We start from the raw sequence: 56,618 nt of genomic DNA on the forward strand, positions 1-56,618 counted from the left end.
TGCGTGCCTTGCCCTTCCACCGCTTCACCACGACGCCAGCCACGTTTCTAGCAGTGTGCAGCCCTCGGTGCCCACGCTGGCGAGAGCAGGTCCACAGCGTCACCGGTCCGGCTTTCGTCGCCCTACAGGTCCTCATGTCTGCTTCTCAGTCTGCTGATTAGCGTCACGGCGAACACGGTCGCCGTCAGTCGTGATCGCGTAGTAGTACGAGCCACGCACACCCGGCGACCGAACAGTTTTCTCCACCAGTCCTTTTCGAGCCAACGCGGCAAGGATGCTGCTGTGCCCACTGCCGTCCCGTCCGCCGAGTTCCATCGGCGTGCGCGGCTTGCCATCGAGCTGGTTGAGCACGTCGAGTTGAAGAGCCGTGAGCTTCATCGCTGATCACCCGCAGACTGTGCTCGGGCTTCGCAGGACCGGTGGATGCCGTTGGGAACAGCATCGAAGATCGGCGTCGGCGGACACACCTCGTGATCCGCCTCCCACGAACAGAGCACCACCCCACAAACCCGGCACACGCCATACGGTGCAAAGACAGCAGCTCGCGGCCCTTCTCCCGGCGACCAACGCATGGCATCGGGCGTCGGCGCTTCATCGATCGCTGCCAACGTGGCAGCAGGGCTCGTTGCAGGCATCACTTCTCACCCTCAATCTGCTGATTGGCGGCACGAATGACCTCACCTCGCGTGGTGACTGGCACCATCCCTTGCGCGCACTCATCAACCGCTCGGTTCCGCTCTAGGAATGCCTCGGCATCGCGCTGGTCGGCGAAGATCACGGCTTCCTGACCCTGGCCAACATCGACCACCAAGACGATCCGGCTCATTCGGAATCACCGCCCCTATGCTGCTGAGTGCGTGCCGCCTGACCGGCGGCGATCCGGCGTTGCTTGGTCAGGTGCTCGCGCAGTCCTCGGACCTTGGCGAAGTTGCGCCCGCACTTGCAGTCGGTTGTGTCCCCGTAGCCATGCTCCTGGGTGCTCTCCCAATCGCTCATTGCGCGTCGCCCCCAGTCTGCTGATTGACAGTGTCGTACCGCGACCCGTGTTGTCCTGGTTCGTTACTGCCCGTACATACAAACTCGTGATCCGTGCCGTGCGGGCAGCGCTTGTTGCCGCACTCGTCACAGACGACCATCCACCACACCTCAATGTCGGCGCGGACAAGGCAGGCAAGGCATGGGCATGCCGTGGGTGCCGGACTGTTCGGGAACTGGCGGTGTTGCGCCTCACTCACTGCGACCGCTCCTTAAAGCGTTGTGCTGCGGATGTTCCGATGTCCATGACTTTACGTGCATATGGGGGTCAGTGGAACCACGGTTTCCTCGGCGCAGCAGCAGCAGCGCATCGTCGTAGCAGGAGGCAAACAGCATCAAGACACTTGGCAGCGGTCCGAGTGAGAGGCATACCACCGGTAGCCCGTGAGCGTGTGGGGGATAGGCCAAAGTGGCGCTGGTGCTTCGCTAGTGAGGCGGGTCAGTCACGCGGTTCTCAGTTAGCCAAGCGCGGAGGTCGGCGACGTCGTACCGGACGAGATTACCGAGTTTGATCCACGCTGGGCCACCTCCACGAGTTCGCCATGCCCGCAGCGCGGCCGGAGTCACCGTCAACCACTCGGCGGCCTGTTCAGTGGTGAGGAGAGCCGGGGTGGTCACCGGGCTATGCGACATCGGCCTTGGCCCGGTCAAGTCTGATGACCTGCGCCCAGAACGCGCGTCGGAGAGTGTCGGTCATGTCGCCGATGTCGACGGAGTGCTCGGTAGCGAAATCGCGAACGTCGGGCCAGATGGGGCGAGGGAGGTCCCATTGTCTACGTCGGGGACAGTTTGCATGGTGCGTCATCAACTGGATGCGTTGACTGTCAGTGGCATCACGCCACCAGCGGCGGGCGTACTCGTCTCCGATGGCGCTGACAAGATCGTGCCGAGCTGGACGCTCGGGCAACGTGATTCGGGTACTTCGGTCTCGGAGGCGGCCAAGTCCCTCGTGGGTGGTCTTTGCCGGTGGCGTATGGCGCGAGGGTGGTGCTGGCACCGGCGCGCGATCACGGTGTGGGTTGGGAGCGATGGCCGTGGGTGCTTCGGCCAGCCGGATCGCTTCCCGGATTGCGGTGACGAGTCCTTCGTCGGCGCCCGTTCCTGCCGCGATGTCTGGGTCGGAGAGTGCGGTTTGTTGGATGCACGCGACGATGAATGGGACAGGGGCGCCCCGGTGGGAGGAGCCATCCGCGTGAGCATCCTGTTGGCGCTGCGGTGTTGGCCTTATCGCGGGTGGGGGTGCGGTGCTCTCTGGCGGGGGGACTGTGGGTTGTCCGGCTGCGCACCGCCAGACGTTTGGGCGTACTTTCACGGCGGTTCCTTCATGGACTAGCACGTCGAGTGCCGAACGAACGCCCGACCTTGTGGCGGGGTCGCCGATCGCGATCATCAGCTCATCGACGGTGAAGTGCTCGGATGGTGCACGGCGCAAGGCGGTGTGCACCCGAGACACCTGTGTTGAGGTCATATGAGTCCTCCGTAAAACGGGTCCTTGGTTTCATTGGGGTATGGCGCGAGTGACAGCCCGGTGTCTGTCCAGAACTTGTCCATGGCGGCGTTGTCTTGCGCGGTGGCCGTGATCTGCTCGACGGCGTCACCGAGACGTGGCAGGCCCTGCGAGACCCACCGGCCGTACGCGGACAGTGCTTGCAGCGATGGCCAATAGCCCAAGGTGGTGACATACAGAGCCCCGTCGGGGTGAGCCTGAATGGCTTCCCATTGTTCGCTTGTCCCATGGTCGGGTAGTGCTGGCTGTGGGCTGTCAGGGGTGACGTGGAATCGCTCAATGGTGCGTTGCATGAGGGAAGCAGTTTGCTCGGCGTCGTCTGAAATCAGCCACGACCTGCTATCACGCATCGCAGCTCGCCAGCTGCCGCGCTCCTTCTGACACTCCTGCAACTGAGGAACCGGGGGAGTCCGGCTGCCAGAGAGCCAATCCGCCCCCCACGACCGGTCGCCTTGTCGAAGATACTTCGGGGCGGTCATTCCGGCCAGCAAGGCGGTGACGGCAGGGATTAACTCGCGGTCAGTTCCGCATATGGATTGGGCACCGGCGAAGAAGAACTCGTGTGGTTTCTCATCGAGGACCGCGTCGAGGTTATCCAGGACAGCCCCATAGGTCTCGGTGAAGGACGTGTCGATGGTCGGATGAGTGAGCGTGATTGTGAGCGATCCACCCAATGCCTCGACCGACTCGATCAGTGTCGAAAGGCGCAGGTTGGCACCGTTTTCAAGGCGTGTCTGTGTCGATGAGGTGATGCCACGACGTTCGGCGAGCCCGCGCATGGATATTCCCAGGCTCTCGCGAAGGCCACGCAGCAGTGCGCCTGCGGTCCTGGGGGTGCGGTGATCCGACATGGCAACACGTTAATCAGACGGAGCAGAACAATGCAATGGTATGTATTTAGATGCAGCACCCGTTCTGGGAGTGCTGTATTTAGAGGCAACCTCAGACGTCGCTGGATCGGGTCAGGAGGTAGTCCTGGTGCGCCTCATGGGTGCGTCGGTTCCAGGTGGCCAGGTCGGCGTCGGAGGGCATCCCGGGAGAGGGCCCGGGGGCGTTGAAATAGATTGTGTTGAAGCCGGTGATGACCTGGTCCTGGACGGTAGCGGTGCCCTCGATGCGCAACTCAGCGGCGTTGTCGATGTCGGGGCTGGCCGACAGACACAGGAGCGTGTCGTAGATGCCGTCAGGGACCCACCGCGGTGTCGGGGTGATGCTCGCCACGGGGACTCCGGTGATGTCCGGGGTTCGCCCGGTCGAAGCATCGAATGTGATGAGAATTGTGGTGAGCCCGCGTTCGCCGTCGATGAGGGCGATGGGTTCGGTGCCGTCGACTGGGCTGAGTTCGGCGTAGAGGTAGACCTTGGTGTAGTCCGGCATGGCGTGAGGTCCTTCGACGTGATGGTTGTGGTGACTGATTCACCGTCTCAGGTGCGGACCCTGTTGGTAACCGGGGTTTTTCACGTCCCAAAGACAGCACCAGTGGGGCGGGCAGTTTGCCTGGCTGATGTCAGGGAGTGCGGGTGACTTCTACGCGGATCGTGCCGTCGCTAGCTCGGACCGTGCGGGCGTCGACCGGGCCGACGAGTGCGGCGACGGTCTTGATCTTGCCGGTGCGTAGGTCGCTGGCGGCGACGCGGGCGGTGTCTAGGTGAGTGCTGGGGTAGGTCTTCCAGTGAAACCACTGTCCCGGTCCGGCAGAAGCGATCGCGTAAGCGCGCTCACGTAGGACGGATCGCGAGTCTGGGGAACCGTCTTCGGCGCTTGTCGGTTGCAACGGAGCGCCACACGCCGTGCATGTTGCCGGGCCGTCGTATGACACGACCTGGCCGCTGTCGGACAAGCTGGCAGCCGTGACGGTGAAGAGTGCGCTTCCACACTTTGGGCACTGCAACACGGAGGTCACGCAGACCGGCGACGAGCGGTCTCGATCAGGGTGCTGAGCCTGTCGGCGAGGTTGGGCCATCCGACCGCGGCACGGGTCTGTTGAGACATGCCGAGGGTGTCCCACAGTGCCCAACGAGCTTCGTCCCACTCGGGGCCGTCGACCAGACTCTCGCTGTGTAGCCCCTGCACGGTCTCGAACAGGTCGACGGCCATAGCCCCAGCTGGGGACGCGAGGGTGGGTGGCGTGTCTGGTTTGAGCCAGTGCCGCTTGCCGGGAGTGACAGCGAAGTGTGCGGATCGGGTTGTTTTCAGTGCAGCCAGTGATTTTCGGCGGAGCACTTCGCCGATGACGGTGTCGATGACGAGGACGTTGACGACCGCGATGATGAGCAGCACTGGGCTGGCAATGAATCGGGAGTACCCGAACGCGACGGCGATGACGAGCACGAGGTCCACTGTGGGGCGAACGAATCCGTGGCGCCAGGACAGGTAGCGGTTGGCTGCTGCGACGTCGGGGGTGGTGTTGTCAGGCCGGTGCACGTAGATGGTGATGCCGGGCGAGCCGAGAGGTATGCCGCTGATGGCTTTCGGGGTGGCGATTCCTCCCCATTCACGTTTGGCGTACTGCCAGAGTGGGGTGTCTGCGGTCTGTGGTGCCATGAGGACTCCTGGTAGGTGAGCGTCCCCAACATCTTATGTTGGCTTATGGGTCACGTCCGGTTCGTCACCTAAGTCCGGAGATTGCCAGGCACTCACGTACTTTGAAAGCACCGAACATCAACGGGATTGGGGAATCACGTGGACACACAACAGGCGCCATTGCAAGGTGCCGGGTCATGGGGGACATGGCAACTTGCCGCCGAGGAGGGGCAGCCCAGGGGCTTGCCGGTGGTGGCTTACCTGCACGGGCTGGACGATCACAATCCGGCATACCGCGGCGAAGAAGCGACGCTGTTGCGCAACGGATACGTGTGGGCAACCGTGTGGTCCGAGGTCACAGGCGACGATCCCGACCACGCACATGTGCGGGTCGCCACCGTCGCGCACTGGCTCGCGCCAGCGGAAGCGGCGGTGCTGCTGAACGGAGTTGGCGCTGACCTGCGATCGCTGCCCGCTGGTCCCGCTCGGAAATCGTTGGGGGCGCTGGTCCCGGAATAGCCCCGGGTAGCTGCCTTGGGGTAGGAAACGGGGGTTACGGCCGCGCGTGTCGCCGTGTTGACTCATACATGTCGGAACATCCCGAGACATGTGGAGGTAACACTCATGACGATCAATACGAACAACCTCGCGGTCATCGACAGCGACACGTTCATCAGCGTCCCGAACCCAGATGACCCGTTCGGTATGCCCGCGTGGGAAGGCGCTGCGCGCGACGCGCACCAGGGGCAGACCCCTGGGGTGTATGCCGTAGTCGACGCGGACGGCGAGGACTACGAGCTGGTGGTGGAGCGCGACGACAGCAGCTACCTGCGAGCCTGCACAGACTGACCCCGAGCGGTTCAGAGGCCGGGACCCTGTCCCCTCTAGCAACGGTGTGAGCGCGGGGCATCACCCCGTGTGAGAATCCCGAGACCTGCGCGCAGGGCATCCAGTAGCGTTCGCTGACGGGTCTGTGACCCCACGTTCTACGGGAGGCAATGATGGCGAAAGACGAACTCCGCCCAGACATCGCGGCGGCGGTCGGTCGGATGGCAAACAAGCTCGGCGCGAACCGAGAACTGCGGAAGCTAGCCGGTCATTTGTGGGAGGGCGAGAAGGTCTCAATGCTGGTGTCCGGCACGTACGGGCGCGGCACCGGGCTTCTCGTTCTGACCGACCGACGGCTGCTGTTCACCTATGAGGGGTGGACCAACGCGACGACCGAGGACTTCGCGTTCGACAACATCACCTCCGTCCAATGGAGTAGCGGGATGATGCTTGGGACAGTGACAATTTTCGCGGCCGGGGTGAAGGCTGAGATTAAGAACGTCGACAAGGGCAACGGCAAGCAGTTCGTGGATCAGGTCCGCAGTTTCCTAGCGACGTCGAAGCCCGCGCAACAGGCCGCGACCGCGCCTCCCACGCCTGCGGCGGGCAGCGACCCGATGGAACAGCTGCGGCAGCTCGGACAGCTCAAAGATGCTGGGGTGCTGACCGACGAAGAGTTCCAAACGAAGAAGGCAGAAATTCTCGCCCGGCTCTGAACAGCATCGCTCCAAAATGGGGTGGATACCGACCGGACCGGTCGGCATCCACCCCATTTCTCACGCTAGGTGCGGTTGGCGTTAGCGCAGTCCCTCCATGCCGGTTTCGTAGCGGATGATGAGCTGCCCTTCTTGGTTGACGCCGATCACGGTGAACTCAGCGTCATACGGGAGGCCGACGCCGATCCCTTTCGCGTGCAGCACGTCGTACTCGTCGTAGTCGCACCTGATTCGGCCGCGCGCGTCTAGAAGTTCCTCGTGGTTGACGGTCGTGACAACGCACAGGGCGCCTTCGTCGGCTGCGGATGGAGTCAGCATCGGGAGGTCTGGGTCGATGGGGCCTCGCGCGCTGTGCTGCGCGATCTTGGTGACTGTGTGGACGGCGGGGTGGGCTTCGATCGCCCGCCAGTCGATTTCATGCGGCGCGGCTTCTCCATCGTGCTCGACACGGAGTGTGATGAAGCTGGTCTCAGGCATCAGCGCTGGCCTCCGGCGCGAACGTTGCGGCGGTGTATGGCGACGCCCGGAACCATTCAGATGCGGGGCCTGTGACCTTGACCCACACTCCCCGCGGGTGCCCGGGGACGTCAACAGCGTCGTGTCGGTGTCCTTGAATCGTGACATGGCCGTTCGTGCCATGAGGTGTGCCGTGAGCGTAGGCCGGGTTGGGGTGCAGTTCGAGCGACATGACTGGTCTCCTTCTGTTGTGCGGGTGTTCCGACGGGGCGACATTAACCGCCATGGGTGACACGCGTGAGGCCCGTCACCAGCCAGGGAAACGGAACTGGTGACGGGCCCTACTCAGGGCAGCCAGGGGTGTGTCAGGCAGCCCTCACCCGGTTACGGCGCCGGGAGATTGCGTCGTCCAACAGCGCTTCCAGTTGCTCGGTCGTTCGGCGCTGGTGGAGTGCACGGAGATGGAACGTTGTGGCCCAGGACCCCGGGAATGCAGGCCCGTGCAGATCGGGGTCGACAGTGCGTGCGACGTCAGGGTCGAGGGCTGCACGGTCATTGCAGTGCCGACAGTCCCACATGTCGGGGACCCCGGCTGTGCTGGTGGCGACCGTGGCGGCGAACGTGACTGTGGTCTGGTGCCCGTTCGGACAGTGGTAGATGTAATCCTCGCGGTCGACGAACTCGATGGGACGGGTGTCGTCTCTGACCGGTGACCCCGGCCGGGCCACACCTGGGCGGTAACCGTGAACGATATCTCTCTCAACGACCATTGCAGTGACTCCTCGTTGCGTTGATGCGTGCTGTTCCGATGCAGATCACACTAAGCGCTTTGTTGGGCCACGCCCGACGGGCGATCCCCGCTGTCTCCGGTGGTCTCGCGGACATTCACTACAAGGCGCAGCGCGGAGCGCTGCTGCGTCTGTTGGTGATCGGCGTTCGCGTGACGATGGTGGAGGTGGTCGAGACCAGCTTGGATCGCCTCATCGAGCCTGTCGGCGTAGCCGGTCGGCGGCGGCACCTGCCGGTGGGTATGGCGGGTGCACGACCACATGAGGGCTGGTGTCCCGTCCGGGCGAGTAGCTGCGATGATCCGGATGGGCGCGACTGGGCGAGTTCGCCGCCCTATGGGATGAACGAGCACAGCAGTTACCTCCCGGCTTTCGTGTCATCGGCGACGGGATCAGCACCTGGGCAGTGCGGCGGCGGCTTCGTCGTCGTCGCGGTGGCACCTGATTCCCAGACGACAGGCACTTCGATGGCTTCAAACCCGACCGGGTTCCCGGCCTGGTCCCACACGGCTGCCTCGCCGTCGATGCAGCGGTGCAACCCGGCCACGAGGTCGGGCGTCGGATGGAACCTCCCGTCTTGGTAAGTGGCGCAGAAGGCACGAACCTGACTCCACGGGACGTACGCCGCATACGCCTCGTCAGGTATCTCTGGGTACCACTCGGTGCGGAACCACAGACCCTGCGGGTCTCGGACGTGCCAAGCGTCAGCTCCGGGGTACATGGCGGACGTGCCCTCAGTATCGGCTCGTCTCACTCGTTCCGCAGGGAAGGTGTTCCGGTCCCCGTAGGAGACGATGGTGTCGGTGACTGTCGAGAACTCCACGTAGAAGTCATCATCAATGACCGGCTTGATGATGTAGCCCGGCATCGGATCATCACTCTCCGGGCTCGTCGTGCAGTGCATAGTGTGGCTTTGCCGTGCGAGACGGCCCACCAGTGATGCGCTGTACGACTGCCACGGTGTAGCGGCACGTGTGGCGGGCTCCGTGGAGGCGGCAGTACCGCGGCGCGGTGTCGACACGGTTCGGGGTCATGACGTGGTCCCGATGCAGTCGGTGCACGTGGGCACGGCGGTCGTCTCAGTGAATCCGGCGTCCTTGGGGTCGAGGCCGCACCTGGTGCGGATCACCACGTTGTTGCCTTCGATGAGGACGCGGGGGAGATGTAGGGCGCGTCTACGGCCGATTCGCAGAACTGCGCAGGGCGCAGGCTCGGTACTGGTTCCGTTGGTGGCATTACGCATTGGGCGTCTCCTGAGGCCAGGGCTCACGCCAGTCTGCGGGATCATGGCCCTTGCCGGGCAGACCCCATCGGCGAGCCAGTTGTGTTCCGGTTTGCTTGAAAAAGAAGGGAATTGATCCGTCCGCGCACTGGTCGCGCAGAGCCTGCGCCCAAGCCGGGTCCATCAACCGTGCGCCAGGGCCCGACTCGCCCCCGACAATCACCCAGTCGAGGAGGGGCCAGGTGTCTTCCCGTGGATCGCCGCCGTAGAACGTGCCGAACGAGGTGAGATCGACCGGTCCCAGCAGCGGCTCGCACGACAGAAACCGCAAGGACGCGTTCGCGGTCAGTAGCTCGGGGATGCGTTCGTCAGCGTGTTGCTGATCTTCGACGGATACGCCCAACCAGACGTTAGGCAGCGGCCAGTTGAAGCGCACCCCTGCGCGAATTGTGTCGCGTCGGTCGGGTTCGAACCGGGCGGCTGCCCGGGTGGCTACGTCGTTGCGGAAGGTGTCCGAGTTGAGCAGTGACCGCATCCGCTTCGGTCGCTTCGTCAACACCTGGAAGGTGTGAGTGTCCTTGTCGGACAGTAGGTTTGTGGCCATTACCGCGAAGACATCGGCGAGGAAACTAGTCGTAGCCCTGGGGTGAAACAAGTCGCTCATGGAATCTACGAACACTCTCCGCGCGCGGGCCCAGTGCAGCGGCTGATCGAGCCGGTGTTCGTGCATGGCGAACCCAAACCCTGGCCCGGACGTTTCTGGTCGCCCGTCCGTCTGATACTCGGGCACGCCCATCGCCTTCAAACGTCTGGCCATCGAGAGTGCGTAGCACCCGTCACACCCTGGACTGGTCCTGTCGCATCCGGTCGTGGGGTTCCATGTTGCATCCGTCCACTCAATCCCACTGGAATCAGCCATGATTCGGCCTCTCATGGGAGCGGGGATGCCATGTGACGGCGTGCAATAGCGCCAGCGCGACTGCCTCGGCAGCCTTGTCGGCTGCACGACGCGCCCGAGTGGGTGCTTGCTGTGGTGGTGCAGTGGGTAAGGACCGCCCGAGCACGGACTGGGCGTTGACGGCGATCATGATGCGGCCGTAGCGAGGCCAGGAACCCATTGGCTGACACCGTGTTTGGAGACCCACTTGCCGTCACGCATTGCGTTCGGTGATGACGCACAGTGAGGGCAGATGTGGCCGGTTCCGTGGTACTCGCTGCACAGGGTGCAGTTGCTGTGCCACTGCTCATTGATCCGATCGGCAGGGTCTTGCCCGGGGCCGCGTCGCCCCGGCAGAAGACGGACCGCGTCACCGCCGAAACGGTCTGCGACAGCGTCGAGCACTTCGGCTTCGATCTGGCAGTTCTCCAAGAACTGTTCGTAGAGCACACGGAACTCTTCGGGATGATGCTTCGCCAACGCCTGAGTGGCGCGGTTGCGGGCCCTGGTCCGCAACAGCCGGGCACTGGTCTGCTTCTTGGGACGAGAGTTGGTGCACTTCTTGCACCACCCGGACCGGCCCTTGTAGAAGGCAGTCCGAAGCGGCTTCGTCTCGCCGCATTTCGGGCACTGCTTCACGGGCTCCTGAGTCGCCATGGCCGCGGCCCCCTTCATGTAGTGGGATGTTCCGACACATCCAATACTAAGTCCTGGATAGGGAGCAGTGGAAGGCCCGATTTGGCGCGCGGGCTTGTTGTGTTGACATCGCTCTCGTAGCGCGCTGGCCGCGCGGTGTCCCAGGGGTGGTCGGTGCTCGATGGCAGACTGGGCGAAGCATCAAGAGGGCTGGTGCGACCGGCATATGGGAAAGGTGTGACAGCGTGCTGCTGCGGATCATTGCGACCACCGTGCTGTGGTGGTTCGGTCGCACTGTGCTGGCCGATCACGGCCACAACAGCGTTGTCGTGCAGTGGTTGATCGCATTGGCAGTGGTCGTGGCAGCCGAGGCTGTGTGGCGTCTGTTGCTGGCCCGGGCAGGGCGTCCCCGAGTGCGGCGCCGCACTGGTTCGCCGCGTTCCCAAGAGGACATGGTTCCCGGCATACCGACACACCCTGATCACGAGGCCGATCCGATCGCGCACACCACGCCCACGCCGACCCCGGCCCGGGCCCCTCGTGCCGGAATCCGCGTCGGCCCTAACAAGCATCGGTGGGAGTAAACCCGTATGACTACGAGCGATCAGCACCTCACCACCAGGCAAGCCGCTGCCGTTCCAACACAGGTCGTAACCGAGGTCGCCAGGCTCGACCAGCTCGCAACGCAATTCGAAGCAAACGAGCTGTCGGAGCGCACCAAGCAGCTCTACGAGCGGGACTGGAACCACTTCGCCGCGTTCTGCGAACGGCACAACCTCACGCCGATCCCCGCCAGTGTGGACACGGTCCGCTGGTACATCGCCGACCTCAGTCGGACCAAGAGTGACAGTGGCGCGTGGACGTACAAGGCATCAACCATGGTCCGGCGACTGGCTGCGATCGCCTGGGTCCACAAGACGGCCGGTCAACCCAACCCGACCAGGGACTCACGGGTTCGTAGCGAGCTGAAAGGTATTCGCCGGGACCGGCAGTCCCCGACCAGGCGAATGCGGCCCTTGCTGACCGACGACATTCGAACAGTCTTGGACAGGATGACCTTCCACACCTGGCCGGACGGGGTGAAGGCACTCCGGGACGCGCTGGTGATCGTGGCCGAGTTCGCGTCCGGGCGCCGCAGCGACGAGATAGCGGCGCTGCGGATTGAGGACCTGCGACGGCACCCGAAGGACGGGCTGCACTTGCGGATCAGGAAGTCCAAGACCGACCAGACCGGCGAAGGGCAAACAGCAGTGGTCCCGTTCGGGGAGCACCCCGTCATGTGCGGACCGTGCCTGCGGCTGCGATGGCTTCGGCTGCTCGCCGCTGATGGAGACCGCCCCACGATGATGAGGCTGATCCTTGACGCTGGCCCCGCCGATCAGTGGGACCACGTGTGCACCGAGCCCGACCCGGACCTGACTGGGTGGGATAGCAACATCCTGCTGCCCGTGCTACGCCGATGGGGCGTCATCAAGAAGGCGCCGATGAGCACGGACGCCATCTACGACCTTGTGGTCGAACGGGCCGCAGCCGCCGGGTACCACGGCGGTTACGGGTCGCACTCGCTGCGTGCCGGGCATGTCACTACCGCGCGCCGTGCGGGTGCGTCAGCGCGGTCCATTTGCAACCAGACAGGGCACTCGTCGGAGCGGACCATGCTCGTCTACGACCGTGAATACGCGCCCGGGGTCGACAATTCCGCCAACCAGCTCGGACTATGACCCGGCAGTGCGCGGTCAGGTCAGTGGTTGTCGCGCCAGCGGGCGACTCGGGCCTGTAGCCCGTTGGTGCTGATCCCACCAGACGGCCGGGCATTGGCGGAGATGGGCCATCTTGCCCACCGCCGGGTGGCGGCCGACAGCTCGGGCCAGGAGACCCCACGGTCACGGTGACTGCTCAGCAGGTTGGTGAACCGGGCACTGGCCCGCGCGTCGTCAGGGTTGGAGCTGCGCAGTCCTCGGGTGCGCTGTACCTGGGGCGCGAGGTCACGCAGCTCGCGCGCTTGATCGGTGGTGAGGTGGGTATGAAGGAGCGGCCCTCGCGGGAACCGTGGCGAGGAGGCAGGTTCGGTGCCGTATTTGGTTGCGATCGTGTGGAGCCGCCGTGTGGAGACACCGCATATCGCAGCCATATGGTCGGCAGTCCACCCGGCCGCACGGGCTGCAAGCAGCAGGTTCGCGACACGAGTCGCCTTCGCCTGGTGCGTGGCGGACAGAGGGCTGGCAGCGTATGCCTCACGGTATGCCGCATATGCCTTCTTCACGCTGTCAGAGACGTGCTTGGGCAGTTCAGCCTCAGAGGGGGTCACCTACGAAATCCTGTCCGTACATGGCGACAACTGGACGAGTCCTGGCGCGCCTGGTTTGTTCCGATGCAACAGCACAGTAGATGAAGAGCCGGGCCACCCACTGGGGTCCCGGCTGTGGACTCGCCCGCCGCCATACTGGACCAAGAACGAGACGCCGATTCGAGAGATGCCGGGAGGTGGAATCAGGTGGATGGGTCGATGTCGTCCCCTCGCGAGAGTGACTGGCGCCTGTTTGCTGACTGGTGCGCGGCAACAGGCCACGTCCCGGCACACCTCACCTGGGATGACGCCGCCCGGTTCCTACACGACTGCCCGACATCCTCCCGGAACACCCGCCGCCGAGCCCGCGCCGTCATCACAATCTGCGCCGCCGCCGGGAACCCACTCGACGCGCCGGAATACACCACCTCGCCCCCTTCCCGGGCAGCTACCCGGGAAGGGGAGGGGTGGCTGGACCTGGACGCTGCGCTGGACCGTGTCTCCGTGTGGACGTGGCCGCGAGGGGTGACTGGACGCCGCGACAGCGCGCTAATGGTGGCGATCGCAGTCGCTGGGCTGACCCGAAAGCGGCTGACCTACCTCACATCCGATCAGATTCACTGGGAAGACGCCGGTGTTGCGCTGCTCGACGGCCAACGGATCACCGAAACGGATAACCCGGAGAGTTGCCCCACGTGCAGGCTGTGGAGGTGGGCTGAAACAGCCACCGCCGAGAACGAGAGGGGCAGGTCGGCAGCGATCCGCACGGTGACGGTCGCCGCGGCGACTCGGGACGGGCATGTCTGTCACACCAGTCCACCCTTTGGGGACTTCCCGGTGTTCTGCCCCAGCATTGACCGACATGGCTGGTTCGGTCCGACGCTGACCGCACGGTCTATGACCCGGATCATGGCAGCCCGGTTCGACCCAACCAGTGCTCTCTTGACTGCTGCTGACCAGCCCGTCGAAGCATCAGCACCTGCCCGTGAGCCTGGCACACCGCCCACCAGCCTCGAAGGGATGACGAAGCAGTGGGACGACGTGGACAGCAAGATCGACGCACTCCTCGCGGCTTCGATCGACCTCGCCGGAGGCGAAGGATTCAAGGCTGAGGGCAAGGGGTACTTGCGGGGACGTCGGAACAGCTGAGGGCGCACCTGCCGGTGACCCCCTTCTCGTGCAATTCTTGTGCCCTCACACCCAACACGATTGAGGGGGAATCAGCGTGGGCCTGTTCGGTGGCACCGTTCAGAGCACTGTCGGCGCAAACAAGTCCGGTGCTGGCGACAAGCAACGGTTCGGGCCTGACGCGAAGTGGTTCTTCCCGCTCATCGCATTCCTCCTGTTCTGGGTGGCCCCCCTGGCGGTCGTGGTCTACCTGCTATTTGTCGCCGCGTCGCAACTACGGAAAGTGCGGGCGTCCCGACTCGCGCTGATCGCGATGGGCAGCACCCTGGCGGCGGCCGTGATCGGCCTGGTCGTCGGCGGCGCAGGGCAACCTCTGCGCTGGCAGACCGAAGGTCTCATGTCGCTCTACCAAATGCACGGACTGCTTGACAAGGTGTTCACTCTGGTCCGGTGGGTCGCGTTTGACGTCGACACCCCCACTACCCAGAACCTGTCCATCCCTGCTGCGCTGCTACGAACAGTGCCGTTGTCTGTTCCTGCCGGGATGTGGCTGGGCGTCGCCTACTCCGCATGGATGCAGTTCCGTCGCAGCGCGCTCAACGACCTGGAAGGCGAGGAGTACCACGTAACTCGCCCCGAGGGGGTGCTGGACCGTCGCCGCGAGAAGGCATCAGTCGCCGCGATCCGGACGGGTCACGCCATTGACTTCAAACGGGGATTCATCGCGGTAGGCGTCGGCGAGTACGGCAAGCTAGTCAGCGTCGACATCAAGACTTTCCTGCGGCCGACGGTCGTGTTCGGAGGCCCCCGGCAGGGCAAGACCGTGTGGACCATGTCGGTCGTCACCCAGATGATTGCGCTCGGTAGTGGAGCGCTGATCATCGACTTCAAAGGCGACGGCGAGCTGCCCGCCCATTACGCCTGTGTCGCCGCCGCCCAGGGCCGCCGGTTCAAGCACTTCTCATTGCGAGACAAGAACAACCGGGCATACGTGCGACCTGCGGCGTCAGCTCCGAACCAGTCTGCGTTCTACGACCCGACTCGTAAGGGCAACGCAACGTCCAAAGCCGACATGCTGGTCAATTCCGTGCCCCGCGAGGGCGACGCGATGGCGTACTTCCGTGCCCAGTACGAGTTCGTGCAGACGGTGTTCTCGGTCGCTCAGATCACGGGCTACGGCCAGGACCGTGGGCTCGGCGGATTCCAGACGCTGCTGGAACTCCTCGACCTGGACAAGCTGCAAAAGGTCGCCCAGGACCGACACCCAGGCACGGGCCGATCCGCACTGGCCGACTACCCGGACTTGCAGCACCGGGTCGACAAGTACGTCGAAAACTTGCGGAAGGACGAGATTCAGCGAGGCGCAATCAACGACGCTGCCCGGCTGCTGGGCACCTACATGAACGGCCCCGCTGCTGGTGAGCATCTGCGCCCCGCACCGGAGGGGTTGAAGGACCTCAACATCGACCTGGTGGACGCGGTTCTCAACAACGAAATTGTGGTCTTTTCGCTGTCCGTACAGGACTATGGCGACCTGTCCCGCATGATCGGCACCCTGGTGATCCTCGACATGCAGAACGCCATCGCTGAGCTACGCGCCCAACTGTCGGAACACCGGCAACGCACAGGGAAGAAGGACGCAGCACCCCCATGGGAGTCGTTCTACGTCCAGATTGAGGAGTTCGGGTCGGCAGGGTCCGAAGCCGTGCTCGGCCTGCTCAACAAGGCAGGCGACGTTGACGTCCGCCCGATCCTGTCGTCCCAGTCATGGCACGACATCGTCGCCGTCACTGGCACTGATTCCTTCGCTCGCCGTGTATTGGACCAAGCAGGCAACGTCGTCGCGTTCTCCATCAACGATGAGCAGTCTGCGGAAGCCCTCTCGGGACTCACTGAGATGGTCACCAAGAAGTACGCCCGCAGCAGCAAGGAGTTCTCCGGTGGAGCTTTCGGGTCCAACCTGAAAGCCGCCAACACCGGGGAAATTCAGCCGACCCCAGTGCGGGAGCGGGCAGCCGACGCGGGAGCGTTCCAGAAGACCGGAAGGTTCGAGTTCCTGTGGTTTGCAAAAGAACCCAAGCCCCGCATCGCGCACTCGTTCAAATCGGGACCTGGCCACTGGTACGAAGTGTTGAAGTCCGTAGTGGTCCCAGCTGACGTGCTGGCCACAACAGGACAGGCCACCACGACGGTGACCGCCAACGAACCCCATCCCGCCGCGATAGGCACCCATGGGCGGGTCGACCTGGCAAAGGCTACCCCGGAGCAGGTGACGCATCCGCCGTCGCAGCACCCAACCAGGCTGCCCGGCACCGACCACGGTGCCACGCAGCCGATCCCACAAGGTCACACGGCCACGCAGCCGATTCCCACGCGTCGACCGGCCGATGCGTGGGCTGCCGACGCTCCTGCGTCCGCTCGTGGGTTTGGGTTCGCCCCGGACGAACTGGTCGATGACGGTCCGGCAGCCGACGATGACTACCCCGATGATGGCTCCGAGTGGCTGCCGCCAACCGGCGAGGAGACCGCCGTCGCACCGATAGTGGGTAGTTCCGACGCCTCTGATGGTGATGCCGTTGAGGTGGACGACCCGACGGGTAGAGTGCCAGTTGATGAAAGGCACGTCGTAACACCAGTCGATGACCCCGACACCCCGACGTGGAACTTCTAACAACGCGGGAACCGTAGACCCCGCGCCACACACCCGAACCGACGCAGGGGACCCACCGATTCCATGAGTGATCGCCAAGGAACGCCGCAGACACCACCTGGCAACCCAAAGCCCGCGGCATCGAATGGTCAGCCCGGCAACACCGCAGGGAACACTGCCCCGCGGGTTTACCAGGGTGGACCCATGGCTGGCCAACCGATCCGGCAGGCCCCGCCGCAGGGCAGCCACCCGGTTGTCCCGCCGCCGCTGGACCCAACCAAAGCTCCCGGCCCAACCAGTGCCCCAGTCCGCGGCACCGTCACCCGGCAACCTCCGCCGCAGGGCACCGGTCTGGCACCCCAGGAACCAGCTCCCCAGCAGGACAGCGGCGGGACCGACCAGTCGGTGACTGCGAAGAAGACGAAGCGGTCACGTCGCATCAGCCTCGGGAAACCGAAAGATAAAAGGGCGGAAGCCAATACCGGTGCTGAGACCCCGGCCGCAGAGAAGGAAGGGCAGAGCAAGAAGGAGCAGGCTCTCCTTGACGTTCCAGCACCGGGTAAGCAGCTGCACAATGACCGGAAGGTCACGGTCGCTACCCGCTACATCCTCATCGGCGCCGGGGTGTTGGCATTGCTCGGCGGTTGCTCTGCGGGTTCGTACCTGGCGGTGGGCGCCACCAGGTCACTGGCCCACAAAGACAACGTGACAACCAATGACCTCGCGAAGTACCACGTGTCGGACTTCGACACCGCATCCGGCGCAGCGTTCGCGAGCCGATATCTCGACGTGTGTCTCACTCGGTACCCCGAGCGCTCCGACAGTGAACCTGATCCCAGGGAGCAGAAGCGGCAGGCCGCGTACCAGGCGATGAACGCTGGCGCTGATGACACTTCGTGCGATCCAGGTGGCAGCTCCGTCGATCGGCAGGTCGTTGCGGCAGTACCCACCGGGCAAGCTCAGAAGATCGAGGGTGTCCCGGGCGGCTACTACCTGACCATGCAGGTGACGCTGAGTGATGGCACCGCAGGTGACTACACCGTGCCCGTTGCATTCGGCAACAGCACCAACGGCACGCACCCCAGGGTCGTGGGCGCGGTCGGGATTCTTCCGCTGCCACCGATGGGAACGGTAAACCCGGACAAGATCAAGACACGCACGGCCGACACTGACCTGAGCGCGACATTGAAGGCGGACTTCATGCCGCAGTTCTTCACGGCCTGGACTTCGTCCAGCTCGAACCTGTCCCAGTTCCTGCTCCCCGGCGCGTCACAGGCATCAGCCACTGGTCTCTCGGGCGCATACACCGACCCGACAATCCAGGCAGTGACGGTGTACCCGCCGAAGGGCGCGGTGCACGACAAGGGCGCCAGCCAGTCGTTCACCTACAAGGACGGCATGTCGGTCGAGGCCGACGTCACCGTCGACATGAAGGGCACCAACGGAAACAGTGCGACAGGCCAGGGCTATCGGGTCACCCTGTCACGCTCGAACGGGCACTGGTTCGTGAAAGACATCGCCGCAGGCGCAGTGAACACCGTTACCGGCGAACGTCCTTCCGGGTCGGGCAATCCGGGCGTGCCGAAGTCAACACCGTCACCATCCAGCACACCAACTCCTCGGCAGTCGACTCCCTCGAAGTCGGCCCCGCCGAAGACGAAGCCGAAGCCGAAGCCGAAGCCGAAGACGACGACCAAGGCCAAGACGCCGCCGAAGAAGAAGTAGCAGGCGATTCACGAGCGTGCCTTGGGATGATGCGACGTGACGAACACCAATGGCACAATGAGAACAGCAGGACCTACACACCCGCTCACCGGAGGAATCGGACATGGCATCTCTTCTCAGCAGTATTCAGAACCAGCTCATCGCGATTGGCGGCACCCTCGCGGTCATTGCGATCATCGTGCTCGGCGTGCGCCTGCTCTTCGCAGGCGAAGGTGGCATCCGTAAAGCCATCAGCGGCGGCGGCACCGTCCTGTGCGGCATCATCCTGATCGGTGGAGGCGCCGCGATCGCGGGAGCCATCATGAAGATGGCGAAGTCCCTCGGCTGAGTCCCGTCGTAACAACCCCGACTCGACTCACTGCGATAGGAGGTGACCTCACCAATGTCAGAGAACGAGCCAACCCGCGCGATTGAAGCACTCGACCATACGGACATCAAGCAGCGTGCTAAGCGCATGTGGACGTTCAACGAGATACGGCTGCCCGGCGTCTACCTTCCCTCCCTGGGTGTCGGATTCGTGGTTGGTCTCGTGACGTTCACGGTCGCGATCCTGCTGGGTCTCCTGCTCGGAGCCGTTTGGATTCAAGCAATCGGGTTCCTCCTCGCGGTCGTGTTCGCCGTCATCACCGGAATGGGCTGGGAGAAGTTTCGCCCGGACTCGATGAAGCCAGGGCACTGGTTATTGCTCGACTTCGACTGGCGTTGGCGGCAGCCCCGCACGTTCAACGGGTACGGGGAAGACACCGAACCCACCCACGTGACCTGGCAGGTCATCCTCTGGGAACCCGACCGACGCAGCTGACACACCCACACCCACACCCTTGTCTCACCACCCAAGGACACCGTTTTGATCGCCTTCCTCCCGCTCTTCGTGTTGATCTTCATCGGAGTACCCGCGTTCGGGGGTGCCCTGTGGGTCAAGAAAAGGCGTGAAGCGAAAGATGCCACTGGTCCGGACGAGTCGCCAAAGAAGACCAAGGGCAGCAACAGCGACGGTGCCAGTGACCGGACGTCCCGAGAGGAGACACGTCGGCTCCCGTACCGGTACGCCGACGACCGTCTCTTCGTATTCGACAACTCTGTGTGGACCGGGGTTCGGCTCCTGCCGATCACCGACGAACAGCTGTCAGAGGCCGAACTTCGCGACCAGGTCGTCGCGGCGAACATAGCCGTGCAGGAACTCGCCACAGGCGACAAGCCGGTCCCCGCCATGGTCAGGGTGACTCACCGCCCCATCACAACCGGTCAGTGGGCGGAGAAGAAGATCGTCGCAGCGTGGGACCCGACGGAGATGTATAACAAGATCACCTACCGTCATGCCGCGTTGCTCGAAGCGCAGCAGACGACCCGCCCTGAGGTCTACATCCTTGTCAAGATCGCCACCGTCACCCCGCGTGGTGAAGCGGCCATCAACCGAGCCTTGGACGAGCAGATCAGTGGCGTCCACGCCGAGTCCATTGGCCGCGATCAAATCAAGGTGTGGCACAGGGATGTCGATAACCTGCTGGCCCGGCTGAACACCCTCGCTTGCTCGCCCATGACGCGTGATGACCTGCTGTGGTTGATCCGCAAACCAATGCATGGGCACCTGATGCCCGGGGTGGTCGACTACCTCCCGTCGCGGCCGTGGGGTGACGGACAGTTCCAGCTCGTCGCGAACCTGCAAGGCGAGAACAAGTCCAAGACGCACCTCGTGCTCCGGCAAACAGTGGACGACCCCTATGCCCCGCCAGAGATGCAGGGCACCACGCAGACGTCCTACACGACGTTCCTTGTCGCCGCGTCCTGGCCGTCCCGGGAGAAGTTCAACCTTGATCGGGCATGGATTCGGTGGATGGCGCAGCGACCGGAGCAAATTGAGGTGTGCGTGCGCACCAACCTCATCCCGCCGCGGGAGTTCCGTGATGATGCCAAGGACATGCGCGATGACCTCAAAGAGGAAATCGCTGACATGCGGAAGTCGGGTCGGGAGCCTGACTCCAACATGCTCGAACAGCGGCAGCGCACCGAAGAGCTTGTCGTTGACCTCGATAACCGTCCCTTCCCGGGTCTGCAATCCCAGATCATCTTGCAACTGTCAGCGGACTCCCTTGAAGAGATGGAGCAGTTGCAGCGCGACGTTCGGCAGATGATCAAGACCGACCTCGACCGGCAGTTCGTTCGCCCGCCTCGGTACCAGTGGCGTGCCCTGCAAGCGATGCTCCCAGGGGATGCCCCCAGCGGGTTGACCGTCGTAGCCCCGTTCGTGCGACTGCACGAAAGTGAAGTCATTGCGATCGGACTCCCCAATACAGGGTCCGAGGTCGGCGATAACCCACAGCCCGGTCGTGACGGAGAGCTGCTTGGGTTTGTCGGTGACTACATCGGAACAACCCGCGACGGGGTGCCCACGCACTTCTCCACGCATGTTGGACCGGAACGGCAGTCCGGTGGTGGCGTCGGCACCGTCGGCGCATCTGGCGGCGGAAAGTCCACCCTCGCGCTGTTGAAGTTCTTCATGGAGTCGGAGTCTGGCGTCCGGACAGTTGCCATCGACCCCAAGGTCGATTTCGGCAAGTTCGTGCTCTACATCAGCTTCGGACCGCAGGTCAATGAGCCCGGATTCGATGACGAACTCGACCGTGGCATCCTCGGCAAGCCGGAGGAAGGCTCGAAGTTCACGCCGGTCAATCCGCGGTTCTGGGCTGACTCTCAGATCATCGACATCGCCCGATCCGAAGACGGCATCCTCGAAATCTTCCAGCTCGCGCGAACCGTCAGCGAAGGGTTCCTGCTGGCGCAGACGGTGTTCGAGATGTTCCTCGGCCGCGCCGACTACGGGCTGTGCCGCCACCCGTTGTCGGTGGCGATCAACAACGCCAAGAGGACGCACGACGAAGCGGTCGCAGAAGCCCGCCGCACCAACCAAGACCCCGCTGGCGTGCCGCGCCCGTCAATGTGGGCAATCGTGAACGACGTGATCCGTCAGGCGGATCACGCCAAGAGCCACGACGCGAACTACGAGACGACCAAGAACCTCGAAACAGCCGCAGCGATCTTGGAAACCCTGCGTGGGGCGCCCTATGCCCGCCTGGTGTTTGCCGAAAACCCGCGGAACATCGGGGCGCTTGACCGCCGACGCACGATCTTCACCACCCGTGGCATGAACCTGCCGAAGGACCCCAACCCGGACAACTGGAATGGGGAGCACCGGCTGACGACCACCATCATGTATCTCGTCACCCGGATGGCCTCGCAAATGTTGGAGGTCGCGCAAGAGCCCAACCCGGTGACCGGCAAACCCGGTCTGCGCCCGAAGCTGATGTTCGTGGACGAGGCGTACGCGATCAGTGCGTTGCCCGCCGGACGACAGATGCTCCTCACCTCGCTCGCGCAGGGCCGGTCGTACTTCTTCGTCGTCTGGATGATCGACCAGCAGGCAGCACGATTCGCGCAGATCGAAGAGGAAGGCGCGGTCGAAGCCTCCGGTAACCAGTTCCACACGATCTTCGCCTACCTGCAAAAGACCAAGCGGGAGGCGAGGAACGTGCTCCCGTTGCTTGGCCGCGAAGACAACGCCCGCACCGCAGACGCCCTCCGGCACGAGAACGAACCAGGCGGCAACATGCGCACCGGCGTCAACATGATGCGCGACGTCGACAGTCGCGTCGCCACCGTCGAAGTCGACCTGGTCTTCACCGAGTTCCTGGCCGCCACCGACACCAACCCTAAGACTCGTCCCATCCGCCAGTCCGCGCCGATCAGCCCGGACCCCGACGACTGGTCCTTCATGCGAGGCAGCGACGTGTACGTCGCTATCACCGAGGCCGAAAAGGACCTCCATGTGAACGAGCTGACCGACGAGGACCGCGCCCACATGGACGCCGAACTCAGCGCGGCAAACGATGCCCCGACGAGTGAAACACCCGCGGCGGCAACCATCACCGGCGAAATGGCGGATGACACCGCCGTCGACAGCGGCCTGACCTCCACCGGAAGGAAGCAGTGACATGACTGCGATCGCGATGGCGGGGGAGGTGACATGGCGACCCCGCACCCGTGAAGACATCCCCGAATCAGATGTCATCGCACGAGTGGTCAAGACGGGAGTGACCCGTGTTGGCCCCTCAGGGCAGACCGTGCGCCCCCAGGCCACACCCCGCCCGCACCGGCACCACTCGGTGCGCCGGTACTGGCGCAAAGCCATCCGTATGTTGCTGGCGGTGCTGTTCCTCGGCGGTATCGGGGTATCGGTCAGTATGTCGGTCCCGGAGACCACCGCACACGCGGGGATCATCCCGAACATCCAGTGCATGGTGGACAGCACCTACAACAACGTGTCCCCGGAATCGGTCGGTGGCGAGTCGTCGTTCCTGCCGCCGAACAAGTATTACGCCTCCCCGAGTAAGCCCGGCCCCTACACGGTGTTCGAGCGCTTCGGGATGCGTGGCGAGAAGTTCTCCACCACCACGCAGCTGTATTCGGCCAGCGCACTGTCGAACAAGGGCAACGCCCGGTCGTGCTCGATCAGCCGCTACATGATGAATCTGATGGCGCAAGAAGTCTTCGACGTTGACCGCTTCATCACCGGTAGCCAGATCGGCATTCAGGAGCGCGCCGCGGACTCGGGTCCGCTGTTGCAGATCATGGAGACGATGTCGCCCACGGTCGGCAAGATGCGGGACCAGCTGTTCATTCCCGGTGCGACGATCATGGTCATCCTCAGCGGCTTCTGGGTCCTGTTCAAGGGCTACAACACCCGGGCCGCGATCACCGGCATCGGCTGGGTCTTCGGGTCCTTGTTGCTCGTCGGGTTCCTGCTGGCACCAACGAAACTCAGCAACACCGCCGGATCGACCCCGGTAGCTACCGGGAAGGACCCGAACTTCTATTGGGCCGCAGCGACCATCAATGACACACGTGAGTCGGCCCTGTCATTCATCGCCTCCCAGGTCGTTGGGTCCTCCTCGGTGAACGACCCGTGCTACCTGCCGAAGGGGCAGCCCAACGCCGCGCAACGAGTGGTTGATTGCCGCTTGTGGCAGGCGATGGTGTTCCAGCCCTGGTCTCAGGTCATGTTCGGGCAGAAGGGGTTGAACCCGATCACGGGGTGGAACCCCAAGGTGAAGACCGGCCAGTTCGATGGAGGACAGAAGACCTGGTCGACCACTGGCACCAAGGATCTGCGGATCGTGCTGCTCGCCGCCCAGGCGTTCAGCAACGACGGTGACTACCTGTTGCGCGGGAAGAAGGCGAGTTCGCCGCCCCCGCAGAACCCAACACCGTCAGCTGACGGAAGCCACGCACTGGACCCGAACAAGGATCAGTTCGCGCTCTACTACCAGGTGTTTTCCAAACTGGCACCGCAGGACCACAACAGACCTGGCCCGAATGTCAACGGCAAGTACGGTGACTGGGACTCGTTCCGTGGCGACAACGCATCCTCACGCATGACCGGCGCGATCGGCGGCACCGTCGCAGCACTGCTCGTCGGCGCAGTCGTGGTTATCACCAGCCTGCTGTCCCTGGTATGGAACGCCGTTCCCATCCTGCTGCTGCTCGCCCTTCCGATCGTCGGCCTCGCCGCGGCATACCCGGCCACCCACAAATACCTGCGGTCACTGATGCAGACCTGGGCCAAGTCCAGCATCCTCGGGTTCGTGTTCGGACTCGTGCAGTTGCTCGGCGCAGTCATCGTGTCGGCCATCCTTTCCCAATCGAACATCGCGCTCGGGTGGAAATGCCTGCTGCTGCTGGTCCTCATCATCGCGATGTTCCGTCTCGTCAAGGCCGCGCAGGAAGACGCGTTCACCCCGAACATGGGCGGTGACAACATGTTCGACCCGACCGAGCACGTCACCCGCGCCGGACAAACGACCCGCCGCACCGGGAGCAACGTCGCACGCGTGACGACCCGCCGCGGCGGTGGCGTCCTCGCAGGCGCGACCGCAGGTGCAGCCACAGCAGGATTCCGCGGCGCCAACCGCGGCGTCGCGGCGGGACGCAACTCCATGGAGAAGCGCCGCGACCAGAAGTCACGGGTCAGCGGTCCCGCCCGCGAGCAGGCGATCAAGGCCCGGGCAGCGAGCCGGTTCTCGGCGTTGAAGCCGAAGGACCGCGAGAAGATGACCGAGGACGAGCGCAAGCAGCGACTGTCTGGATTCATGAAGGAAGAGACCGCGGCCTACGACAAGGAAATCGCGCAGCAGCAGGCGGAAGCGAACGAGAACCGGCCCAGCCGAGGACAGCGAGTTGCTTCCGGAACGTGGGGGGCTGCGAAGGGAACTGCATCAGCGGCACGGACCGGGGTTGCCGCAACAGCCAAGGGCGCCGCAGCGGGTGGCTTGGCAGCCCGCAGAGACCGTGGCGGCATCGACGGTTTGAAGGCTGGGACGGTCAACCGGACCGGCGCCCGCGACGGTTCAACCCGTCGGGCAACCCGGTCCGGTGAGGCCCCGACCTACACCACGCGACGCGACCGGCAGCGGCGAGACGAGTTCGCGGCGAAGGAGAACGCACGTCGTGCCGCGGAACGCGAGGACCGCAAGCCTCGCGCGTTGAAACGCGTTGAACAAGAACAGGTTCAGGAGGCGCTGCGAGACATCGAAGTCGCAGCACCGCCGCCCCCACCAGAGCGGGCCCGAAGGTAACGGGGCCGTCAGAGCATGACACCCACCATGGGTGTTGATTGTCCCCAAGACTGGCAATAGGGAAACCCTCGCGCTTGTGGTGAGTGCGGCGGCGCGAGTTGCGGGGATACAAGGGGTGGTAGCCGCCCGAGGGCATGGGTGTGTCCTTCAAATTGTGCGGCTGCCACCCCGACCTATGTCATCAGACAACGGGGCAACAAACCCGGGTACCAGTGACCCTCATCGACCCGTAGCGTGTGGGGTGTCAGAACAACCCACACAGCAGTGACAGAGACACTGAGAGGCATTGATGGGCACCGGATCGAAGACCCGCAAGGGCCGCCGCGACGCAGTCGCTGGGAATGGGCTACTGCGCCTGGTGCAGGTCCGTGACCGAATCAACAGGCAACTCGAATTTGACCGGAGGATCGCCCGATGGGCGCTGCCGCTGGTGGTGTTGTACCTGCTCTCGGCGATCACACTCGGCCCGCTCATCGGGTTGGTGTTCGCCGCGTTGATCGTGGTGTTCGGCTTCACGGCGCAGGCTGCGATCCGTAACAAGGCTGCACTGGGTGCGAACGCCTCCCTGCTGGCCACAGTCATGATCGTGGTGTGGGTTCTGCCCGCAATGACAGGGCATGCCGTTACTGCAAACCCAGGGGTCATCATCGCCGCGATTGCGGCAGCTGCTGGGGCGTTCATGACGGAACGGCACAACGGGTCACGACTTGTCACCGTCCTGGTCGGCCACGCCGGATGCCTGGTCGCCGGAGCCGTATCGCTGGTGTGGCCGTGGCAAGGCGGCCTGCTGGCGGTCGCCTGGGTCGTCGGCGTCATCGTGTGGCGCACCGGCGCCCTGCTGCTGTGGCAGGTGACTGTGGCACGTGTCCGGTCCCGTCTCGGCGGTGGCCGGATGCGCGTCCGGGCCGGTCGTGCGCTGCCGACGCGTATCCCGTCGGAGGATGACTTCACGCCGGAGAACGTCGCCGCAGGGTTGGAAGCGGAGCAAACGACTGGCGATGTCCTGTCAGAGCTGCCCGCGCAATGGTCGGTGCTGCACTCTCGGTCATTGCCTGGCACGCATGCAGACGTTGACCATTTGGCGATCGGGCGCTCCGGTGTGTTCGTGCTCGACTCCAAGAACTGGGCCGGGAAGCTCACCCAATCCTCGATCCTTGACGAGAGCGGCGATGAGTTCATCGAGTACCGCATCAACGGGTCCGCTGATTGGCTGGTCGAACGGCTTGCCGCGCCACTTTTCGAGGCCCGCAAGGTCGAGGTTGCGCTGAGCCTGCCGGAGGCGGCCGTCGAACCGGTGCTGGTGTTCAACGACCGCATGCAGATGCCGAACGACGTCATCACCTTGACGGTCTACGGCGCGGAGGACCCGGTCACCGGAGGCGTAATGGATCGTGAAGTGCACCTGGTGCAGGTGCGGGCCTTGCGTGAGTGGATGCTGGCCCGACCTGAGCACGTGTGGCGGCGCCGCAGCCGACTGGGGCAACTACTGGACCGTGCACGACACCGCGACCCGGCACAGACCCAGCAGGAAGTGTCTGACCGGTTCCTGTTCGACATGGGCGTGTACGCCGACTACGTGCTCCCACCCGCCTGAGGCAGCCTGAATCACCATGCGGGGCAGTTGTTCTTGCGAACTGGCCGAAGGGGCGGAGTCGCTACGATCGCCGTCATCGAGAAAGGAACCGGCGGATGAGTTACTACGTGCAGGTCGAGCCTGGTAACCCGTTACGGCTGATCAAAGTCGAACGCGACGTCCCAGAGCCGGGCGATGGGGCCGTCTTCGTCGTAACTTTCGTGTTCTGTCTCATCATTGGTGCCGGTGTCGGAGCGAACTGGTTGTTGGGAGCAGTCGCGGGCTGGATCGCAGCGGTGATGATGACGGCGGCGATCGCCACGACGATCATCGCGTTTCTTCCGAAAAGGGAATACGCGACGGACCCGCAACCGGCGCAGGAGGAGCTGGCCGCGGCCGTTGCTCAGCTTGTTGGTGAACGACGACCGATCCCTTTGAAGGTCGCCCGGCATGTGCTGGCTCAGGCGCGTGACGAAGATAAACGGCGGGACGCGGCGACGGTCACGGATGAAGCGGCGGCCAAGAGAGCTGAGAGGGAGTCCGCTGCCGTCCGTGAACGAAGGGCCAACCGGGATCGACAAGCGTGGGTTAACCACATTCTCGATGATGCGGCACAGAGCAAGAACGCGGTCGCGCCGGTCCTGATAGCTGCTGAAAAGGCGCTTCGGTCGCAGGGGCGCCACACAGACGCGCAGGTAGCCGCAGAGGCCGCAGCAGCGGTGCACGGGTGGTCGATTCCGGTCCAAGAGGAAGCGCGCGGCGTTGCAGTCGCAATATGCGATGTGGTTGCAGCCCTCTCGGGACTCCCGAAGAAGGCACGTAAGGAACCGTTCGGCCCCGAGGGACGCACACCCCAGCAGGAAGCCAACGACGGAATTGATGCGGCGGTGGCCACGCTCAGGGCGCGGGCATCCGAAGCACACGAGCCTGAGGTCACGCGTTTGCGCATCGCGCGAACCTACCTCGACCGATTGAAGGCGCGCACCGACGACAGCGGCCTCTGAGGCGCTCATCCGTCCGGCAATTGCTACGGCGACAGGCGAAACATGAAGCGCCCCACACAAACTCGTGTGGGGCGCTTCATCCGTGCTCGCTGCGGTTCCACAGCGGGGATGGGCTCAGTCTTGGTTGAACCGGCGTGCCAGGTCCTCGAACGTCTCCTGGTCGGTGTTGGTCAGGACCGGGGCCGGTGCGACCAGAGCATGCTGGTCGCGTGCCTCGCCAGGCTCTGCCGGGATCGGCGCGACCTTGCCGTACTCGACGGGGCCGTGCTGCACGGACATGCTGTCCGGCAGGGTCTTGCGCGGACGGTCCCATGGGGCAACCGCGACCACGAGCAGGATCACGGTCGGGACGAGCGCCACGGTCGGGCCAAGGGCCCACCGGGTGAACGTGTAGACCACGACGAACCAACCCAGGCTGGTCAGCAGCGGTCCCATGCCGCCGCGGGCGTACTGGGCCTTCCAGGGGTTCAGGCTGGCCCGGAAGAACTCCGAGCGGACCGCAGCCACCGTCAGGGCGGCGGTCACCAGGTAAGCGAAGATGTGAAGCATTGGGCGCCTCCTTCTTGGTGTCTCCGGGAGGCGCCGGGTGGTGCCTCTACTGTCGATAGTACGTGCGGGCGGTCATGGAACCCACCTCTTGGCGGGGACAAAATTCGTTCATCGGGTGTCGTGCGGTCATGGAGCGGTGGTCTCGGGTTGTGAGTGCGGCCACGAGTAGGGCGATTGCTGCCCCGGCGATGAGCTGCAACACCGGCCGCGTGTCACTGGTTGCGCGGGCGGCGGCATACGCGGCCACGAGCATTGGAGGCAGCCATCGTGTGAGTTTCCTTGCGATGCGTCCAGTTCGGGGAAGTGGGCGGGTCGTGGAGTGTTCAGTCACTAGGAACACCTTCCCGTGCTTGGCAGTTACGTGATTTGTTCCGACAGCGAGTGACGCTACACGCAACCACAGACAGTCCCTGTGGAGCGCGGGGTGATCCTGCGCAACCGGTATGGTCACGGACGTGAGCACAGATGACGTCGTGATTGTCGCTACAGACGGAAGCAGCCGCGGGAACCCAGGTGCAGCCGGATGGGCATGGGTAGTCAGCGAAACACGCTGGGAATGCGGCAGTTTGACACATGCCACCTCGATTGTTGCAGAACTGACCGCCGCATATCGTGCCCTGGTCGCAATCCCCGATGATGTGCCGGTGAAGATGCTGTGCGACTCTGAGTTCGTCGTGAACGTCGCGATGAAATGGGCTGCCGGGTGGGCCCGCCGCGGGTGGACCACTAAGGACGGGAAGCCCATCGCGAACAAGGAACTCGTGCAAGCGCTGCACGCCACCAAGACGAACCGGACCGGCGCCACCCACCTGTCCTGGGTCAAGGGACACAACGGTCACGCACTGAACGAAGCAGCCGACAGACTCGCCGGAAGGGCATCTGCCCACGCAGCCAAGACCGGCAGGGGAGCGGACAACATGCTCGCCGGACCAGGGTGGCCAAGCGTCTCCCCGGGAGACAACCGTAGGCAAGCGTGACACTGCGTCACTGGGCAGACCCCGTGGTCGCCACAGGTGAGGCGAGTTTCCCCGTCGTGGACTTCATCGCGACGGCTCTGGCAGCCGTCGTCGTAGCCGCGGTCCTAGCCGCAGCGGGCCTGTGGTTCGTAGGCAACCTGCGCCACAGATTGAAGTTCGCGGTGGCCTTCACAGCCTGCGAAGTGCTGCTCGTGGGCGCAGGTCTGTTCCTCGGCCGTTCACCGGGAAACGAGACAGCAGCCGCGCTTTCTACATGGGGCTTGGGGACAGCGGTCTTCTTCGCAGCCCACGTGACGATGCGATCCGCTCCAAGGAGCTTGCAGGCGCTGATCGTTGTCACTGCACTGTTCGGAGTCATCACCGGCGTGGCTGGGCGCGATCGAGACTATGCCATAGCGGTATCGGGAGCGGTGCTGATAGACCTCGTGATCCAGGGCCTCGACAGACTCTTGGACAGCGGCCCCGAAGCTCCAAAGTCACGCCTCGAAACTGCGCCCGTACCGACCCCAGCAAACAGAGGCGGTGGGGTAGGTAATGGGGCAGGCGTGCGAGTGGTCAGTGCGGCGGTATTCGTGTGGGCTGCGGTGTGTTCTTTGCGCCGGTAGGGTCAGAGAAGACCGAACGGTTGCGCTCCAACAGGCGAATCCTGTTGGAGAACAACCAGGTTCGAGCTTGTCACCGCCAGCTGTCAGTGTGCTTTCCGAGTGGGCCGTACCGGTGTGTGATGTAGTTCCCGCCGCCACCGGGTTCAGTGTCGTCGCGTGTGTACTCGTCATTCCCGACGATCACCCCACCTGCGCCCCGCGTGAACGAGACTCGTTCGAGCATCGAGAAGAACAGCGTCCCGGTAGGCCCGTCGTGGGCGTGCTCGACAGCGTGATTGTTCTCGTCCACCGACCAGGTGACATTGCGACCGTCGAAAGTGATCGACCCTGCCTCATACCCCTGGTCGTCATACACGGGGAAGTACGTGGTCCGGTTCGTCGCCCGAGTGAACCGGGCGGCTGCCGCATCGGCCTGTGTAGGGGTGACAGGCGCCGACTTGGTTCGGCGCAGCATCTGCCGCAGAATGCACTCCACGTGGCAGTCCAATCGGGCGCTGACCATCCGCTTCTCGTACACGTCACGTGATCGGGTGGTGTGCTTCCGGTGCCAGTTCTTGGCCTGAGCGGTCACTGCTGTGACCTTCTGGTTGTGCTGCTCACGCAACGCCTTCTTCAACGGTGCGACCGCCGCTGACGGCAGTGTGATCGTCCCGTGCTCCCATTCGTAACATGACATAGGAATGCCCTCCATGAATCTGGGTTTGATGTTCCGACAGACACGACACTATGGGCGGGCACTGACACTGTGCGGCCAACTGATAGGTAGCAGGACGGAGACTCCGCACTCGACCTGAGCCAGCCGTGGGTGACCCGCCTCCGCCGCTACCGTGGTGGCCGTGACTCAGCCCTTGCGTGCCTGGCAGAGACAGGCCCTGACCCAGTTCACGGACACCTACCCCCGTGACTTCCTGGTGACCGCAACCCCCGGTGCTGGGAAGACCACGTTCGGGCTCGCGCTGGCACGGGACGTGTTCAATAACAAGGGTGTTCGCCGTCTCATCGTCGTGACCCCAACGGACCACCTGCGGAACCAGTGGGTGTCCGCTGCGGCCGATGCCGGGTTCGACCTGCGGGCGACCCCGAACCGGGAACGCCTCCCCAAGGACGCAGACGGTGTCGTCGCGACCTACGCCCAGGTTGCGCAAGCACCGGCAGTATTCGACGCCCGCTGCCGCACCACCAACACCGTCGTCCTGTTCGATGAGCTACACCATGCAGGAGACCAGAACTCCTGGGGTGAGGGACTGGTGGAGTCCTTCGAGCACGCCCGGCACCGCATCGGGATCACTGGCACACCGTTCCGGTCGGACAACTCACGGATACCGCACGTCACCTACCAGCAAGTTCCACCGCCCGCTGATCCTGGCACCCTCGAATCGGTGGCCGACTTCACCTACGGGTACCGGGAAGCGTTGCAAGCCAGGGTGGTTCGGCCGGTCGTGTTCGCGTCGTATTCGGGGTCTACCTCGTGGTCATCGCGGGCAGGGGAGACCTATGCGGCGATGCTCGGTGACCCAACATTGACTAGGTCCACCGAGGAACAAGCGTGGAAGGCTGCCTTGTCACCGGATGGTGAATGGATCGGGCACGTGTTCGCAGCGATGGAGCACCGCCTAACCGAGCTGCGCGCCCGGACGATCCCTGATGCTGCGGCGTTGGTGCTTGCTTCCAACCAGGACACTGCCCGCGCGTATGCCGACGTGTGGGAGTCGGTGAACGGGTACCGCCCGGCACTGATCTTGTCGGATGACCCGGCCGCGTCAGACGCGATCCACGACTTCCGTGACGACCCTGACGCGAAGGCGCTGATCGCTGTGCGGATGGTGTCGGAGGGTGTTGACGTGCCCCGGGCCGCAGTCCTCGGGTTCGCAACCACCGCATCCACCCCGTTGTTCTTCGCCCAGGCCGTGGGCCGTGTGGTGCGGGCACGACGGCGAGGCGAGACAGCGACCGTGTTCCTCCCTGCTGTAACCCGGCTACTCGGCCTGGCAGCTGCGATGGAAACCGAACGGAACCATGTGCTGGCGCCACCGGCCGAGGGGGACGACCTCGACGTTCCGGTCCCCGACCCTGCACCCGACAGCGAGGACGGTGAAGACGAGAAGGGGTGGGACCTGATCGAAGCCACCGCATCGTTCCATGACGTCATCTCAGGTGCCCCATATGACGATGACGAGGAGGGCACCCTGCCCGGTCTCCTCACGCCCGAGCAAGAGGCCGCACTACTCGCGAAGAGCGATGAACAGGCTCGCGAGGCCGCCAAGAAGGCGGCACGCGCCCGTGCCGCCGCGAAGTCCCAAACGGACAGCGACCGTGCTGCGGCTATCCGGCACGCGCAGGTCCACGGCGGCCTCAACGAGGTGATCGGCAAGAAGCACGTCACCGGGGTGCGCATCGAGAGCGCAGGAGACGAAGCAGCCGCGCTCCGGAGAGTGATAGCCGACCGGGTACGTCGGAAGGCAGGCAGCGTTCGACGGCCACCTCAGGAGCTGTGGGGCGACCTCTACCGGGCCGTGCCGGGGCCGAAGAACTCAGCCGCACCCGTGAAGGTGTTGCAAGCCCGTGCCGACCACACAGAGAGCTGGTAGGTGGCCAAGAGTGACCTTGGCAGCTCTGGTGGCTTAGACAGGGCCAGGCAGGATCGGAGTCCCGGACTGTTGCCGTCCCGGCTGCGCGTCCAGCTCGTCGCCGATCGCGTTCTCAACCTTGTCGAGGATGCGACCGCTCCGGCGTGATCCGCGCGACCCAGACTGGAAAACGCCCTGCTTCCCCTTGCTGGTTGCTCGTGCTCGGCCCTGCGGGTTGCCCTCACGGGTTGTTCTCGCTGGGTCGTCGCGCTCTGCTGGTGCGGGCTCGTTCAAACCAAGGTCGTTGTGCACTCGTCGTTCCAACACTTCGAGTTCCCCGGTGGGCGCGTCCTGGTGATGCCCGGCGGCTACCGCAGCTCGCATGTGCGACATCGCCGAAACGGCCCGCTGACTGTCGGGTGTCGCGCGGCGCATGGCTTGCACCTCGGTTGCGGACAAGTGAGCCGGGTCGGGGGTCCCCTCGGATTGCGCGAACCGGTATGCGACGTCGGCAGAGAACGCCTCTCGTCGGGCTTTCACGACGGCTTGTTCCGCGTCAGAGTTCGGCCCGGTAGCTGCCCGGGACCGGGCCGTCGCCAGCGAGAGCGCCGCGTATGCGCGGCCCAGCCGGGATCGCGCTGCTGATGCCTGCGGTGTAGCGGCCTTCGCGGTCGGCATCGCTGCCACCAGGCGGGCGCGGTCGTCACGCAACGCCTGTGCTCCTTCCAACCGCCGAGTTAGCCGATCGTGGGCCTTCTTGGTCTTGGGATCGGTGTCGTCTAGTGCCTGCAATGACTTCCGCAGCTCACCCATCCCAGCGGGGGAGGCGTCGTAGTCGAGGGTCGCGTGCAGCATGTTCAGCTGCGAGTCCGCGACACGTTGCTCCGCCCGGCGTCGCTTCGCCGGTGCCATATCGAACCCGCCAGCAGCGTCTGTCTCCTGGAACAAGGAGGTGGCCTTGTCGAGCCTGTTCTTCGCAGCGGTCAATGCTTTCGTGGCGCACCCGCTGCACCGGTTACCCGGTTTAGGTCGACACATCAGGGGTCTCCCTTTCGGTCACGTGGTTCCGACAATGACCGACACTACTCGCTTCAAGGGGACAAATCACGACAGCCGCGTGGGTGTTGGCCGTCCCCCGCATAACGCCAACAGGACGCCGCGCATCGGGGTGGTCGGGATGCAGTGGGTGCATCCCCACTGGCGCGGGGAGAAGGTCCCAGTCGCTCCGCCGCGCTGAAAGCGGCCGATCGCGGCAGAGCGACCTGCGACGACCGAACCGCACCGGCCCGCGCGCGCATCCGCCATTCCACTGAGCCGATTGGCTACGGTCGCGGGTACAGGGCCATGGACCGAAGGAGCCGCACATGAGTCAACGGGTGCTCATCACTTGCGTGAGCGATCTGTCAGATGGGGAGGTCGGAGAGTCTGGGCAAGATGTTCGATTCACCTACCGGTCGCGGGAATACACGATTGACCTCACCGATGAGGAGCTGGCCGAATTCGACAAGGTCATGGACAAGTATGTGCGTGCCGCCAGCAAGGTCACCGGGAGGCGTCGGCGTCGCACCGTGCCGAGCACGGCACCGGACCCGCAGGCCGTGCGGGCGTGGGCGCGGTCCAAGGGCATCAAGGTGTCTCCGTACGGTAAGCCGCCGCGTGACGTGGTTGACCGGTTCCTGGCAGCAGGGAACTAGCTCACCCACTACCCACTTCGCCAAGGTGCTCATCCCCTCTCGTGAGAAAGGGGATGAGCGTCAGTCATTGTGACGTGGCGTCACAATGTCCCGCGCAACCCGCAGGTGGTGCATTCGACCTCGGGGTTCTGGGTGGTGTCCTGCCAATCACATCTAGGGTCGGCGTCGCCTGACAACAGTGCAGCGTTGATCGAGTCAGATAGCCCCGTGCCCGTGTGCTGCCAACACAGAGTCGTCTCAGACATGGCGGTTCCCTGATCGGTGCACAGGGAGAAGAGCACCCCGTGGTTCACTCGGGCTGGTCGAGACTCGCCCCCGGCGAGGTCCGTGATGCGATCGGCGTTGCACGGCCCCCAGTGGTCTGCGTTCAGGATGCAGTCATCGTCTGCGGGGCATCCGAAGGTGGTGTTTGCAGGCTCGGAGTCGGTGACGTCGTAACGTCCCAGCTCGTGCGGACGTGGGACGAGGTGACCTTGGGCGAGTCCGAGCCGGATAGCCCACGGCACAGGTCCGTCCGAGAGTGCCATCACCTGGGCGGTTGCATTCCAAGGACCGAGTACGTAGCCCGGAGTGGCGGCGCTCTCGTCAGGGGCGAGTCCGCGTGCGAGGTCGACTGCTTCATCAGTGGTGTGCGCGGTGATGGTAGTTGCCCAGTGCACATTCCGGGTGAGCGAAACGTGGTACCTACGGGTGCGGGTGTCAGCCATGGCGTAGCCCTTTCGACGTGTTCGGTTGTTCCGACCCCTGCGAAACTACCCGTTTACGGTGACAGTGCGGGGTCCTTGCCGTTGATCCGACAGCGCAGGTAATATCAGCGGTGACGCGGAGAACTTCGGGACTTCGCTACTCCGAACGGTGACTACGCCCCCGCACGGCACGCATGAATTGGTCACTGTGACGACGACAAGCTCGACAGGGCATCCCGGGCAGGACAACCACTGCTGATCTGGCGAACTCCTGGTGCGGGAAGGGCAGCGCCAAGACCACCAGGAAACGGGAGTCCCATCATGACGAGCAACAACCCCAACGTGTCCCGCAGCGTTCAGCAGAACGCGCGGGCCTACGCCAAAGAGAACGGGTGCAACTACACCGAAGCCCTGCGTGTCGTCCGCAACCAGGAGACAACAACTCTCGACGCCGAGAAACTGGGCGCTCTGGTAGTAGGGCCGCCACGCCGCGGGAAGAGTCTTCTGCCCTGGTCGCCTGTACCGCTGGCGCTGCTGTCGGCGCACCAGGACCGGGTACTCACCTCGCTCAACCCTCAGACCGAGAACGGCCAGTGGGTAGTGGCAGCAGGCGAACCACTGTTCCTGTCGCACACGGGCTCGCCCGAGGAGTTCCGGTCCGAGCGCACGCCCATCGCGGTGCAGCCAATGGGAGGCTATGCAGCTGCCCCGATCCAGCTGAGGATCGGCAGCACCGCAGCGGCCCCGACGAGCGATCCCGTAGGGAAACCAGAGCAGCTCAACACCGGCGACGCGCAGAGCAGCGAAGACGCGGTCACCATCGACCCCGCCCGGGAAGCGCACATTCTCATCTCCGGCATGGTCGGGACCGGGAAGACGGTTCTGCTGGAAGAGCTGGCACACCAGTTCATCGAGCAGGGCGGCGGTGTCGTGTTCATCCAGGGGGAGTGCAGCTACCAACAGGCAGCGTTCACGCTGGGCGCGATCGCGAAGGGGCTCAGCCACCGCGTAACCCACGCCCCAGTCGGTCGAGGAACCGTTCGTGGGGCAGCGGACCTTCCGCCCGTCCTCGTGTGCGTGGACGACCTGTTCCGGCTGATCGCCACAGGTGCCGACCGGAGCGAAGACGACGCCCCGTTCTTCCACACCCCGGCCGGGATCGCCATGACCGGGACCAACCCCGAGCGGATGCTGTCCCCGGACAGCAAGGCAAGGGTCGAGGCTACAGAAGCACTGGTTCGGATCGGGTGCCTCGGGCGGAGTGCCGGAGTGCATCTGGCCGTCACTACGCAGTCCGCGACAACCCTCCCCGTGGCGCTGCGAGGCAATCTCGCGGCGCAGGTCGAGTTCCTGCCGTCCCGCGAAGCCGCAGGACAGCAGCCCTGGGTCAGCCTGCGGGGTAACGGTGACCGTTCCACGTTTGCCGGTCAGGTGCTGGCACGGTCCACGACGTCTGGTGAGGGACGGCTGGTGCACATGGACCTGGCTGGGCTCCACCCGGACCACTCCCTAGCGCAGGCACCGGCGGAGCACGGTAACGAGTAACAGGGTTGCCGGGTCAGCGCATCTGCATGTCGTCGTGATGCGCGACCCGGCACAGTTCGACGGAACCGTCGGTCAGCTCCCACCAGAGCAGGCGTGGCCCACCGGCTTTGGCCGCAATGGTGCACCGGTATCCGGTGGCGCTATCGGCGCGGACCAGTGGCTTGCCACCTTCGGAGGTGAGTTTCGGGTGAGCTGCCCGAGCGGGCAGCTGATAGGCGCGCCGGGTCAGAACGTCCACGACGGCTTCGACTACCTGGGCGTGCGACGCGAGCTGGAACTTCGGGTCGGTGGCACTGTCTAAGAAGTCTGATCCGAGGGTGTAGGACCGCAGTGGATGCTCGTTCCGGTCCCCTTCGGGCAGGTGCCGGAGCCACGCTTCTTGTACGTCGTAGCGGAATTGCTCAGCTGCGTCGGCGAAGACGGGCGCGGTCGACGGGTCATCCGTCAGCTCGGTCACGTAGAGGGATACGTCGTTGAGGCGGGAGCTGAGCGCGGAGTGGCGACGGTCGTTCGTTGCGGCGACGTCTGTGATCTTGTTGCTGAGTGCGTCGATTTGGTCGGCCAAGACCTCATCTGGTGTGGTCGGTTCGGTCACTGCCGTCACTACGGTCGATATGTCGGTGCGCAAGGCTCGTACTTCTTGGGTGAGGGTGGCGATGTCACGCGTAAGCCGTGCGACGTCGGCGGCGGTGACTGGTGCCGGGTGGGTTGCTGGCCGGTCGTTCGGAGCGTCGTCGGAAGCTGGCGGCGACGGCACTTCGGTGGCATGCGGTGTGTGTGTCGATTCCGTGATGGTGGCGTCCGAGGCGGTATCCGCGGGGGCGTTGTCGCGGGTTGTCGGTTCCGGCTCGCTGGCGGTGGGGCGCTGCGGTGGGTGTAACTGCGCCGGGGTTGGGATCGCGGATGACGGTAGCCGGGGGCGTAACGCCTGCAAGGCATTGCGTGCTTCACGCGCTTCTTCCCGGGCGGGCGCCCGGGACGGTTTCGAGAGGGTGTTCAAAGCGCTGTCGACGGCGCGAGAGATGCGGTGTAACGCCCCTTGGGGGTCGTCCCCGGGTTTGACCACGATGATCGCGTCTGACCAGTCTCCGCGGGCGCAGACGCGGACGGCGCCACCGTATGTTGCGTACACGCCTTCGGATGCCTCGTTGAGTGCCCATGATGTGCTGCTGTCGGTGAGGACTCGCACGATCGCCCGGTCACCGGCTACCCGACGAATGGCATTGGGGGAGAGCACTGACCGGCCGGAGGAACGCTGGGAGATAAGCACGACCGGGTCGTCCCGGTGCGGGTCATTCAGCAGGGCGACGAGGGTGTCTACGTCATCGACGTTGACGACCTCGTCCGGTGGAGCGTCCGGGCCGGTGTTCGCAGGTTGCATGGTTGCCCTCCTGATGTTGGGTGCACCGCTTAGCGCGCGGTGGTTTGTTCCGACATGTTCAGGTTTACCTGCTCATGTGGGGTCCAACAACCCCGGTTACTCCACAGTAGGCCCTGTAGACGTCCGTAGATAAGGAGCGCTATCTACGGTTGTCTACGTTGACGCAGGGAGTCCAACCGGGACGGAACGCCCCGGACCTGGATGGACCCTGGTGTTCGTTGTCAGTGGTCGCTGGTGGGCGCCGAGGGCGGGTCATCGAACTCGACCATGCCGAGCCGTTCAGCCACTTGCAGTGCCTGCACCTCACGCCCACGTGCGTCAAAGAAGCCCCGGCACACGGCGGGCTCAGCATCGCCGTAGTACCCGTAGGGAAGCGTCTGGTGACAGGTGATCGCCCCGCCATCAGCGACTGAGTCGTCTGCCATTTGCTTCACCCGGCCGGGCTGTAGGGCCATTTTGTTGCCGGGTCTATAAATGCAGTCTGAGCACTGTTCGGAGAGGACGTGCACTGCTCCGTCACGGTATGGGCCGTCGCTCATGACCGCGCTCCTTCCATGGTGTGATCCGTTGCGGTGCGGGCAGGTTCGGCCTCACTGTCGGGCATCGGAGGCTGCCCGGTCAGGGCAGCTCTCACCCGTTGCGCTTGTTCAACGGTCAAGTGGCGCAGTGTGAGCGTCACAACGGTGTCTGCGTCGTAATCCGCGGCAGGAACCGTTTCTGGGTCAGCCCAGGTGCCGACCGTCACATCGGCCTCGAAGTACGCCTCATACCGGTGGGCGCTGCCGTCAGCGGGGACCCTTCCTCGGGCACGGCCTTCACACAAGCGATTGTCGACAGCAGTAACGGAACTGTCGCGGAGGCCCACGATCAGGTCGTGCAGGGTCCGTGAGCAACGATCCATGCGGGACTGGTGCCGTGACTCGGCGAGAGCATCGTCTGCCGCCCACTGCGGGACGTTGCGGATGATGCGCCGATGCAGCTGCGCCGCGACCTTCGCCGCTCCCTGTTCGATGGTCATGCCCGCGGTGCGAGACCCCCACCGGAACTCGACCCGTTCCAACGGTGCAACTGGGTACCTGCGGTCGCCGTCGACTACCCGAATTTGCTCCGGGTAGTCCGTGTTCAGCAGCAGCACCGCGCTCTGCCCCCACCCAGTGTCATCCGGGTAGGCATCCCAGCCGGGTAGATGGGTCGCGACCTCGATGACGAAGTCGCGGAGCTGCTGGGCCTTCCCTCGTTGTTCCACAACGTTCCTCCGATACGCCTGCGTGCATGTTCCGACAAGGACCAGACTAGGCGCTTGGTGAGACGTTGGGCAGGTAGGAATCTCCCCATGATCGGGACAAGAAAGCGAGCTGGTTTGCTCGTGCTCATTGCGGCGGCTTGTGGTGTTCTTCCGGCGCCACGGTCTGCACGGTCACCGCAATCAGCGCTCGGTACCAACCGATCATCAAGCTGATGCCACCACCGTTGTCACCACGTTTGACCGCTGCTCGTGGAACCCACCACGTCGGAGGTCCGGTGTTGACCTGTACGAACACTTCATGCCCGAGCACCAGATGTCGCCGAGCACGGTCAACCTGGCCGGGCAGGCGAGTTGACGGCGCGTACTGCGCGACGCGCGCGACCTGCTCGTCGGTGAACGAAACTCCCTGGGGTGAACGGAAAGTCGCCTTCTGCCCATCGGGATAGGTACAGGTGATCACGTGCCGGTCCGAGGACAGGGCGACCACTGCCTGACCTTGGGATGATTTCCCAAACAGGACCGGGGGACGGAGCCACACTCGGTGGGCCGAGGAGGAACGGAGGGAGCTGTCGTCGCCAAGCGCGTCGTTCAATTGGTCCATGGACTGAGTGATCGGCAGCGGTCCAGCCCCGGGGTAGTCCTTTGCCCCGCTTCGCTCGGCGTTCTCTGTCATGACTGGTCACCGTCCGTGGGATCGTGCCTGTCAAGGTTGAGCGGGCTTTCGTCAGGCTCCCACCGGCGCACGTAGCTGCGCCACGCGCGGATCGCGTCCGTGTGTGGCTGGTATGACGCGTCGGCTGCCGTGCGCAGCACGACCATGACGGCGTCGATCGAGGTGTTTACGACCGCCCGGGGCGTTTGCCCGTCGCTGTTGGGCTCGTTGGCGATGCGCCCGGGAAGCGTGTCCAGTTCGGCGTACATGGATGTGATGGCAGCGGCTGCCTCGGACATAGTCGTCTGGTCTCGGACCGGGAGGGCTTTGAGTCGCTTCCCGACCTGGGCGACGGTGGTCGAGTCGTCGCGGCGGTCGTGAGCTGCGAGGGCAGCTCCCGCGGTATCGAAGGGACTGGGTTCCGCCCGGGGTGTCTCCGCACCAACGGCCAGGCTGTGTGCGCGAGCAGCACGTGGGTCTTGCGAGAGCGCCCGCTGGATGGGAGAGAGGGCGTTTCGGGTGAGCGCGTCGAGGTCGCGCCGGTTGAGTGCGTCCACGAAAGCGTCGGCATTGTCCTGCGCACGAACTGCGCTGGCGAAGGTCGGGGCCGTAGCACGGGCAAGTGAGTGGGCGACGTTGTCGGCTGCTTCGAGCACGTCTTCGATGACTGCTCTGTCGGCAACGGTGATGGTGTGCTGCTCTCTAACCTGGAACCAGGCAGCGCCAGCCAGCGCGGTCACGCAGATGCCGAGGAGGTAGTTGCCCATCCCGGCGACCCATCCGACGAACGTGCCTACCGTGATGATCAGGAGGAGGGCGCGGGCCGTGATTCCAGAGGCATCGTCAATCCGGAATGCTGGTGGTTTGGCATCCGTGACCGTGTACTGCACGGGCAGATGCCGGTTGATGCCGTTGGTCTTCCAGACCGTGATGCGCGCCATGTGTTTGGGATAAGTCGAGTCGGGGATCGGCACGACTGGTCCCGTGCGTATCCGACGCGCGTGTTGAGCAGTCACAGGGACCACTTCCTGGGGTTGGTGGCGGCGCTGATTTGGGCAGCGAGCTGGGCGCTGTCGGCCAACTCCCGTGCCCGAGCGGATGCCGCGTCTGCGACATCTCGGTCTGGGTGCCGGGCCAGCGCGGTGGCGATGGTCTGCGCGGCGGTGATGACTTCACGTGCGGCCCCGGCCTGGGTAGCTGCCTGGGTGAGGAGCGCGGGTCGACCGGCGGAGCAGCTCATGCGCGCCTGGTCGTAGGCGGTAATCGTGTCGGCGAGACTGTGGGTGGCGTCGTCAGCGAGGCGCCGGATGCGCTGGTCGATATACCGTTCGCGTCCCATGCGGTCATCCTGCCCGGGGAGGCCGACAAGGATGGTCTCGGCGGTGGTGATACCGGGGATCATCCTTCACGCGTCCTTCACGAGGGTCAGAGCCGGTCCCGCGGTGATCTGCTGCCGTACACGTGCTTCCAACGCGTCGCGGGCGGGTGATGGCATGTCGATGCCGAGCCTGTCCATCAGGCGCTTCACATGTCGGTAGGCGTTGTTTCGTTCGCCTTCGGTGGCACCGTGAAGGGCATATTGCAAGGCGTCTTGAGCCTGCGTCAGGAGGTCGCGCTCCTGTTTGTCCATGTTGCGGAGCGCTGCGCCTTTGGCGAACGCCTTGGCGACGGTGAACGTGCGGGAGAACTCGGCCACCGCGGTCTCGAACTCCTTTACTGCGGAGTGAGCTTCGGTTAGGGGAGTGCCCTTACGTGGCCGCATATTCCGAAGATTGTCTGCGGCGCCCATCGCGGTGATGCACGCGGCAGTCGTGGCGCATCCGGGGTCTTTCATAGCCGGTGCCGCCAGGATGGCGTTCACATCTTTGTCGTAGACGAGCCACTGCGAGGTGGTGGCGTCCAGCGCGGCCACGGCAGTAGTCCACCTGCGGTTGAGCTTTGCTCGTTCAGAGGCAGTGGCCTGCGCAGTGAGCAGACGGTGGCGGGCCAGCACGACCAAGATGACTGCGATTGCGAGAATCACGAGGACCGCACCGATGAACAACAACCAAGCCCATGGCACGTCAGGGGCATTGCCAGGAGCGTGCTGGACGCGGTGTGTATGGGACTCCGAGGAAGGGGACCCTGTCGGCGACGGCTTGGCGCTGCGCTTCGTTGCTGGTGTCGAAGCTGCGAGTATGGCGATCGCCCGTCCGAACCCTGTAAGGATGAGGAAGCCGACGCCAGCGGCAATCATCCCCTTGCCCACTCTCCCGCCGCTGAATATAAGGCGAGCGGCGCCTAGGGCGACGACGACCGCGGAGAACGGGAGCAGGATGGTGTTGAGTCCGTCGATCACGCTCTGACTCATGCCCATGGTTGGTGGTCCTTACTGGTTGGCACATGTTCCGACCACCCCAACAATAACGGCGGCATAGGTCACGGCAAGACCCGTTTGTACTCCGCTGCCGCCGGGCGCGGTCAGCAGTGCAGAGAAATATCCCGGTGCTGCTCATCATGCTCGTTCTGGCGAAAACTGCACGGCGAACAAAGCCAGCCGAACTCCGTCTCGGCCAACTCATGCGTGCGAGTCCCACACTGGTCGCACTGTGAGCAACTGTCGCCCGTGGTCGCTTCCATGACGCGGCTCCCTTCCAATCCTTCGGCCACCGTGTGTGACCCAGTCGTGTCGCTATCGTCGGTTGTACCGATAGCACCAACACTATGTGTTAGGTGTGTCAGTGGCGGGAAGGAGACTCACGCTCATGACATCGACAACCGTTCAGTACCCGCAGCGCATCCAACGACGACGCACCAAAGGATGGCGCATGCCCGATGGCGCCGTCTACGTGGGCCGCCCCTCGATCTACGGCAACCCGTTCGCCCCAACGTTCATCCCTGGTTGGGCAACCATGAGCCGCGAGCATGCCGTGGAGGACTTCACTGCCTGGTTGGCGAACCCGGACATGTTCTGGCGCAACACGTCCGGAGGATTCGGGACTGTTGCGGAGTCCGTCGCTGCGGCACGGCACCTACTCGATGGCTTGCCTGATTTGCAGGGTCATGACCTGGCGTGTTGGTGCCCCGTGGGTCAGCCCTGCCACGCCGATCTACTCCTCGCCCGCGCGAATGGCCACCCGGCAGGGTAGCGATGACGACGGGCCCCCACCAGATGCCGGTGCAGCCGACGCAGACACTCACCTGCGAGCACTGCGGAGACCCCTTCCTATGGCGGGTCATCTCCGGAGGTGACCCGCCCAGCTATTGCTGCCACAGCCATCGGACAACTGCTCAGCGCCGTCGTCGCGCCGACCGAGAAGCCCTCGCCAATGCAGGGCGATGCGACTTCCCGTTCAAGAAGTTCTTCCCCACCATCGAGGATGCGTGGCAGTTCGTTGCAGACCACCACCGCAATGATCAGTCGATGAACGCTTACCCCTGCTGCTGCGGAGGGTTCCACATTGGGCACCTGCGTGGTCGCGCCATCCGGCCTGTCTGGCTGGCTGCGGCCGAGCGTGCGACGCCCCAGGCGTAGGGCAACCAGTCACCACGAATTGCATTGTGCTGCAACATGTTCCGTCAGTTCAGGAACGTAGTGCCATGGTAAAATGGGTGCAACGCGGCTCCGGTGACATGCAGTGACTGCGCACGGCTGCCGCCCATACGAGGGACGAGGAGACCGCGCGGGGATGTACGCCGAACTTAGTGTGTTCAACGACCGTAGCCAGAGCTGGCAGCCGATCATGTCCGATCCGGTTGCGACGCCCGAAGACTGGATGCAGTGGCGCCTCGAAGGTCTCGAAGGGCGCTACCGGATGACACTGCACAATGACCGCGGCGACGTGGTGGAGTCCCGAGAGGTCACGGTATGAACCCAGACCTGGTATCCCTCCTGGGTGCGTACGAGGACGTGTCGATAGCCGCGTCGGCCGCAAACAGACCAAAACCAAAGGTGTGGCAGGCAGGCCGGTCCGAATGGAACCTGCGGCAGAAGGACCTACGCCGAGCCGAGCAACGGTGCAGCGAACTGGGCGCGGAAGTCGGCTCGGACGAATGGGACCAGATCGCGTCCCGCCACGTCATCGACGTGTACCTCACAACCGGCGTTGATGGGCGACAGAAACGCGACTACAGGATCTTGGACAACCCGGTCGAGTACGCCCGAAGGGTCGCCGAGACCGAAACCCGTTGCGCTGTCGAGGAGATATGTGCCGAGCGGCCACCACAGGTGACACCGTCCGGGCTCCACATGATGGGCAGCGGATACACGGTGAAATTCGCAGTGGAACAGGTCCCCGAGCTGCACCATCGGGTCAGCGACCCGGGATTCGTTGAAGGCGCGATCCGTGCCTACCTCAGCGGTATTCGCGACGTGGCGCTCGACCGCACGATGCTCGTCGCGCGGGGAGAGACCCACGACGGGGGCGACCTGATGCTGGTGCAACACAAAGCATCCGGCCTGCGAGCAACGTTCAATGAGAGCACCCCCAGGCCGTTCTACGGGGCGTACTCCAAGCCCTACAAGATCGAGAACATCGACCCTGACCGTACGGAGACGCCTGGGGCTCGCTGTCCCGGTTGGCGTGACTGGGCCGGAATGGGCATCGGCGCCACCATCTACCGGCACGCAGCCACAGTCCTGCCCGATGCACGATTCCTGCGCGGCATGACCAGCGATTACTCGCGCCCCCTGCGGTCGAGACTGCACCAAGAAGACCCCTTTCGATGGGAAAACGGCGGAGAGTGCGACTGGTGCCGTGAGCACGTGATCGAGTGGCGTGACCCCGCGCTCACCCGCGACGATTTCGCCGACCACCCGTGAACCCGGACGAAGCACAAGCGCAGGAACCGCGCCTGCCCTCATTGGTGATCCGGGATGGGTCACCCCAGGACAAGAAGGCACGGCGGCAGTGCCTGGAATCGTTGTGCAGCAGCAGCTTTCCCAACCAAGGGACACTCCGCGCACGGCTCGACGTCATACGTGAACGCGCCCGCCCGGAGCTGCTGTCGGTGGAGTGGGAATCCACTGACTACATCGACTGCTGGGTCCGGCCCGACGATGTGGTGCTTGAACCGAAACGCACTGCCCCACCCGGCGAACCTGATTGGTTCCCCTACCACCACTCACCGGACGAACTGGCCACCATCACCTACGAAGACATGCGCGGCAACCCAGACACCCTGATGATGCTTGGCAGCAACCTGTGGTTGCAAGCGATATCGCACCCATATGGGACCGCGCTGTACGTCACGATCAACGGCAACCATCGCAGCGCCGGGGCAGCCATGGCCGGACTGCCGTACATGCCTGCGAAGGTCTCGATGGTCGAAGAAGTCACCACACGGCTCGGCGACCGACCGCACATCCTGAGCGACGACGGAAAGTACCGGATAGGCCCCTATCGGTACGACTACTCGTTTGAACGCGCCAGGTGGAACGAGGCCCAACACGTCGCCCTGCACTTGATCGAGGCAGATGGGCTCATCAGCAACGTGGAAGGAAGACGTGTCGTCGGAGAACCGACCGCCGACTTCACCTACCGACACAACGACTCCGCGATCCCATGGATCGTCGGCTGGAACCTGCTCGACGCACCAACCGGGATAGAGGAATACGAAGGACGGTACGGACCGCTGACCGACCCACGGTATGACTGGCTGCGATCGCACCGCAGGATTGGTGAACGCCTAGCCCAGCATCACGGGTATGCCCGCCCAAACCGGCTCGCGCAGCTGCTAGGGACACTCTTCCACTGACTCCGTGAGAGACCCGGTGGCTGCCCAGCAGTGACCCATTTGCGCAGGTAACGTCAGTAGCGACGGAACAACGCACGGTTGAAGGAGCCTGACCCGATGCTCGTCAGCGTCTACTGCACCCACTGTGATGTCTACTGGGTCGGGCCCGGACAGCCCTGTTGGGTCTGCCAGCGTCCGGGCGAACCGCACCAGTCACCGCAGATCACGTCTCAGAGCACTGTCTACGACGCCGCCGCCGCGATCTGACCCGGACCTCTGACTCGGAGGTCAACGGCTGCGGTAACGACGAGCTAGACCGACCATCACCGTCAGAAGCGCCATCAGTGTGATCCACGAGCCAAAGAACACCACGGTCCACTCGGTGCCCGACTGCGGCCTGAACACGAGCAACGTCATCGCCAAGGCGGCTGCCCAGGCACCGAGGCCAATGCACATACCGAGCCCGGCCTGACGCAGCGAATCACGCCAGAGCCCTTGATCGTCACGGTGCTCCCGCATCTCGCGCGCCATGGCGACGGCGTCGACCCGGTCAGCGGTGCTCAGATCGGCGAAATTGGGCTCGACGTGAGCAGCTTCGGGCGCGAGCCTGTAGTCCAGGATGAACGAGACTTGGGGGTGGTCGCCGTCCGCGGGTCGCGGCCACGGGAAGCGGCTGCCACTGCCCATGTTGGCGCCGAAGACTTGCGCGCAGAGCTTCACTGTCAGGATCGCGCACAGAACGCCCGCCATGAGGACGACACCGACCTGGGCAGCGGCCGGGCGCGCCGTCGCAGGTTGCCATGCCAAGGCGACAGTAATCGCATCAGTAGCGAGGACGATGCCCTGCATCAACAGGGCACGCGACCGGCCCGTGGTGGCACGCCACCACCACCAGCGGTTGAGGAGACCGGACGCCGCGGTCCACGCGCTAACGGTGATGAACACCCCGGCGCCTGCTGCACCCCACGCCGGATCGGTGTGGCCAACGTGGAGCGCGACGAACACCGCGCCGACCCGCAGTGAGCTGCGAAGCGCGCGCTCACTGACGTCGACCGAGAGGGGAGCAGGTGCGGTACCACGGTCGCGGTAGGGCACGTACCAGGTGGAGCGTCGATACAGGTGACGGCTGACGTAGGTTGCGCCGAACACTACGGCCAGGAACCCCAGGCACAGCCAGACCATCCCGGCTGGGTCTGGGACGTGGAAGGCGAGCCCGAGGAGCGAGAACAACAGGACGTCGGGGAGCATGGCGACGGCCCGACCTGTGAGGTAGAGGCGTCGACCGGCGCGGGTATTGATCGGGTGGACAGGGTGGCTGGTGACGCTGGTCATGACAGAGGGCTCCCGGTGAGGCGGCGGGCGAAATCGGTGATCGCACCTGGTCGCTTTGCGGCCCGGTGCAGGGTCTGTTTGCTGATGCCAAGTCGGTTAGCGATGTCCGCGAGTGAATCGTCGCTGTCGCGGATGAGGCGGTTGAAGATGTTGCTGCGCGCTCGTGAGGCTCGATTGGCTGCGTAGGCGGCATAAGCCTCGACTTCGGCGGACAAAAGCGCGACACCGTCGAGGCCGCCGTACTCGGGTGGCCATTCGTTGGGGAAGCAGCCGATGAGGTGGTCTCCCAGGTCTGTCAGCACCTTCGCGACGGTGCCGGGGGAGACACCTACTCGTTCGAATCGTTCTGCTGCGTCGACAATTTCGCCGGGGTCACGGTGTGTGAGTACAGTGACCCATTCGGCGTCGCTGTGGTGGTTCATAGGCACTCCCGGCGTGTCAGCACCCTGCTGACGTTAGCAGGGTGCTGACGGTCGTGGCAAGCGCTACCGACACGCGCGTCGGAACACAGTCAAGAGACCTACCATGAAGCCACGTGGTAGGTGTCTTGCAGAAGCAGCCACGGAGTCCCGCTAAGGAGTAACTCCCGGCCCTACCGTGGGCATGAAGTCCTTGATCGGGACGGTGACTACCCCTGATCGTCTTCGGGAAGCTGTGCTGATCGCGCCTCGGCGACGCTAAATCGAATGCCTGGCCAAGACCCAGCCGGGAACACGAAACTCGTGCCGTCGTCATCAATGACGGTCAAAACCCCTGCCCCGTGATAAGCCGTCGAGAGCGTGTCGGGGTTCAGCAGGACGAGCCTGCCACCAGCGGCGCGTGAGAACATCACGACGTCCTTGCGCTCTAGGTGTAGGACGATGTTTTCGTGGGGCTGGGTCGTGCTGTCCAGCTGTTGCACGACCACTGGCCCTACGCCTGGTACTAGCAGGACCAAGTGGGTTACCACGCTCTGAGTTGTCTGCTGCGGTTCTCCTGGCAGGGCGCCACCGCCTACTCCGCGACCGACCATCACTTCGTCCTTTCGTTGTTGCGCAATGTGTTTCGCTGTGGCGTTGAGTGGCTGGCGTGGCCGTATTGCTTACCGAGCGTCCCCGGGTGGTCGTTGACTTCCATGGTCACGCCACCCTCTTCGAGCGTGCGTCGCAGATCGCGTAAGTAAGTAAGCGGGTAGAACCACCTGCCACCGTCACCTGTTGAACCGGGTGCTGTGCCGGTCATGGGCCCCTCCTTTGCGTTGTTCCGAATGTATCGCTCGGGTGCGTCACGGTGCCCAGACGAGGACGTAGCTGTCGCCCAGGGCGACGGTCTGTGCCATCTGAGAGCAGTCGAGTGAGTTGCCGTATAGAGCGACGTAGCCGAAGACGGTTCTGACATACACCTCGCGGTATTCGGATGCGCTCTCGTCGGGGTTGCACACGAGCACGGCACCCTCGGGGACGCTGGTGAAGTCGCTCTCAGCCCTGAGGGCAGCGGTGGTCGCGGCGGCGGTCTGGTTCGACATAAGTGTTGTCTCCGTCTCGGGCGCGTGGGATGTTCCGACACGAACAACGATACGGCGCAAGGGTGAGTCGTGGGAGTGGGGTTTTGTCGGCGCAGGCGGTATTGGAGATGGACGAATCGGGCTGGGTTGTTTCTAGCGGTCACCAACACTTCGGTAGGCGTAGTGGTGGTGCGAGCAGTTGCGACCGCCGATACGGATAGCTAGAGTGGTGGGACGACCACTACTACTAGTGAGGTTTGCCATGGCGAGAGGCCACACCCGATCAGCCCGCGCCCCGCTTGACCCGGGAACCGAATTCAACCTCCGGCAGCTGGCGGACGAATGCAACGTCTCCCGGGCGGCGGTTACAGCAGTCGTAGTAGACCTAGCGAGCCGTGAGCCCGCCGTCAGCAAACGCGCGCGAGCCACCCTTGACGCCTGGCGGACCGGGTCTGCAACCGCGTGGCGTGACCTCACCTTGCCCACGGCAGCCGCTGAGACCCTCACCCTGACACTCGGCGCGTGGACCCCGGAACCGCCGCCAACCCCAGTCCCGTTCCACCGGGACGGCTACGGGGTGGCCTCCGGGTGGACATTCAACGACGACGCGGTCATCGCCGCCACGCGCGGTGTCTGGCGCTCGAAACTCCCAGCCGGTCCTGCACGCATCGTCGGTTTCCGATACGGGCTGCCAGTTGCACACCTATGGGGCGAGAAGTGGGCGCGTGACACCACCGACCCGAAGCGCGTTTACGCTTCCAAATGCTTCGTGTCACGGCACGGGCGATGGGTGGACGTCGTCACCGGCAGCGACCTTGGTCCGCTTGATAGCGAAGATCAGGCCGTCGAAGAAGCTTTGAAGAAGCTCGTCGTATACCCACCCGGCACTCAGAACCCCGTCTCCTGGCTTGCCAAAACCGGGCACCGCAAATGACCTCGGCACTGTCGCCGTACACCGGTACCGTTGTCTCCCGTCGGAACATCCACCATTCCCGCGAGGAGACACCCATGCCCAACAACAGCTCAGACACGTTCGCGCCGATCACCGCCGTCGAAGTACGTCACCTGCATGCGATCCTCGACGCCGCCGAGCACACTTCCAAGATGAAGTGGCTCAGCGACCCCGATGCGGACGTGATCCGGACCGGCATCGCCCGCAGGGTCGGCCCGTTCGACGGGGCAACCCAGCACGACGCACCCGACCTGCGCGACCAGTACCTCCACGTCTCTGGCACGCCCGGCGAGACCTGGCTACCGGTCCGGCAGGTGCTGCATATGCTCGAAACACGCACGCTGTTCTTCACTCCGGCAGACAAATAGGAGGTGCCGTGGTGACTGATCTTGACGGGCTCACACACATCGCTGACACCGTCCGTGACGCAGTGCTACGCACACACCACGAACGGTCATGCCTGATGAGTACGCGCGTATTTATCGCAGCGGCAAGGTATTTCGGGGTATTCGCACGCCCGGTCCCGGTCACCGTCATCTATCTCAACCACGCGATGGTCCAAGCAATCGACGCCGAGCTGCACGAGGACCAATACCCGGCAGATGCGTGGAGCGTCGGTGTGGAGGGCACCGGCCAATTCGGGCTACACAACGACCCGAAAGGCTGGGACGGGCACATGGTCGCCGTCGCAGGTGAAGCCCTGGTCGACCCCTCGGCTGACCAGTTCTCCCGCCCGGAGAAGAACATGCAGATCGGGCCGTTTGCCGCCCAGTGCCCGCCCGGATGGGGGAAACCCGGGGACACGAACCCACTTGTCCTCCGCAGCGGAGCATCCGGTGCGGTGCTGCGATACCTGCCAATGCCGGACCCAGGGGAGTGGAAGCAAGGGAACGACTGGAAGGGCCACAAGCGGATTGCAGACGAAGCGATTGGCGGCACAATCCGGGCTCTGAAAGGTGAGGGGTTCCAGCTGCGCTGAGCGGTCCTCAGTCGCCGGGGCGGCAGGAGACCATCGCCGCGGCACGGACAGCCTTTTCCGTGGGGTAGCGCGCTTGGTAGGAGATGTAGTCCTCTGTTGCCTGCTGCGGAGTGACAGGCTCCGCCCACCGAGTCAACGCGTCAGCTCGCAACACCTTCGTGGCGTGAGGCGAGACCGTGAATGCACTGAGGCGCACCACAATTCCAGTGATGGAGTCGACGTACACGATCCTCAGGAACAGGTGACCGTTGGTGTCATCCGCCACCCAGTCAGGCATTTCGCTGCCGACCGCGCGGGTACCAGGGAACTCGACCTGCACACTGTTGAGGTACTGCACCGATGCCACGATCTGCGACTTATGGGTGGTGAAGAAGACTCTCGTGCGTGCACCCCACGCCTCGATTTCGGACTCCCGAAGCCCGGGTTGGGCGCCGAACAAAACCCCCACCTCCGGGACCCACATCGACCCCGGCTTGTGAGACCACTGATCCTCGGGATACGGCTGGCCGTGTTCGATCCGTAGGGCGTCGTCCGGTGAGGGGCTGGTCATAGCGCAATTGTGTCAGGGGCGGCCCCAGACTCTGCGCGAGCCGTTCGGCGTCCGCTTGGAGTTTGGGCAATGAGCCTGCCGACCGAGTGGCAGGCAGCATCATCAATCGCGAGCAGGAACCGAGCTTCTTGGTTGACCTACCTCCGTTCGACGTGCGGATAGGCACGTCGGTCACCGACGAGATAGCGCAGCGCGCAGAGCACGGCGCCGCTCTAGTACCTTCAACTGTTTCCGAAGTTCTCGTGTATCCCGGTCATTCAGGACAGACACGATCGGACGCGGCTTCCATCCGGGGTTGCTGGCGCGACCCGCGATTTGGCGGACCAGTCGGGTTGTACTGTCACGTAACTCGGCATCCGACAAAGACGAGGAAGCCGTTCGGAAGCACCACCATCCCGGAGGGACCGCATCAGAAAGACCACGGGAGAACGGTTTGCTACTCATGACTGCGTCCTGTTCTGATCGGGAGAAGAGTCCTCTGGCACATTGGACAGGGTATGGCGGTCAGGAAGCGAGGGCTGAGGTGAACTCAGCCGGGTCGATGCCGTTCTGTCGCAGCAGGTCGACCGCCAGGTCACGCATCCGGGTGCCAGCATCCGGAAGTGCCGCTAACGGGGCAACATTCGGGTTCTCGATCGGCGCGGCCTGCTGTTGCTTGATGTTTAAGACCTCGGCGATCTTCGGGTCTGCCCCATGGTCAGCCATTAGGTAGTACCCGACGACCTCGTGTTCTTGCCCGTCGCGCGCGAGCCGCCCGAGAGCTTGGTCGTGCATCTTCGGTGACCAGTCCAACTCGCCGAACACGCCCACTTTGCAATGGTGTTGGAGGCCGTCGATCCCGGAGCCTGAGCGCAGCGACATAATGAGGACACGAGACTGACCGGCCGTGAACGAGGTGAGGGCAGCGTGTTTTTGGGCCGGGCTTTCTTGGCCGGTGTAGAACGCCGGGTTGAACTCGGTCAACGCCTGCCGCCACAAGTCATAGACGGCGTGGTGCCAACCCCACAGGACAACCCGTTCCTCGGTGTCGAGGAGTGCCTTGACGAACGCGGCGACGAAGGGTGCCTTGGCGATCCCCGTTGCCTGCCGCAACAGTGTGTCCAGTTCCCCGGATGTGCGCCACCTGGTGGTCTGGTCGGTGGTCCGAGCCAGGATCAGTTTCGCCAGCTCGACGGCGTCACCGGATTGCTCTTGAAGGATGGAGGTGTCGGCGTCGATCACGTGCGGCACCTTCACTGGTTGGCCGTATGGCAGTTCTCGGCCGACCTCGTCACGGGTGCGGCCAATCATGAGACCGGACGCCCGCAGGTGGATGGACAAGGCACGCGGATTGGCGACCGTCGCTTGCTGGTCGCCCGATGATGTGACCCAGGAAGACCCGCCCCACTCGCGTAAGAATTCGTCCCGCGTACCGAGCGCGCCGGGGGAGATGATGTCGAGGATTGAGTGCACCTCTCCCGCGTAGTTAATGACGGGCGTTGCGGTGGTTCCGACGACATACAAAGCCTGCGCAGCGATGTGCGCCGCGGCGGCGCCCTTGTCGGTGTGCTGACCGCGGCGAAGGTCTTGTGCTTCGTCCAAGATGAGGGTGCGAATCTGCCCGGCCAACTCGTGTCGCCAGCCTGCGAGCTTCGCGTAGTTCATGATCAGCACGTCGGGTGCGCCGCCGTACTTGGCGAAGTCGTACGGGGTGCCCTTCTTGGCGATATGGACGCGCAGGTCGGGCCAGATCGTGTTCAGCTGAGCTTGCCACTGCATCGGCAAATGCGTCGGTGCGACGACCAAAGCAGGCAGTGCTCCCGGGTTCCGCAGGGTCAAAGCGGACTCATGCGTTTTCCCAAGCCCCAGGTCATCGGTGACGAGCACCCGCTTCATCGTCGTGATCATGTCGAGCACCGGCTGTTGATAGGGCCGTGTCGGTTCGGCCGCGACCTTGAAATCCGTGCCGTGGTCAACGTGTTCGCCGCTGAGGATCGCAGCAACTGCCCGCTCACTCGCCCGATGAGCACGGCACCGAGCGTTGAGGGCACGCTTTGTGGCCCGGTCCATGGCCAACGGCCAACGGCCGTTGACCCAATCAAGATCACGGGCGACCTCTAAGTTGTCTGCGATCAACAAGGTGCCGTCAGCGCCGGTGCGGACCCTCGGGAAGACCCGTTTGAGCCGAATCACCAGGTGCGGCTGAGCATCAATCGCCCACGTTCCTACCCGGTGGCCCCGCTCGGGCTTGCAGTAGCGCAACTCGCCATACGTGACGGCCATCAGAGTGCTCCGTTGAGTAGGACGACCCGCAGCGGTTTGCCACCGACAGTCGTCGGCAAGGTGGCGTGATCGACCCGTGTCGTGAGCAGGACGAGCGCATCGAGCGCGTCGGAGTGCGCATACCGCTGGCACTGGCGATAGGCAGCGATCGCGGTCCCAGCGGTCTTTACCTCGATACCGATCCGCCCACAGAGGATGTCGATGCGGTCACGGGCAGTGAGCTGCACTTCCCGTGTGACCGGAATCTCGGCCGCGGACAGGGCCTCGCTGAGCGCAGCTTGGAGTCCTGATTCGTCGGGGTACGCGTACCGGAACCGCGTGAGCGCGGCGCACACAGCGTCGGTTGTGAGGACCGTAGGGGGGAGCGCTGTCATCAGCGTCAGCCCGCAGCAGCCAGAAGTGCGGCGCGGTCTCGTTTGGCACAGTCATCGGCCAATGATTTGACCGGATACGGGTGGCCACAGACCGTGCAGTAGTTGGGATCACCTTCGTGGCCAGTCTTGTTCTGTTCACTCACAATTTGCTCCGCCTCGTGGGGTGATCCGACAAGACTGAGGTTAGCAGCTAAGGAAGGTCACGGCTTTGGCCGAGCACGTTGACCTGTTCGCCACCCGCCAACCAGCGCAGCACAATACTGGTCGCTTGGTGGAGGTTAGACGCGATCTAGATACTCGTCAGACACGGCGGGCACATTCAACGTTGTCAGGTCGGTTGGCAGACCGCCCTCACCCTCTTCGACATAGAGGTAGTTCTCCTCGGCGTCATCGTCTTCCTCGGCATCGCTGCCAGACCATTGGCGGTACATCGCTTCCTGCTGGCCAGCTATCGTGAATGGCGTCGGTTCACCCCATGAGTACCACCACCTGACCAGTTCGTCGTCATGACCCGGAATAGCGACGTCGCGCCAGGGGCGACCGGTTGCCTTCTGTCGAGCGGTGAGTTCTTGTAGTTGCATCAGTTTCGCGGCGTACCCAGCGACGCCCCCTGAGTCCTCCACGGGGCAGTCTCCCGCCCCATCAATGAGGACAGGGCCGCCAAGCAGCATGCCGCCACTATGCACGCGGGTCACCGTGCAGTCGTGAACCCACCGATCGCCGAAGTCGTACTCGTAGACGAACTGTTGCCCTCGCGTGAGGTGTCGACTGAGTTCGACCAGGTCTTCGTCATACTCCAACCGCTCCGTGCGCAGCACGCGCTTCGGTCGTTGGACGTGCACGGTTTCCACCGTGGAGGGCGCGAATGTCGCACCGGCAACGGTGAACTCGTGCATGTGATAGTCGAGCCAACCCATCGCCGACTGGATCGTGTAGTGGAGGTCGGTGAGCGTCCCGTACTGGGTGATCGTGAAGTGCCGCCATATCGGATACGGGGCGTCGCGCAGTTCCACGCGAATGTCAATGGGCCCGCCAGCGCGTCTGCCTCGCGCGGGAAAGCCATCTGGAAGGATCGGCATTTCGTCGTCGTCAACGACCATCATTGTCATGGGTCTGATCGTTGCATTGAACACTTGGAGTGTCATCGCTCTTGGTACGGCTAGTTTTTCGCTTCGAGTTGCAGCCAAGACTGACCAATTGCTGCGAGTAGTTAATCATCACTGTGTGTTATGTCGGCGATCGCTATTCAGATCGGTGAGTTATGGCAGATCACGCCCGTCCCGCTCGTTGGCGTCAGGGCAGCCAACGTGAGTCACGTGGTGCGTAGCTTTCGCCGGACCGCATCAGCGTGCATGCGATGCCTCACCCTCTATGGAGCGGACGTGACGTGTGTAGTGGTGAACTGAACTGACTGAAAACCGTTGGTAGTATTGCCGATCCAGTCTCCAATGACGTAGTAGAGGACAAGGACGACATTACCTCGCTGCTGACGATGAGTGAGGGCGCGCCTGCGCTAACAGGCACGCCCTCGGGACGACTCCTGATGCGCCTAGTAAGCGAAGGATTCGTCGTGCCTGATTGTAGTGGTGGGCTGTCCTGGGAGCGACTCGTTACCCGATGGGCTTTTCAGTGTCGCGGGTGAGCTGGTCGAGTGGGGCTAGTCATCCCAGCCGACGAACGGACGGCGGCGTGGCAATCAGATGAGCCGGTATCCGGCATTGCGGTATCGATGGGCGATTTTGTCGAGTCGGTCCCACAGTAGGTCGTCGGCCAAGGCTTCCGAGAAGTCTGGCAGGGCTGGGAACGTGGCAGACGCGGGTGCCCAGAGTGTGATGTTGGCGCGGCCGGTCAGCGTGCTGGGGCTATACAAGCCGTCGAGGTCAGGTGATGCGTCTCGGATGGCTCGGGCCCAGGCCCGGCATGTCGAATGCGGTGCTGTGGTGAGTGCGGCGGATGCGCCGTTGCGTAAGGCCCAGTCGTCGGTGAGGTTGAGCAGCCGCAGGGGGCGATTCGGGGTCCAGGAGGTTGCCCGAGGGGTGCCGGTGTTCGGGTCGATCAGGCGGGTGGCCTGAAAGGTTTCGACTACGGCGGTGGCCAGGTCGATGGCCGCGTACAGGACGCCGTGCCCCGGGTGGTGGCCAGCGGGCTCGGGGTGCGGGTCCCATCGGCAGTTCGCGGCGGGCCCCCACCCACGCAGCGTGTCCCAGCCGAGCACGTGGGTGCCGCTAGTGCGGTGCACTCGCCACAGCGCCCCGGCGAAGGGCAGCACGTCCTCGGGGCCGACGGTGACGGGCCGGGGTGGGGTGCGGGGGCGCTTCGGGTGCTGACTCACTCGTGTGCCATGCCGGTCAGCCAGTCCGCGACAGCGGCGGGATCACCGCCACTGTTCAGCCATTCCACTGGGGTGTGGCCGTCGAAGTCGGGGTGTGTGGAAGTCATGAATGCGTCCACGGCCAACGGGTGCAAGGCGGCTGGGATGGCGGGTACCACCTGCGCCAGTCCGGGAAGGACTGTTCGGTCATCAGTGAATTGCCAGCGGGGAAGGTAGCGGCGGGCGCGCACGGTGAACGCCCAGAGGCTCTGGTCTGTCAGTCGGTGTGACAGGCGGGACCGCGACACGCCTAAGAGGTCCGCTGCCTGGTCGAGAGTGAATGCGGACGCGAGTGTGTCGGACAAAGTGTGTGCAGCGGTGAGTGCGCGGCGTCGGTGCAGGGAGCCATGTGCGCCACCGTCGCTATCAAGATCGGGCCCGCCGTGCTCGGCCAGGTAGGCGGCGGCTGACGCGGCGGCCGGGGTCGCCCCACGCGGCGGCACAGTGGCCAACTCGGCGTCGACTTCGTCGGCGCTTAGGCCCCCGAAGTGTCGTTCCAGAACATCCCAGGTACCCATGCGCACACTTTACCACTGCAAGCTGGCTATGTGCGCATCGGGACAGCCCTGGTTCGGTCGCTTGGCCGGAGCCAGTCCAAGGATGGCGATATCGCGAGTCTCGCTGTCCCACGCGGTCGCTCAACAGGGGCGTTGCTCGGTGCCTGGCAGGTCTCAGACCTGGTAACCACGTTGGCGGATCATCTTAGCGGGACGCCTGATCCCGTGCGGGGCCGACGTTTTGGAGTCGGTGCAGCGTCGTTCAGATGCCATGTTTCCCAACGTAGCAGCGCATACAGGTCAGCACGCTGCTTCCAGCAACGGTCGCGTCGGAACATGCCAGTTCTGCGTCTCCAAGGTGTCGGATGAAGGACTGTGGCTAAGCATGATGACTGTGGGTTCATGCCGCTAACATCAATTGCGTCGGAACATATCGAGAGGAGCGCAATCGTGCAGGATTACATCGTGACGTACACGTCCATGGTCATCGAAGCAGACAACGAAGAGGAAGCAATCGCCAAAGCCGATGCCGGGGGCGGCGGTCACTGGGAAGCGCG

The 56,618-nt window shown here is 64.1% G+C and carries 58 protein-coding genes (1 of these 58 running past the window's edge); 25 read left to right on the forward strand and 33 right to left on the reverse strand.

The features are described from left to right. Window positions 1–132: 132 nt before the first annotated feature. From ACZ50J_RS21730 to ACZ50J_RS21760, 7 genes are all read right to left on the reverse strand, one after another. Entirely contained in the window at window positions 133–378 is a 246-nt protein-coding gene (locus ACZ50J_RS21730; protein WP_464301489.1) for a hypothetical protein, read from the reverse strand. Between the two features lie 256 nt (window positions 379–634). After that, window positions 635–826 carry a hypothetical protein gene (locus ACZ50J_RS21735; RefSeq protein ID WP_464301490.1) on the reverse strand — a complete coding sequence of 64 codons (192 nt, stop codon included), beginning with the start codon at window positions 824–826 and terminating at the stop codon, window positions 635–637. Between the two features lie 635 nt (window positions 827–1,461). Next, entirely contained in the window at window positions 1,462–1,668 is a 207-nt protein-coding gene (locus ACZ50J_RS21740; protein WP_464301491.1) for a helix-turn-helix domain-containing protein, read from the reverse strand. Between the two features lie 831 nt (window positions 1,669–2,499). Next, the gene (locus tag ACZ50J_RS21745; protein ID WP_464301492.1) at window positions 2,500–3,393 is read right to left on the reverse strand and encodes a helix-turn-helix domain-containing protein; all 894 of its coding nucleotides are present in this window, start codon (window positions 3,391–3,393) and stop codon (window positions 2,500–2,502) included. 91 nt (window positions 3,394–3,484) lie between these two features. After that, window positions 3,485–3,919, reverse strand: coding sequence for a hypothetical protein (locus ACZ50J_RS21750; protein ID WP_464301493.1), 435 nt, complete (start codon window positions 3,917–3,919; stop codon window positions 3,485–3,487). A gap of 130 nt (window positions 3,920–4,049) precedes the next feature. After that, window positions 4,050–4,382, reverse strand: coding sequence for a hypothetical protein (locus tag ACZ50J_RS21755; RefSeq protein WP_464301494.1), 333 nt, complete (start codon window positions 4,380–4,382; stop codon window positions 4,050–4,052). 59 nt (window positions 4,383–4,441) lie between these two features. Continuing rightward, window positions 4,442–5,086: a hypothetical protein gene (locus tag ACZ50J_RS21760; protein ID WP_464301495.1), complete on the reverse strand. Its 645-nt coding sequence runs from the start codon at window positions 5,084–5,086 to the stop codon at window positions 4,442–4,444. Between the two features lie 138 nt (window positions 5,087–5,224). On the opposite strand from ACZ50J_RS21760, the gene ACZ50J_RS21765 reads away from it, so the two are divergent. From ACZ50J_RS21765 to ACZ50J_RS21775, 3 genes are all read left to right on the forward strand, one after another. Further along, window positions 5,225–5,584 (forward strand): hypothetical protein, encoded by a 360-nt coding sequence (locus ACZ50J_RS21765; RefSeq protein WP_464301496.1) that lies wholly within the window; start codon window positions 5,225–5,227, stop codon window positions 5,582–5,584. A gap of 105 nt (window positions 5,585–5,689) precedes the next feature. Then, window positions 5,690–5,914, forward strand: a complete 225-nt coding sequence (locus ACZ50J_RS21770; protein ID WP_464301497.1) for a hypothetical protein — start codon at window positions 5,690–5,692, stop codon at window positions 5,912–5,914. 152 nt (window positions 5,915–6,066) lie between these two features. Next, the gene (locus ACZ50J_RS21775; protein WP_464301498.1) at window positions 6,067–6,609 is read left to right on the forward strand and encodes a PH domain-containing protein; all 543 of its coding nucleotides are present in this window, start codon (window positions 6,067–6,069) and stop codon (window positions 6,607–6,609) included. Window positions 6,610–6,690: 81 nt separating this feature from the next. Here the strand turns inward: ACZ50J_RS21775 and ACZ50J_RS21780 are convergent, their stop codons facing one another. The 5 genes from ACZ50J_RS21780 to ACZ50J_RS21800 form a co-directional block, all read right to left on the reverse strand. Then, window positions 6,691–7,086 carry a hypothetical protein gene (locus ACZ50J_RS21780; protein WP_464301499.1) on the reverse strand — a complete coding sequence of 132 codons (396 nt, stop codon included), beginning with the start codon at window positions 7,084–7,086 and terminating at the stop codon, window positions 6,691–6,693. Window positions 7,087–7,430: 344 nt separating this feature from the next. Continuing rightward, on the reverse strand, window positions 7,431–7,835 hold the full coding sequence (locus ACZ50J_RS21785; protein ID WP_464301500.1) for an RNA polymerase-binding protein RbpA: 405 nt from the start codon (window positions 7,833–7,835) through the stop codon (window positions 7,431–7,433). A gap of 376 nt (window positions 7,836–8,211) precedes the next feature. Beyond that, on the reverse strand, window positions 8,212–8,721 hold the full coding sequence (locus tag ACZ50J_RS21790; protein WP_464301501.1) for a hypothetical protein: 510 nt from the start codon (window positions 8,719–8,721) through the stop codon (window positions 8,212–8,214). 367 nt (window positions 8,722–9,088) lie between these two features. Beyond that, on the reverse strand, window positions 9,089–10,009 hold the full coding sequence (locus ACZ50J_RS21795) for a DUF5131 family protein (protein ID WP_464301502.1): 921 nt from the start codon (window positions 10,007–10,009) through the stop codon (window positions 9,089–9,091). Window positions 10,010–10,159: 150 nt separating this feature from the next. Beyond that, a complete protein-coding gene (locus tag ACZ50J_RS21800) occupies window positions 10,160–10,669 on the reverse strand; it encodes a hypothetical protein (protein ID WP_464301503.1) in 510 nt (169 codons plus the stop codon). 224 nt (window positions 10,670–10,893) lie between these two features. Between ACZ50J_RS21800 and ACZ50J_RS21805 the strand changes: the two genes are divergently transcribed. The 11 genes from ACZ50J_RS21805 (at window position 10,894) to ACZ50J_RS21855 (ending at window position 27,644) form a co-directional block, all read left to right on the forward strand. After that, window positions 10,894–11,232 (forward strand): hypothetical protein, encoded by a 339-nt coding sequence (locus tag ACZ50J_RS21805; RefSeq protein ID WP_464301504.1) that lies wholly within the window; start codon window positions 10,894–10,896, stop codon window positions 11,230–11,232. Window positions 11,233–11,238: 6 nt separating this feature from the next. Beyond that, window positions 11,239–12,369 (forward strand): site-specific integrase, encoded by a 1,131-nt coding sequence (locus ACZ50J_RS21810; protein WP_464301505.1) that lies wholly within the window; start codon window positions 11,239–11,241, stop codon window positions 12,367–12,369. 1,121 nt (window positions 12,370–13,490) lie between these two features. Continuing rightward, on the forward strand, window positions 13,491–14,084 hold the full coding sequence (locus ACZ50J_RS21815) for a hypothetical protein (protein ID WP_464301506.1): 594 nt from the start codon (window positions 13,491–13,493) through the stop codon (window positions 14,082–14,084). A gap of 76 nt (window positions 14,085–14,160) precedes the next feature. Then, window positions 14,161–16,734 (forward strand): type IV secretory system conjugative DNA transfer family protein, encoded by a 2,574-nt coding sequence (locus ACZ50J_RS21820; RefSeq protein WP_464301507.1) that lies wholly within the window; start codon window positions 14,161–14,163, stop codon window positions 16,732–16,734. Window positions 16,735–16,917: 183 nt separating this feature from the next. Then, window positions 16,918–18,438, forward strand: a complete 1,521-nt coding sequence (locus ACZ50J_RS21825) for a conjugal transfer protein (RefSeq protein ID WP_464301508.1) — start codon at window positions 16,918–16,920, stop codon at window positions 18,436–18,438. Between the two features lie 103 nt (window positions 18,439–18,541). Continuing rightward, on the forward strand, window positions 18,542–18,766 hold the full coding sequence (locus tag ACZ50J_RS21830; protein ID WP_464301509.1) for a hypothetical protein: 225 nt from the start codon (window positions 18,542–18,544) through the stop codon (window positions 18,764–18,766). A gap of 54 nt (window positions 18,767–18,820) precedes the next feature. Further along, window positions 18,821–19,240, forward strand: a complete 420-nt coding sequence (locus ACZ50J_RS21835; RefSeq protein ID WP_464301510.1) for a hypothetical protein — start codon at window positions 18,821–18,823, stop codon at window positions 19,238–19,240. A gap of 45 nt (window positions 19,241–19,285) precedes the next feature. Then, complete coding sequence (locus tag ACZ50J_RS21840; RefSeq protein ID WP_464301511.1) at window positions 19,286–22,426, forward strand: ATP-binding protein; 3,141 nt, start codon at window positions 19,286–19,288, stop codon at window positions 22,424–22,426. A 1-nt stretch (window position 22,427) separates the two neighbouring features. Further along, window positions 22,428–25,067: a hypothetical protein gene (locus ACZ50J_RS21845; RefSeq protein WP_464301512.1), complete on the forward strand. Its 2,640-nt coding sequence runs from the start codon at window positions 22,428–22,430 to the stop codon at window positions 25,065–25,067. A 289-nt stretch (window positions 25,068–25,356) separates the two neighbouring features. After that, window positions 25,357–26,661, forward strand: coding sequence for a nuclease-related domain-containing protein (locus ACZ50J_RS21850; RefSeq protein ID WP_464301513.1), 1,305 nt, complete (start codon window positions 25,357–25,359; stop codon window positions 26,659–26,661). Window positions 26,662–26,756: 95 nt separating this feature from the next. Beyond that, window positions 26,757–27,644, forward strand: a complete 888-nt coding sequence (locus tag ACZ50J_RS21855; RefSeq protein ID WP_464301514.1) for a hypothetical protein — start codon at window positions 26,757–26,759, stop codon at window positions 27,642–27,644. A gap of 114 nt (window positions 27,645–27,758) precedes the next feature. On the opposite strand, the gene ACZ50J_RS21860 is transcribed toward ACZ50J_RS21855, so the two are convergent. Beyond that, on the reverse strand, window positions 27,759–28,193 hold the full coding sequence (locus ACZ50J_RS21860; protein WP_464301515.1) for a hypothetical protein: 435 nt from the start codon (window positions 28,191–28,193) through the stop codon (window positions 27,759–27,761). 455 nt (window positions 28,194–28,648) lie between these two features. On the opposite strand from ACZ50J_RS21860, the gene ACZ50J_RS21865 reads away from it, so the two are divergent. Further along, window positions 28,649–29,170 (forward strand): ribonuclease H family protein, encoded by a 522-nt coding sequence (locus ACZ50J_RS21865; RefSeq protein ID WP_464301516.1) that lies wholly within the window; start codon window positions 28,649–28,651, stop codon window positions 29,168–29,170. 675 nt (window positions 29,171–29,845) lie between these two features. On the opposite strand, the gene ACZ50J_RS21870 is transcribed toward ACZ50J_RS21865, so the two are convergent. Then, window positions 29,846–30,451 carry a hypothetical protein gene (locus ACZ50J_RS21870; protein WP_464301517.1) on the reverse strand — a complete coding sequence of 202 codons (606 nt, stop codon included), beginning with the start codon at window positions 30,449–30,451 and terminating at the stop codon, window positions 29,846–29,848. A gap of 160 nt (window positions 30,452–30,611) precedes the next feature. On the opposite strand from ACZ50J_RS21870, the gene ACZ50J_RS21875 reads away from it, so the two are divergent. Next, on the forward strand, window positions 30,612–32,363 hold the full coding sequence (locus ACZ50J_RS21875; RefSeq protein WP_464301518.1) for a DEAD/DEAH box helicase: 1,752 nt from the start codon (window positions 30,612–30,614) through the stop codon (window positions 32,361–32,363). 33 nt (window positions 32,364–32,396) lie between these two features. Here ACZ50J_RS21875 and ACZ50J_RS21880 read toward each other — a convergent pair whose 3' ends face one another. Further along, window positions 32,397–33,290, reverse strand: coding sequence for a hypothetical protein (locus ACZ50J_RS21880; RefSeq protein ID WP_464301519.1), 894 nt, complete (start codon window positions 33,288–33,290; stop codon window positions 32,397–32,399). A 416-nt stretch (window positions 33,291–33,706) separates the two neighbouring features. On the opposite strand from ACZ50J_RS21880, the gene ACZ50J_RS21885 reads away from it, so the two are divergent. After that, a complete protein-coding gene (locus ACZ50J_RS21885) occupies window positions 33,707–34,036 on the forward strand; it encodes a histone-like nucleoid-structuring protein Lsr2 (RefSeq protein ID WP_464301520.1) in 330 nt (109 codons plus the stop codon). A gap of 1,007 nt (window positions 34,037–35,043) precedes the next feature. Beyond that, window positions 35,044–36,267, forward strand: a complete 1,224-nt coding sequence (locus ACZ50J_RS21890; protein ID WP_464301521.1) for an ATP-binding protein — start codon at window positions 35,044–35,046, stop codon at window positions 36,265–36,267. A 13-nt stretch (window positions 36,268–36,280) separates the two neighbouring features. Here ACZ50J_RS21890 and ACZ50J_RS21895 read toward each other — a convergent pair whose 3' ends face one another. The 7 genes from ACZ50J_RS21895 to ACZ50J_RS21925 form a co-directional block, all read right to left on the reverse strand. Further along, window positions 36,281–36,832 carry a hypothetical protein gene (locus tag ACZ50J_RS21895; RefSeq protein WP_464301522.1) on the reverse strand — a complete coding sequence of 184 codons (552 nt, stop codon included), beginning with the start codon at window positions 36,830–36,832 and terminating at the stop codon, window positions 36,281–36,283. A gap of 1,037 nt (window positions 36,833–37,869) precedes the next feature. After that, entirely contained in the window at window positions 37,870–38,073 is a 204-nt protein-coding gene (locus ACZ50J_RS21900) for a hypothetical protein (RefSeq protein ID WP_464301523.1), read from the reverse strand. Window positions 38,074–38,183: 110 nt separating this feature from the next. Then, the gene (locus ACZ50J_RS21905) at window positions 38,184–38,894 is read right to left on the reverse strand and encodes a hypothetical protein (protein ID WP_464301524.1); all 711 of its coding nucleotides are present in this window, start codon (window positions 38,892–38,894) and stop codon (window positions 38,184–38,186) included. 124 nt (window positions 38,895–39,018) lie between these two features. Next, on the reverse strand, window positions 39,019–39,567 hold the full coding sequence (locus ACZ50J_RS21910; protein WP_464301525.1) for a hypothetical protein: 549 nt from the start codon (window positions 39,565–39,567) through the stop codon (window positions 39,019–39,021). Beyond that, entirely contained in the window at window positions 39,564–40,487 is a 924-nt protein-coding gene (locus ACZ50J_RS21915; protein WP_464301526.1) for a hypothetical protein, read from the reverse strand. The genes ACZ50J_RS21910 and ACZ50J_RS21915 overlap by 4 nt, the downstream gene beginning before the upstream one ends. Before the next feature lie 71 nt (window positions 40,488–40,558). Further along, window positions 40,559–40,948, reverse strand: a complete 390-nt coding sequence (locus ACZ50J_RS21920) for a hypothetical protein (RefSeq protein WP_464301527.1) — start codon at window positions 40,946–40,948, stop codon at window positions 40,559–40,561. Between the two features lie 3 nt (window positions 40,949–40,951). Beyond that, on the reverse strand, window positions 40,952–41,902 hold the full coding sequence (locus tag ACZ50J_RS21925) for a hypothetical protein (RefSeq protein ID WP_464301528.1): 951 nt from the start codon (window positions 41,900–41,902) through the stop codon (window positions 40,952–40,954). 388 nt (window positions 41,903–42,290) lie between these two features. On the opposite strand from ACZ50J_RS21925, the gene ACZ50J_RS21930 reads away from it, so the two are divergent. The 4 genes from ACZ50J_RS21930 (at window position 42,291) to ACZ50J_RS21945 (ending at window position 45,282) form a co-directional block, all read left to right on the forward strand. Further along, on the forward strand, window positions 42,291–42,674 hold the full coding sequence (locus ACZ50J_RS21930) for a DUF4326 domain-containing protein (RefSeq protein ID WP_464301529.1): 384 nt from the start codon (window positions 42,291–42,293) through the stop codon (window positions 42,672–42,674). Between the two features lie 540 nt (window positions 42,675–43,214). Beyond that, window positions 43,215–43,397: a hypothetical protein gene (locus tag ACZ50J_RS21935; protein ID WP_464301530.1), complete on the forward strand. Its 183-nt coding sequence runs from the start codon at window positions 43,215–43,217 to the stop codon at window positions 43,395–43,397. Then, window positions 43,394–44,347, forward strand: a complete 954-nt coding sequence (locus ACZ50J_RS21940) for a hypothetical protein (RefSeq protein WP_464301531.1) — start codon at window positions 43,394–43,396, stop codon at window positions 44,345–44,347. Before ACZ50J_RS21935 ends, ACZ50J_RS21940 begins: the two co-directional genes overlap by 4 nt. Then, window positions 44,344–45,282 carry a hypothetical protein gene (locus ACZ50J_RS21945; protein ID WP_464301532.1) on the forward strand — a complete coding sequence of 313 codons (939 nt, stop codon included), beginning with the start codon at window positions 44,344–44,346 and terminating at the stop codon, window positions 45,280–45,282. Before ACZ50J_RS21940 ends, ACZ50J_RS21945 begins: the two co-directional genes overlap by 4 nt. 267 nt (window positions 45,283–45,549) lie before the next feature. On the opposite strand, the gene ACZ50J_RS21950 is transcribed toward ACZ50J_RS21945, so the two are convergent. The 5 genes from ACZ50J_RS21950 to ACZ50J_RS21970 form a co-directional block, all read right to left on the reverse strand. Further along, window positions 45,550–46,593: a hypothetical protein gene (locus ACZ50J_RS21950; protein WP_464301533.1), complete on the reverse strand. Its 1,044-nt coding sequence runs from the start codon at window positions 46,591–46,593 to the stop codon at window positions 45,550–45,552. Next, on the reverse strand, window positions 46,590–46,895 hold the full coding sequence (locus tag ACZ50J_RS21955; protein ID WP_464301534.1) for a MarR family transcriptional regulator: 306 nt from the start codon (window positions 46,893–46,895) through the stop codon (window positions 46,590–46,592). Before ACZ50J_RS21955 ends, ACZ50J_RS21950 begins: the two co-directional genes overlap by 4 nt. Window positions 46,896–47,221: 326 nt before the next feature. Next, complete coding sequence (locus ACZ50J_RS21960) at window positions 47,222–47,494, reverse strand: hypothetical protein (RefSeq protein WP_464301535.1); 273 nt, start codon at window positions 47,492–47,494, stop codon at window positions 47,222–47,224. A 110-nt stretch (window positions 47,495–47,604) separates the two neighbouring features. Further along, a complete protein-coding gene (locus tag ACZ50J_RS21965; RefSeq protein ID WP_464301536.1) occupies window positions 47,605–47,814 on the reverse strand; it encodes a hypothetical protein in 210 nt (69 codons plus the stop codon). 43 nt (window positions 47,815–47,857) lie between these two features. Then, window positions 47,858–48,097 (reverse strand): hypothetical protein, encoded by a 240-nt coding sequence (locus ACZ50J_RS21970; protein ID WP_464301537.1) that lies wholly within the window; start codon window positions 48,095–48,097, stop codon window positions 47,858–47,860. Between the two features lie 987 nt (window positions 48,098–49,084). Here ACZ50J_RS21970 and ACZ50J_RS21975 point away from each other — a divergent pair. Both ACZ50J_RS21975 and ACZ50J_RS21980 read left to right on the forward strand, forming a co-directional pair. Next, on the forward strand, window positions 49,085–49,396 hold the full coding sequence (locus ACZ50J_RS21975) for a hypothetical protein (RefSeq protein WP_464301538.1): 312 nt from the start codon (window positions 49,085–49,087) through the stop codon (window positions 49,394–49,396). Window positions 49,397–49,491: 95 nt separating this feature from the next. Next, window positions 49,492–50,007 carry a hypothetical protein gene (locus ACZ50J_RS21980; protein ID WP_464301539.1) on the forward strand — a complete coding sequence of 172 codons (516 nt, stop codon included), beginning with the start codon at window positions 49,492–49,494 and terminating at the stop codon, window positions 50,005–50,007. 7 nt (window positions 50,008–50,014) lie between these two features. Here the strand turns inward: ACZ50J_RS21980 and ACZ50J_RS21985 are convergent, their stop codons facing one another. From ACZ50J_RS21985 to ACZ50J_RS22010, 6 genes are all read right to left on the reverse strand, one after another. After that, complete coding sequence (locus ACZ50J_RS21985) at window positions 50,015–50,557, reverse strand: hypothetical protein (RefSeq protein WP_464301540.1); 543 nt, start codon at window positions 50,555–50,557, stop codon at window positions 50,015–50,017. Window positions 50,558–51,061: 504 nt separating this feature from the next. Beyond that, window positions 51,062–52,819 (reverse strand): SNF2-related protein, encoded by a 1,758-nt coding sequence (locus ACZ50J_RS21990; protein ID WP_464301541.1) that lies wholly within the window; start codon window positions 52,817–52,819, stop codon window positions 51,062–51,064. Continuing rightward, complete coding sequence (locus ACZ50J_RS21995; protein WP_464301542.1) at window positions 52,819–53,193, reverse strand: hypothetical protein; 375 nt, start codon at window positions 53,191–53,193, stop codon at window positions 52,819–52,821. The genes ACZ50J_RS21990 and ACZ50J_RS21995 overlap by 1 nt, the downstream gene beginning before the upstream one ends. Before the next feature lie 278 nt (window positions 53,194–53,471). Next, window positions 53,472–54,302 carry a plasmid pRiA4b ORF-3 family protein gene (locus ACZ50J_RS22000; protein WP_464301543.1) on the reverse strand — a complete coding sequence of 277 codons (831 nt, stop codon included), beginning with the start codon at window positions 54,300–54,302 and terminating at the stop codon, window positions 53,472–53,474. 587 nt (window positions 54,303–54,889) lie between these two features. After that, entirely contained in the window at window positions 54,890–55,525 is a 636-nt protein-coding gene (locus ACZ50J_RS22005; RefSeq protein WP_464301544.1) for an RES family NAD+ phosphorylase, read from the reverse strand. Continuing rightward, window positions 55,522–56,082: a hypothetical protein gene (locus ACZ50J_RS22010; RefSeq protein ID WP_464301545.1), complete on the reverse strand. Its 561-nt coding sequence runs from the start codon at window positions 56,080–56,082 to the stop codon at window positions 55,522–55,524. Before ACZ50J_RS22010 ends, ACZ50J_RS22005 begins: the two co-directional genes overlap by 4 nt. Window positions 56,083–56,511: 429 nt before the next feature. Between ACZ50J_RS22010 and ACZ50J_RS22015 the strand changes: the two genes are divergently transcribed. Further along, window positions 56,512–56,618, forward strand: partial view of a hypothetical protein gene (locus tag ACZ50J_RS22015; protein WP_464301546.1) — the 5' portion only. Its footprint extends 37 nt past the window's final position; 107 of the gene's 144 nt are visible here — the first part of the coding sequence; its start codon is at window positions 56,512–56,514; its stop codon lies off the right edge, out of view.

Source organism: Flexivirga sp. G2 (assembly GCF_055397625.1).

Coding starts and splice junctions, on each gene's coding strand:
- ACZ50J_RS21920 (WP_464301527.1), bottom strand. CDS start 40,948: ATGATCCCCGGTATCACCACCGCCGAGACCATCCTTGTCGGCCTCCCC.
- ACZ50J_RS21935 (WP_464301530.1), top strand. CDS start 43,215: ATGTACGCCGAACTTAGTGTGTTCAACGACCGTAGCCAGAGCTGGCAG.
- ACZ50J_RS21825 (WP_464301508.1), top strand. CDS start 16,918: ATGGCTGGCCAACCGATCCGGCAGGCCCCGCCGCAGGGCAGCCACCCG.
- ACZ50J_RS21750 (WP_464301493.1), bottom strand. CDS start 3,919: ATGCCGGACTACACCAAGGTCTACCTCTACGCCGAACTCAGCCCAGTC.
- ACZ50J_RS21910 (WP_464301525.1), bottom strand. CDS start 39,567: ATGACAGAGAACGCCGAGCGAAGCGGGGCAAAGGACTACCCCGGGGCT.
- ACZ50J_RS21785 (WP_464301500.1), bottom strand. CDS start 7,835: ATGGTCGTTGAGAGAGATATCGTTCACGGTTACCGCCCAGGTGTGGCC.
- ACZ50J_RS21860 (WP_464301515.1), bottom strand. CDS start 28,193: ATGCTTCACATCTTCGCTTACCTGGTGACCGCCGCCCTGACGGTGGCT.
- ACZ50J_RS21855 (WP_464301514.1), top strand. CDS start 26,757: ATGAGTTACTACGTGCAGGTCGAGCCTGGTAACCCGTTACGGCTGATC.
- ACZ50J_RS21735 (WP_464301490.1), bottom strand. CDS start 826: ATGAGCCGGATCGTCTTGGTGGTCGATGTTGGCCAGGGTCAGGAAGCC.
- ACZ50J_RS21780 (WP_464301499.1), bottom strand. CDS start 7,086: ATGCCTGAGACCAGCTTCATCACACTCCGTGTCGAGCACGATGGAGAA.
- ACZ50J_RS21745 (WP_464301492.1), bottom strand. CDS start 3,393: ATGTCGGATCACCGCACCCCCAGGACCGCAGGCGCACTGCTGCGTGGC.
- ACZ50J_RS21795 (WP_464301502.1), bottom strand. CDS start 10,009: ATGAGAGGCCGAATCATGGCTGATTCCAGTGGGATTGAGTGGACGGAT.
- ACZ50J_RS21790 (WP_464301501.1), bottom strand. CDS start 8,721: ATGCCGGGCTACATCATCAAGCCGGTCATTGATGATGACTTCTACGTG.
- ACZ50J_RS21775 (WP_464301498.1), top strand. CDS start 6,067: ATGGCGAAAGACGAACTCCGCCCAGACATCGCGGCGGCGGTCGGTCGG.
- ACZ50J_RS21925 (WP_464301528.1), bottom strand. CDS start 41,902: ATGGGCATGAGTCAGAGCGTGATCGACGGACTCAACACCATCCTGCTC.
- ACZ50J_RS21810 (WP_464301505.1), top strand. CDS start 11,239: ATGACTACGAGCGATCAGCACCTCACCACCAGGCAAGCCGCTGCCGTT.
- ACZ50J_RS21730 (WP_464301489.1), bottom strand. CDS start 378: ATGAAGCTCACGGCTCTTCAACTCGACGTGCTCAACCAGCTCGATGGC.
- ACZ50J_RS21980 (WP_464301539.1), top strand. CDS start 49,492: ATGAGTACGCGCGTATTTATCGCAGCGGCAAGGTATTTCGGGGTATTC.
- ACZ50J_RS21940 (WP_464301531.1), top strand. CDS start 43,394: ATGAACCCAGACCTGGTATCCCTCCTGGGTGCGTACGAGGACGTGTCG.
- ACZ50J_RS21850 (WP_464301513.1), top strand. CDS start 25,357: ATGGGCACCGGATCGAAGACCCGCAAGGGCCGCCGCGACGCAGTCGCT.
- ACZ50J_RS21800 (WP_464301503.1), bottom strand. CDS start 10,669: ATGGCGACTCAGGAGCCCGTGAAGCAGTGCCCGAAATGCGGCGAGACG.
- ACZ50J_RS22000 (WP_464301543.1), bottom strand. CDS start 54,302: ATGACAATGATGGTCGTTGACGACGACGAAATGCCGATCCTTCCAGAT.
- ACZ50J_RS21870 (WP_464301517.1), bottom strand. CDS start 30,451: ATGTCATGTTACGAATGGGAGCACGGGACGATCACACTGCCGTCAGCG.
- ACZ50J_RS21950 (WP_464301533.1), bottom strand. CDS start 46,593: ATGACCAGCGTCACCAGCCACCCTGTCCACCCGATCAATACCCGCGCC.
- ACZ50J_RS21760 (WP_464301495.1), bottom strand. CDS start 5,086: ATGGCACCACAGACCGCAGACACCCCACTCTGGCAGTACGCCAAACGT.
- ACZ50J_RS21970 (WP_464301537.1), bottom strand. CDS start 48,097: ATGTCGAACCAGACCGCCGCCGCGACCACCGCTGCCCTCAGGGCTGAG.
- ACZ50J_RS21770 (WP_464301497.1), top strand. CDS start 5,690: ATGACGATCAATACGAACAACCTCGCGGTCATCGACAGCGACACGTTC.
- ACZ50J_RS21975 (WP_464301538.1), top strand. CDS start 49,085: ATGCCCAACAACAGCTCAGACACGTTCGCGCCGATCACCGCCGTCGAA.
- ACZ50J_RS21830 (WP_464301509.1), top strand. CDS start 18,542: ATGGCATCTCTTCTCAGCAGTATTCAGAACCAGCTCATCGCGATTGGC.
- ACZ50J_RS21915 (WP_464301526.1), bottom strand. CDS start 40,487: ATGGCGCGCATCACGGTCTGGAAGACCAACGGCATCAACCGGCATCTG.
- ACZ50J_RS21985 (WP_464301540.1), bottom strand. CDS start 50,557: ATGACCAGCCCCTCACCGGACGACGCCCTACGGATCGAACACGGCCAG.
- ACZ50J_RS22010 (WP_464301545.1), bottom strand. CDS start 56,082: ATGGGTACCTGGGATGTTCTGGAACGACACTTCGGGGGCCTAAGCGCC.
- ACZ50J_RS21995 (WP_464301542.1), bottom strand. CDS start 53,193: ATGACAGCGCTCCCCCCTACGGTCCTCACAACCGACGCTGTGTGCGCC.
- ACZ50J_RS21965 (WP_464301536.1), bottom strand. CDS start 47,814: ATGACCGGCACAGCACCCGGTTCAACAGGTGACGGTGGCAGGTGGTTC.
- ACZ50J_RS21740 (WP_464301491.1), bottom strand. CDS start 1,668: ATGTCGCATAGCCCGGTGACCACCCCGGCTCTCCTCACCACTGAACAG.
- ACZ50J_RS21845 (WP_464301512.1), top strand. CDS start 22,428: ATGACTGCGATCGCGATGGCGGGGGAGGTGACATGGCGACCCCGCACC.
- ACZ50J_RS21900 (WP_464301523.1), bottom strand. CDS start 38,073: ATGGCAGACGACTCAGTCGCTGATGGCGGGGCGATCACCTGTCACCAG.
- ACZ50J_RS21885 (WP_464301520.1), top strand. CDS start 33,707: ATGAGTCAACGGGTGCTCATCACTTGCGTGAGCGATCTGTCAGATGGG.
- ACZ50J_RS21930 (WP_464301529.1), top strand. CDS start 42,291: ATGACATCGACAACCGTTCAGTACCCGCAGCGCATCCAACGACGACGC.
- ACZ50J_RS21990 (WP_464301541.1), bottom strand. CDS start 52,819: ATGGCCGTCACGTATGGCGAGTTGCGCTACTGCAAGCCCGAGCGGGGC.
- ACZ50J_RS21835 (WP_464301510.1), top strand. CDS start 18,821: ATGTCAGAGAACGAGCCAACCCGCGCGATTGAAGCACTCGACCATACG.
- ACZ50J_RS21890 (WP_464301521.1), top strand. CDS start 35,044: ATGACGAGCAACAACCCCAACGTGTCCCGCAGCGTTCAGCAGAACGCG.